Genomic DNA, 55,599 nt, shown 5'->3' with positions numbered 1-55,599 from the left:
CACCTGAACGGCCAGACTCGCCGCCGCGGCCGCTTTCGCGGCTGCCGGAACGGCCCTGGCGTCCCCGCCCGGAGCGGTCACGGCCGTCCCCGCGGCCGCCGCGGCTGTTCTTCTTGCCGGTCTCGCCCAGGTCTTCCAGGACCTCGGCGTCAACACCGGCAAGGGTGCGCTTGTCGCGCGGCAGCCGTCCCTTGGTGCCCTCGGGGATGTCGAGGTCGGTGTAGAGGTGCGGTGACGAGGAGTAGGTTTCAACTGGTTCGGGGACGTTCAGGCCCAGGGCCTTGTTGATCAGCGCCCAGCGCGGCACCTCGTCCCAGTCCACGAACGTGACGGCGGTGCCCTTGTTGCCGGCGCGCCCGGTCCGGCCCACCCTGTGCAGGTAGATCTTCTCGTCCTCAACGCACTGGTAGTTGATGACGTGGGTGACGTCTTCAACGTCGATGCCGCGGGCCGCGACATCGGTGGCCACGAGGACGTCCACCTTGTTGTTGCGGAATGCCCGCAGGGCCTGCTCGCGTGCGCCCTGGCCGAGGTCGCCATGGATGGCCGCGGCCGCGAAGCCGCGGTCCACCAGTTCCTCGGCCACTTTCGCGGCGGTGCGCTTGGTCTTGGTGAAGATGATGGTGCGCCCGCGGCCGCGGGCCTGGAGGATGCGGGCCACTACCTCCGTCTTGTCCATGCTGTGCGCACGGTAGATCAGCTGGCGGATGTCGCGCTTGGTCAGGCCCTCGTCATCCGGATCAGCGGCGCGGATGTGGGTGGGCTGGGTCATGTAGCGCCGGGCCATGGCAATGACCGGGCCGGGCATCGTGGCCGAGAACAGCAGCGTCTGGCGGACTGCCGGGGTGGCGGCGATGATCGTCTCGACGTCCGGGAGGAACCCGAGGTCCAGCATCTCGTCAGCCTCGTCGAGGACAACAATCTTGACGTTCTTGAGGCTGAGGTGACGCTGCTTGTAGAGGTCGATGAGGCGGCCGGGGGTGCCGACAACGACCTCGACGCCCTGCTTCAGCGCTTCCACCTGCGGCTCGTAGGCACGGCCGCCGTAGATCGTGGCGATACGGGCATTGCGCTTGCTCGATGCGGCCTGCAGGTCACTGGCAACCTGTACCGCGAGTTCGCGCGTGGGAACGATGACCAGGGCCTGCGGCGCTCCGGGGACGGCGAGCTTTGCGTAGCCCGGATCGTCCTGGCCGATAACGCGCTGCAGCGCAGGAATGCCGAAACCGAGCGTCTTGCCGGTACCGGTCTTGGCCTGTCCGATGATGTCGTGTCCGGACAGGGCCACCGGCAGCGTCATGGCCTGGATGGGGAAGGGGTGGGTGATTCCGGCGTCAGCCAGGGAATCGACGATGTCCTGGCGGACGTTGTAGTCGGCGAACGACTTCTCCGCGATTTCGTGCGGCTTCTCGTCCGAGATGATGGTCTCTTCCGGCTCGATGGTCTCGGTACCGGACTCATCGGTCAGGAGCTGGTGGGTATGCAATTCACTCACAGGGAGTTTCCTTATTCATTTGGGCAATGTGTCGCTGCGTGCTCAACGGGCCGGCCCTGGGGCCGTTCCGGAGCACGCGCGGGCGCACAAGCAGTTCCAGTGGAAGCCGATCGCGGGCTATCTAAATGCTGGCACTGGCGACCAGCGGGCAAATCTCAAGATCGCGTAGGGGCGGGCTTGTTGGTTTCAAATCGAGGAAATCAACGACCGGGCATCCATTTCTACTCCTTCAGTCTAGCCGCACAGGGCCAAAATCCCGGCTTTTGGGCCATCGGCGCAGGCCAGCAGTCTCCGGCAGGGGTCAGTCCACGAGTTCGAAGTGGACCACACGGGTGGCGATGTCGGATGAAACCAGCCGGACCCGGACCTTTGTGCCGGACTCCAGCTCACCGGCGCACCGGGCAGTGACGGCAGGCTCTGCCACCTGGATGATGCCGGAACCGCCGTTGCCGTTGCCGTTTTTTCCGTTCCCGTTGCTGCTTTTCCCGTTGCCGTTTTTCCCGTTAACGGGAGTGCCGCCGTTGCCGTTGTCCTTCTGCGGCTTCGATCCCGAGATCACGATGGCATCGAATTCCTGGCCAATATGGTTCACCAGCAGGGCCGCCTCGACGGTATCCAGGGCCATCCGCTCCATCCGGGACGCCAGCTGGTCCGATCCGGCCATGATCTCCGGCAGCGACGGCAGGGCCTCCCGGGCCCAGGCCGGGACGTTCCCGCCGTTGCACAACGCCTCGCAGATCACCAGGACAAACCGGTCCACGAGGCGGCGGAGCGGAGCAGTGGTGTGGGCGTAGGCAGCGCCAATCGCCGACTGCACGGCATCGTCCGGCACGCTGCCGTCAAATGCCGTGTAGGCCGCCCCCCGGAACAGCATGCCTGCGGAGTGCATGATGGCAAGCTGCCGGGGTTCGGTGGGATCCAGGGTGCGCAGGTATTCGCCGTACCCCACCTCGCCGTCCCACGGTTTTCCCAGCACCTCGGTCTGCAGCTTGAAGTGGTTGAGGGAGCGCTCGTCCGGTGCCGGCATGGTCCGGAGGATCCCCACCTTTCCATCCAGCATGAGCCGGGCGGCGGCCATGCCCGTCATCAGTGAAATCTGCGCGTTCCAGTCCTCGACGGGAAGCTGCGGGGCTGCGGCGATGCGGTAGCCGCCGTCGGGAAGCTGGACGATCTCCTGCTCGGGCATGTTCAGGCTCGCGCCGTTCCGGGCGCGTTCGAGGTCCACCCGCTTGAGGCCGACCTCCCGCAACAGCTGCAGCACCGGTGACGCGTTGCCCGAATCCAGCTCGGCCTGGGCCCCCTTGTAGCTGAGCTTTGCCCGGCTGCGCATCCGGGCCCGCCGGACGGTGGCGGAGGTGACCTCGGCACCGGCATCCAGGCGGAAGTCCCACACGAAGGCGGAACAGTCCTGCCCGGGCAGCAGGCTCCCTGCGTGCTCGCTGATGACTTCCGGGTGCAGCGGAATCCGGCCGTCCGGCGCGTAGAAGGTCTGGCCCCGGCGCCGGGTTTCCGCATCGAGCGGGCCCCCGGGGGCGACGAAGGAGGGGACATCGGCAATGGCGTACAGCACGTGGTAACCGTCGCCGTCCCGTTCGATGAACAGTGCCTGGTCCAGGTCAGTGGACGACGCCGGATCGATCGTGATGAATTCGATCTGTGTCAGGTCATTCCCGGGAAGCTGCAGGGCTGCCACGGCCGCCTCGGCGTCCCGGACCGCTTCTTCCGGGTACGGGCCCGGGAGTTCCAGTTCGCTTCGCAGCGCGCCCAGGGCTTCCTCCAGGGCGTTGTTGTGCTCATGGACGTTGGGGGCCAGCCGATGGTGTGACACGAAAATCAGCCTAGCCCCAAGACGGGCGAATATGCAGTGCAACCGCCGGGCAGGGCAGGCCGTGCCGCCTGGCGGCAAACCGGCAGGTCAGGAACCGGCGTCCTCGAGGGCCGCAACCAGCGACGCTGCCGCTGCGGCCGGATCCGCAGCCTCGGTGATGGCGCGCACCACCACAATCCTGCGGGCCCCCGCCTCGAGGACCTGCTTCACGTTGGAATGGTCGATGCCGCCGATGGCGAACCACGGCACAGTTTCTCCCGTTCCGGTGCGGCGGCGGCCTGATGCTGCAGCCGCATACTTCACCAGGTCCAGCCCGACGGCGGCCCGGCCCGGCTTGGTGGGTGTCGCCCACACCGGGCCGACGCAGAAGTAGTCAAGGCCTGCGGGCCCGGCAGCAGCCGAAAGGGCAGCATCCACCTGGTCGGGGGCGTGGCTGGAAAGGCCGATTGCCGCGTTGCCGTTCAGGAGCGTGCGTGCGGCGGGCAGGGGGAGGTCCTTCTGGCCCACATGGAACACCGGTGCGCCGGACAGCACGGCTATGTCCGCGCGGTCGTTGACCGCCCACAGCCGTCCGTGCCGCTGTGCCGTTTCCCTCAGGACCGCAAGCAGGTCCAGTTCCTCTGCCGCCTCGATGGTTTTGTCCCGCAGCTGGATGATGTCCACGCCGCCGGCGAAGGCTGCATCCACGAACTCCGCGAAGTCGCCGCGCTCCCGGCGGGCGTCTGTGCAGAGGTAAAGGCGGGACGCCCTCAAGCCGGACGTGCCTTCGGCGGTGGTAAAGGCATCCGTTCGGGGGACGGCGGCGGGGGCAGGGGAGTGGGACACATTCATGGCTGCAAGCCTAGTTCCTCTAGACTTGCCTGGTACTGCGGGAGCCTGCGGCAGCTGTCATAAAGCGCCGGGCTGAGAGGGCGTCAGAGCCGACCGCTTGACCTGATCCGGTTAATACCGGCGTAGGGAAGGAGACACATGGGCACCCTAAACACGGACCCGCCACACGCGGAACAGCGCGGCACCGCCGGAACTGTCCGCGCCGATGTCGCGGTGATCGGCGGGGGAGTGGTGGGCCACGCGATCGCCTGGGAGGCCAGGCGCTCAGGCCGGTCGGTAGTCCTCATTGATGATGCGCCCGGTTCGGGGGCGAGCTGGGCCGCCGCCGGGATGCTGGCGCCCGTCAGCGAGCTGCACTACCAGGAGGAAGACCTCCTGGACCTGATGCTCGCTTCGTCGGCCCGCTGGCCCCGGTTTGCAGCCGACCTTGCCGCTGCCTCGGGCGAAAGTTCCGGATACCTGACGACGCCGACCATCGCCGTGGGTGCCGACGCCGCCGACCGCCGGGCGTTGATGGACCTGCGCGCTGTGCAGCAGGCGAGCGGGCTGTCAGTGGAGCCGCTGACCGTCCGCGAAGCCCGGAGGCGTGAACCACTGCTCAGCCCCGCCGTCGCGTGCGCGCTGGACACCCCCGCCGACCACCAGGTGGACCCGCGGCTCCTCGTCTCCAGCCTGCGGCGCGCCTTGTCCCGGCACGGTTCCGGCGGGAATGGCCGGCAGACCGCCATCGAGGGGGCTGTTGACGGTTATGCCCTCCCCGCCAAGGCCCTGGGGCTTGTCTGGGCGGACGGGGCGGTAGCCGGAGTGCAGCTCGCGGGCGGCGGAACCGTCCTGGCCGGTGAAACCGTGGTGGCCAACGGCCTCGATGCTCGCGCGCTCGCCGGCCTGCCGGAGGGGCTGCGACTGCCCCTTCGCCCGGTCTATGGCGACATCCTGCGGCTGGCCGTACCGCGGCATCTCCAGCCTTTGGTGACCTCCACGGTCCGCGGGCTGGTCCGGGGGGTTCCCGTGTACATCGTCCCGCGGGAAGACGGGACGGTGGTCATTGGAGCGACCCAGCGCGAGGACCAGCCCGCGGCAGCGGAAGTCCAGCCCACCAGCGGCACCCGGTCCGGGGCCGGCGCCGTGTCCGCCGGAGGCGTCTACCAGCTCCTGCGCGATGCGCAGGTACTCGTGCCCGCAGTGGCCGAACTCCAGCTGCTCGAATGCACGGCCCGGGCCCGCCCGGGAACGCCGGACAATGCACCGCTGCTGGGCCGGGTCCCGGCCATCGCAGGAGGTAAGGCGGGGCAGTCCGGACACGTGGCCGGGCTGATCATCGCCACCGGATTCTTCCGGCACGGGGTCCTCCTCTCACCCGTGGCTGCCGCGATCTGCAGCGGCCTGATGGACGGCACAGCAGACAGCCGCTGGGAGCCGTTCAACCCCGGCCGGTTTTCGGGGAACCGGCAGCCAGCAGCACGCTTCAACGTCAAGGAGACAGCATGAACATCACCCTCAACGGGGCACAACACACCGTGGCTGACGGGGCTTCCATCACCACGCTCGTCAGCCAGGTGACCGGCCGCCCCCTCGCTGCTGACGGGCAGGCGACGGACGGCGGGAAACTCGGCGTCGCCGTCGCGCGCAACGCGCAGGTGGTACCCCGCAGCCAGTGGTTCGCCACCGCGCTCGCCGATGGGGACGACGTCGAACTTGTCACTGCAGTGCAGGGAGGCTGACACCATGACCGAAACGACAACCGCCACCGCCCTTGACGACGCCCTGGTGATCGACGGCGTGCCCCTGGCCTCGCGGCTCATCATGGGAACCGGCGGCGCCCCCAGCCTCGATGGGCTCGGCGCGGCGCTGCTTGCCTCGGGCACGTCGCTGACCACGGTCGCCATGCGGCGCTACTCGACGGCGGAGACCGGTTCGCTGTTCCAGCTGCTGGTGGACCACGGGATCAGGGTCCTGCCCAACACCGCCGGCTGCTTCACTGCCCGCGACGCTGTCCTCACCGCCGAGCTGGCGCGAGAGGCACTGGAAACCGACTGGGTGAAGCTCGAGGTCATCGCCGACGAGCACACGCTCCTGCCGGACGCCGTCGAACTGGTCGAGGCCACAGAACAACTGGTCAACCGCGGGTTCAAGGTCTTTGCCTACACTAACGACGATCCCGTCCTGGCGCTCCGGCTCGAGAACCTCGGCGCGGCCGCGGTCATGCCCCTGGGATCGCCGATCGGCACCGGCCTGGGCATCCTCAACCCGCACAACATCGAGCTCATCGTTTCCCGCGCGTCGGTTCCCGTGGTCCTCGACGCCGGTATCGGCACCGCGTCGGACGCCGCCCTGGCCATGGAACTGGGATGCGACGCCGTGCTGCTTGCCACCGCTGTGACACGGGCGCAAAACCCCACACTGATGGGGGAGGCGTTCAAACACGCCATCATCGCCGGTAGGCTGGCCAGAGCGGCCGGGAGGATACCGCGCCGCGAACACGCGCTGGCATCGTCGGCGATGGAAGGCCGGGCCGAGTTCCTGTAGGCCGCGCTTCCCGTCCGCCGGTGCCCCTGGCCCTAGGAGCAGCAGTGGCAGGAAAAGAGCCCCTTCCCCGGGAGCAGGTTGAGCAGGCCCTCACCGGGCTCCCAGACTGGCGGTACGACGGCGGCGGCCTCGCCACCGTCTTCAAAGCGCCGACGGCGGCTGCCGCGCTCGAACTGATCGCCGCCGTCGGACGCCTCGCCGAGGACCAAAACCACCACCCGGACCTTGACTGGCGCTACAACCGCGTCTTCATCCGGTATTCATCCCACGACGCCGGGGGACAGGTCACCGGGCGGGACCTTGCGGCCGCTGCCGGGGCAAGTGAAGCCGCGGCAGCGAAAGGCGCTGTGGCGGAGCCGGCCCGGTACGTTCGGGGCCGCTGAACCCGCCTTAACAGCGAGTGGCCGCCACCCCCTGTGGGGCGGCGGCCACTCGCGTTCCTGCGATGTCTGGTGGTCCTAGCGGCGGAGGATCGCCGTGAGTCGCTGGGTGTCCTGCCTGGCACGGCTGCGGCCAAGGTACAGGACAGCGGCGATGGCGGCAGCGGTGCCCAGCACGATCGGCAGCACCCACGGCAGCCAGGTCATCCCCGGCCGGTACCCAAAGCCTGCCGCGAGCAGGATGATCCAGGCCAAGGCTCCCACGCCAACAGCCACGCCCGCGGGCAGGCCGGCACCGTACTTTGTGTGCCGTTTGTCGTTCGCCCAGACAATGAAGCCGGCCGCGGCCGTGGCCAGCACAACAATGGTCAGGGAAAGCATGGGTCTCCTAGGACTTCCGGGCAGCGCGGGGGTTGCTAGAACTGGCCGAACCCTACGCGGCGGACCTCTTCGGCGCCAATCTCCACGTAGCCGAGCGCATTGCCGGGAACAATGATCAGGCGTCCCTTGTCGTCCGTCAGGCGCAGTTCGCTGCCGGCGGTGATGGCTTCGCCCACAACCTTGGCCACGGTTTCCGCATCCTGCGTCGATTCCAGGACAATTTCGCGGCCAACATTCTGAACGCCGATCTTAATTTCCACAGAGGCCTCCCAGCCAGTCAAAAGTTCCCGTGTTTGTCTACGGTTTTTCTCCACCGTATATCTCTACGAGGTGTTGTCTTATTTGTAGTCTAGGACTCTTTGGGGAAGCGAGAGATTCCGCGCCAAGCTAAACGGTAGATCAGGTCACTGGCCACATCGAGGTCCAGGTTGCCGTCGGTTTCCAGCCAGTAGCGGGCGCTGACCTGGGCCATGCCCGCCAGCCCGCGGCCCAGGAGTTCGGCCTCCAGGTGGGGAAGCTTGGTGTCCTCGGCGATCACCCGCGCGATCGCGTCCGCGAAGGTCCGGTTGAACGTTTCCAGCCGGGAGCTGACATCGGGGTCGTTGATGAGGTCCGATTCGAAAACCAGCCGGTGTGCCTGGTCGTCGCTGGCGATGAAGCGGAAGTAGGCGCGCATCACGGCCTGGACGCGTTCCTTGTTGTCCGTGGTGGAGTTCAGCGCGCCCAGCATCAGCTCCGTGAGGGACGCGAGATGGCTTTCCAGCAGGGCGAGATACAGCTCCCGCTTGGACGGGAAGTGCTGGTACAGGACAGGCTTGCTGACATGGGCGGTTTCGGCGATTTCGTCCATGGCGGCGCCGTGGTAGCCGTTGGCGACGAACACTTCCTGGGCTGCGGAAAGAAGCTGGGCACGCCGCTCGTCACGGGGAAGCCGGGCGGATCGCTGGCCTGCCGGGCGCGGGGGATTCTGCGGCTCGGCGGCGGGCGGGCGGTCAGCCCGTGCTTCATGGACCACGGTTATCCTCTTTCCAGTTGCGGTTACCTCCACTTTACTGCGGGGTAATATGACCCGGCGGTATCCCGGGGCATACATTGAAGTATGGCTTCGACTTTCACCGCAAATGTTTCATCTGTTTCGCTGGACCCGTTGGTGGAACCGGCAGGCGACCTGACCCCTGCCGAGGTGGAACGTTATTCGCGGCACCTCATCATTCCGGAGATCGGCACTGTGGGGCAGCGCCGCCTCAAGAACGCCAAGGTCCTGGTGATCGGCGCCGGCGGGCTGGGCTCTCCGGCACTGCTGTATCTGGCCGCCGCCGGGGTGGGCACCATCGGCATCATCGACGACGACGCGGTGGACCTCAGCAACCTGCAGCGCCAGGTCATCCACGGTGTGGCCGATGTCGGCAGGCCCAAGATAGAGTCTGCCCGGGACGCCATCATGGAACTGAACCCGCTGGTTGACGTCAGGCTCCACAATGTGCGCCTTGACGCCTCGAACGCGCTGGAGCTTTTCGCGGGGTACGACCTGATCCTCGACGGGGCGGACAACTTTGCCACGCGCTACCTCGTCAACGACGCCGCCGCCATCCTGGGCAAGCCCTACGTCTGGGGTTCCATCTTCCGGTTCGACGGCCAGGTCAGCGTGTTCTGGGAAAAGCACGGCCCCACGTACCGCGACCTCTACCCGGAGGCGCCGCCGGCGGGTTCCGTCCCGTCCTGCGGCGAGGGCGGCGTGTTCGGCATGTTGTGCGCCGCTGTGGGCTCGCTGATGGTGACCGAGGCAGTCAAGCTGATCACCGGCGTCGGACGTTCCCTGCTGGGACGCGTGGCACTGTACGACGCCCTGGGCGGCAGCTGGCGCGAGATCCGGGTGGCCAAGGACCCGGCCGCCGGTCCCATCACCGAGTTGACGGACTACGAGGCGTTTTGCGGGATCACCCCGGCAACGGAAGCCGACGCCGGGCACACCGTCACCCCGACGCAGCTGGCAACCATGCTGGCTTCCCGGAAGGCCGGGCTCAAGGACTTCGAACTGGTGGACGTCCGTGAGCCGGGCGAATTCGACATTGTGCGGATCGACGGCGCCACCCTCATCCCGCAGGGCCGCATCCTGGCCGGGGACGCCTGGGCAGAGATCCCGCAGGACCGGGACATCGTGTTCCTTTGCAAGGCGGGGACCAGGTCCGCCAACGTGCTCGCGGCCGCGCAGAAGGCCGGCTACCAGCGGGTGAGCCACCTCGACGGCGGCATCCTCGCCTGGGTGCGCGACGTGGAACCCCACAAGCCCGTCTACTAAGAGTTGCTCTATCAGATATGGCTCCTAAACGGACTGTTTAGGAGCCATATCTGATAGGGCAAGTGGGGTGAGGGTCAGGCGCTTTCAAGGCCGCGGTGGTCCACCGGGCATTCAGCCTGGGCCGCCGCGGCTGGGGGAGCGGGCTGCTCCACGGTGATGCCGTAGAGGGCTTCGAGGGCCGCGACGTAATCGTCCTGCTGGCCATTGGCTGCCAGCTCCCGGGCCCGGACGGTGGGCACGTGCAGGAGCTGCTTGACCATGCGGCGGAGCGCAAACTCCACTTCCTCCGCGGCGGCGGTGCAGCCGTGCCGGGCACGGACCTTTTCCATTTCCGCGTCCAGGACGTTCATGGTGTGCCGGCGGAGGGCCACGATGGCCGAGTCCACGGACCGGGCTTCGCGCTCCTGTTCGAAGGCCTTTGCGGCGCCGTTGACAATGGTGCTGGCCTGCGCGAGGGACTCCGCCTGCTCCTGCGGAGCGGCCAGCCGGACGGACTCCAGGGTGAGGAGTTCGACGCCGTCCAGCTCGCCTACAGCGGGATCGAAGTCGTGCGTGAGGGCCAGGTCGATGGCAATCAGCGGCTGCGGGGAGTTGGCGCGGACCTGGGCCAGCTCGTCGGCCTCCACGCGCGTGTCGGAGCCGCTGCAGCCGATCATGACGTCGGCTGCGGCCACGGCGGGCCGGAGGGAGTCGGCGTCGAGGGCGGTGCCGCCGCGGGTGGCGACGAAGCCTTCGGCACGGCCGGAGGAGGAGAAGACGGAGATGTCGGTGCAGCCGCGTTCGCGCAGCAGCGCCATGGTGGCACCCGCGTAGGCGCCGGTCCCGAAGACCACAACCTTCTTGGTGGACCAGTCAGGGCTTTCCGACAGGTCGGTGGCAAGATCCAGGGCGACCGAAACGATGGAGAGGCCCCGCGAGCCGAGTGCGGTCTGGGCGCCAACGTCCTTGGCTGTCTTGGAGGCAGCCTGGAACAGCCGGACCAGGCCTGCGCTGGCGGTGCCCTCGTGCTGGGCGGTGATGAGCGCGCGCCGCACCTGCCCGGCAATTTCACGCTCCCCGACGACGGCGGAATCGAGTCCCGCGCTCACGGCAAACAGGTGCTGGGTCACCTCTGGTCCCGTCCGGGTGCTGAAGGACCGGGAAACGAGGGGTTCGCTGAGTCCGCTGGCCTCGCTGATCTGGGCGACAAGCGCCGCGCGGGCCGCCTCGACGTCGTCCGGATGGGAAGCTTCGCCGTAAATCTCGTAGCGGTTGCAGGTTGCCAGGACAACCGCGCCTGTGACCGCCGGCGATCCGGAGAGGGCGGATGTGGCAATCCCGGAGGAACCGTTGCTCAACTGAGCAACGGTCTCAAGATCGATGTCGGCGTGTGTAGCCACCAATGAAAAAAGAACCACAGCAGACCAATCATAGCTTTTTCGCTCCTCGGTAGAACAACTCCCCGGCCGATTTGGGGGCCGGCGGTCCTGTGATTCGCGCCACCGCGGCAAAAAGCGCGTTCCTGGATGACAGGCTGTCGTTATCTTTTGGCGTTGATTTTCGGCACAATCAAAGGCATGACTCCTAGCCCTGCCGTCTCTGCCGCCGGCGCCCTTGCCGCTGACCATCCCCTGCTGGACGGCCGCACCGCGGACTCCCCGCTGATCACCGCCTACCGCGGGGGCAAGCCCTCCCGCCGTCCGGTGTGGTTCATGCGGCAGGCCGGGCGCTCCCTGCCCGAGTACCTCAAGGTCCGTGAGGGCATCGCCATGCTGGATTCCTGCCTCCGGCCGGAACTTGCCTCCGAGATCACCCTGCAGCCGGTCCGCCGTCACGACGTTGACGCCGGCATCTTCTTCTCCGACATTGTCATTCCGCTTAAGCTCGCCGGCGTGGGCGTGGATATCGTCCCCGGCGTGGGCCCCGTCCTCGACAAGCCGGTCCGCACCGCTGCTGACGTGGCAGCGCTGCCCAGGCTGACCTGGGAAGCACTTGAACCCATCCGCGAAGCGGTGCGACTGACGGTCGCCGAACTCGGCAAGACCCCCTTGATCGGCTTTGCCGGCGCCCCGTTCACCCTGGCCGCCTACATGGTTGAGGGCCGCCCCTCCCGCGACCACCTGGGCCCGCGCACCATGATGCACGCCGAACCCGAAACCTGGAGTGCCCTGGCCAACTGGGCGGCCGACGCCTCGGGTATGTTCCTGCAGGCCCAGCTTGAAGCGGGCGCCTCGGCCGGGCAGCTGTTCGACTCCTGGGCGGGGTCCCTCGGACTGGCGGACTACACGCGCTATGTCGCTCCGGCGTCCTCGCGCGCCCTGGACCATGTCCGGCATCTGGGTGCCCCGCTGATCCACTTCGGTACCGGCACTTCGGAACTCCTGGTCGCCATGCGGGACGTGGGCGTCGATGTCGTGGGCGTGGACTACCGGCTGCCCCTTGACGAAGCCAACCGCCGGCTGGGCGGCACCGTGCCGCTGCAGGGCAACATCGATCCCGCCCTGCTGTCTGCACCGTGGGAAGTCCTCGAAGCGCACGTCCGTGAGGTCATCGCCGCCGGTTCCGCCGCTCCCGGGCACGTCCTCAACCTTGGCCATGGCGTGCCGCCGGAGACGGACCCCGACGTCCTTACCCGCCTGGTCAGCCTTATCCACTCCATCTCCCCGGAGTAGCCCGTGGGCAGTTCGCCGGACACAGCACGGACCGCCCTGGTGCTTGGCGGCGGAATCTCCGGCCTGCTCTCCGCCCGACGCCTGGCCGCTGCAGGCTACCGGGTCACCCTCCTTGAAGCGGGCACCGCCTGGGGTGGCTGCGTGGGCAGCCACGTTGTGGCGGGCCTGGTGCTGGACAGCGGAGCTGAATCCTTCGCCACAAGGTCCGACGCCGTCCCGGGGCTTGTCGAGGAGCTCGGCCTTGGTGCCAGGATCGTTCCTCCGCGGCCGGGGGGTGCCTGGGTGCAACTGCCCGAGGGTCCGCGCGAGCTGCCAAAGACGGGGATCCTGGGAATCCCCGCCAACCCCTGGGACCCCGAAGTGCGCCGGTCGCTTGGGCTTCTCGGCTCCCTCCGCGCGTCCCTGGATCGCGTCCTGCCGGCATCGGTGGGAACGGACAAAGACGTTGTCAGTGTTTCCGCCCTCGTCCGGGCGCGCATGGGCTCACGGGTGCTGGAACGCCTCGTCTCGCCGGTAGTGGGAGGAGTCCACTCCGCGGATCCCGGACTTCTCGACGTAGACATGGTTGCGCCGGGCCTCCGGGACAGGCTCAGGCAACATGGTTCCCTCGCCGCCGCCGTCGCCTCGCAGCGCCGGGGCACCGGAGGGCCCGCCCGGGGGCAGGCCGGACCCGCTCCGGCCGCCGGCAAACCCGCAAAGGCGGGATCCGCCGTCGCGGGCCTGGAGGGCGGCATGTATACCCTCGTGGATGCGCTGGTGGGCGACGTCCGCGGCCGCGGAGTCACACTGCTCCCGGGAACCCCTGCTTTGGCTGTCAGCAAGGACCAGGAGGGGTGGTACGTCACTTCCCCGGACCGGACATTTAATGCGGCGGTGCTGGTCGTGGCCGTGGACGGCCCTGCCGCCGTCGACCTGCTTCAAGAGGCTGTACCCGCCATCGCCGGCAAGAAGCCTGCCTCGGGACCGGACGTTAAGCTCGTGACCCTGGTGCTGGACCAGCCGGAGCTGGACAGCAGGCCGCGTGGAACGGGCGTGCTGGTCGCACCCCAGACGCCGGGTATCGAAGCAAAAGCACTCACCCATGCCACCGGCAAATGGGATTGGCTGTCAGCCGCTGCCGGGCCCGGCAAGCACGTGGTCCGGCTTTCCTACGGCCGGGTGGACGGGGCCGGCGGGCAGGCGGAGGGACCCGAAACCGACGACGAACTCCTGGCAGCCTCCCTGCGCGACGCGGGAGCACTGCTGGGCGTTCGGATCACCCGCAGCAACGTGCTGGACTGGGACGTTGTCCGCTGGCGCGGCGCCCTGCCGTTTGCCGCCGTCGGACACAAAGCACGGGTACAGGAGATCCGGGAAGCCTGCGCCGCTGCGGGTGGACTGGCAGTGGTGGGCGGCTGGGTCGCTGGCAACGGGCTCGCCGCCGTGGTCTCGGACACGGAACAGCAAATCCAAAAGCTGGCGGGCTGAACGTCTCTGCTGGTCAGCGGCTTAGGGCCGGCCGGTTCTTGCCCCTGCCGGCGGACGGGCCGGCCCTTCCCGGTTTCCAAATGCCTCTGCCCCATGGTTAGGGTCGATAACTATGGTTCACAACAGGTCCGAGCTTCCAATGTCCCGGACCGGTATCCATGGGGGAATCCGACGCGGCACCTATGCTGCGGCCATCGGAGCGGTACTGGTTCTATCCACAGGCGTCCCGGCGTCCCAGGCCGACGAGGGGGTGGCCGATCCCGCCTACCCCCAGGTTCCGGCAGCGCCGGACTCAAGCCTTCTGGCGCACCAGCTTGCCCAGCTGGCAGCCGCGGGTGAACTTCAGCGGTACGCGCCGACTGCCGGCCAGGAGGATCCCACTGCGCAGCCCACTTCCTCTGCGCCTGCTCCCGTTGCCTCCGTCCCCCCGGCACTGCTGCCGGCGGTGACGGCCACTCTGTCCGCATCAGCCACTGCCGTACCCACGCCGGCACCGTCCGCGACTGCTGCCCCCTCCGCGGCTCCGACTGCCAGTGCGGCGGCGACAGGGACATCCACCGGCAGCGCGTCCGGGGCCGAACCCACCCGCTCCGCACCGGCGCCGGCCGGTACGGCATCCCCGGCGGCGACGGTGCCGTCCGCGCCCGTCAACCCATCGCCGTCGCCCGCGGCGGATACGCGCGCCGGGGGCGGCGTGTCATCCCCCGAAGCAGTCACAGGCACGGCCACGGAACCCGGCCGGTTGTCCGCACAGGAAGAAGCCGGGGCAGGGGGAGTTGCCGGTTCGGCAACCGGGGCGGCCGTCAACCAAGGCCAGGCCGGCCATGCGGCACTCTACTCTGCGCCGCAGGCCCGGGCAGGGTGGTCGCCCTACAGTGCTGCAACCAGCCAGCGCACCAGCGCCACCTTGAGCTCCCGGCCGGAACCGCGCAAGGCGATGGTGTGGCTTGGCTCCGGCCTTGTAGGCGTCGCCGGCGCCGCCGGACTGGTGCTGTTCCGCCTGCGCAATCCTTAGGCCGGAACCGGCGGACAGCAGCACCGGAACGGGGAAATTGTGACGTTGACCACTTCTACGCGTTGTAGAAGTTTCCGGTTTCGACTTGACGGGTAGTAAAGGGCAAACTTGTAACCATGAGCCACACTTCTGCCGAATCTGTCACTAAAACCGAAGAATCAGCCGAGCAGTTCTTTACCCTCTGGACGGTTTTCAAGCGGTCCGAGCCCGTGGTCCGCAGCGCCGGTGCTGCAGCCGACTTCGAGGCACTGCTGGAACGGCTTGCGGCGGCAGGCGTGACCCACCGCGGCAGCTACGACGTCTCGGCCATGCGCGCCGACGCCGACGTGATGGTGTGGCTCCACGGACCCAAGCCCGAGGCGCTCCAGCAGGCCATCCGCGACATCCGCCGCAGCAGCCTCTTTGCCGGCACCGAAATTGTCTGGTCGGCCATGGGCGTGCACCGCGAGGCGGAGTTCGCCAAGAACCACACTCCCGCCTACTCCCGGGGCGTCGCCCCCGCAGAATGGCTGTGCGTCTACCCCTTCGTCCGTTCCTACGAGTGGTACATCCTGCCCGAGGAAGAACGAGGTGCAATGCTCCGCGAGCACGGCCTCCTGGGCCGGGAGTTCCCGCAGGTCATCTCCAACACGGTGTCCTCCTTCGCCCTCGGCGACTGGGAGTGGATCCTCGGCCTGGAGGCCCCGGAACTGGTCGACCTCGTGGACCTCATGCGGCACCTGCGCGCCACTGAAGCCCGCAACCACGTACGGGAGGAAATCCCCTTCTACACCGGCCGCCGGATTACCGCCGACGAAGTAGCAGAGGTGCTGGCATGAGCCCCCTCGACCCCCAGGGCAGCACCGCCGTCAACCCCGTCACCGAGGCCGGCCGGATGGCGCCCAAGAACTACGACGCCGTCCTGCTCGCCTCCTTCGGTGGCCCCGAGGGCCAGGAAGACGTGATCCCTTTCCTGCGGAACGTCACGCGCGGGCGCGGGATCCCGGATGAGCGGCTTGAGGAAGTCTCCCACCACTACCGGGCCAACGGCGGCATCAGCCCCATTAACCAGCAGAACCGCGAACTCAAGGCGGCCCTCGAGGCCGAACTGGCCGCGCGCGGCATCGACCTGCCGGTGCTGTGGGGCAACCGCAACTGGGCACCGTACATTCCAGAGACCCTCCAGGAAGCGTACGACGCCGGCCACCGCCGGCTGCTGATGGTCACCACGAGTGCCTACTCCTGCTATTCCAGCTGCCGCCAGTACCGCGAGGACATTGGCATGGCGCTGACGGAAACCGGCCTGGACGGCCGCCTCGAAGTGGACAAGGTCCGGCAGTATTTCGACCACCCCGGCTTCGTTGAGCCGTTTGTCGAAGGCACCGCCGCCGGCCTCGCCGAGGTCCGGGCCAAGCTCGCGGAAGCGGGCACCCCGGACGCGCCCGTGCAGATCGTGTTCGCCACGCACTCCATCCCCACCCGGGATGCCGAGGCCGCCGGCCGTTCGGAAGGCGAGCCGCGGGAGTTCGAGGAAGGCTCGGCGTACGTGGCCCAGCACCTTGCCACCGCCGCGGCCGTCATGGAGCGGGTGAAGGAGGACTCCGGGCTCACCGCCGAGTGGTCGCTCGTGTACCAGTCCCGCTCCGGCGCGCCGCACGTGCCGTGGCTGGAGCCGGACATCAACGACGCCATCGAGGAACTTGCCGGGCAGGGCGTCAAGGGAATCGTCATCGTGCCGCTGGGCTTTGTCAGCGACCACATGGAGGTTGTCTGGGACCTGGACACCGAAGCGCTGGAGACCTGCGCCAACCTGGGCCTGGCCGCCACCCGCGTTCCCACCCCCGGCACGCACCGCAAGTTCGTGAACGGCATGGTGGACCTCATCTGCGAACGCACCGTTGCCAACAACATCAGCGACCGCCCGGCCATGACGGACCTCGGTCCCTGGTACGACATCTGCCGGCCCGGCTGCTGCGCGAACTTCCGCGGCGAGAAGCCCACCATCGCAGGCGCAGACACCACCGTCGGCACAGGCCACGACCCGTACCCGGCCGGGGCAGCTGCGGCGTCATCGGACGGAGCGGCACAGCAGTGACCGTCCGGATCGGCACCCGCGCCAGCAAGCTCGCCCTGACCCAGACGCAGCAGACCGCCGACCAGCTGGCCGCCGTCGGGGGCTTTCCCGTCGAGCTCGTCCACATCCGGACCGACGGTGACGTCCTCACCGGTTCGCTGTCGCAAATGGGGGGCACCGGGGTGTTCGTGGCTGCCCTGCGCGACGCCCTGCTCCGGAACGAATGCGACGTTGCGGTGCACTCGCTCAAGGACCTGCCCACCGGCGCCGCCGTCGGGCTCAGCCTGGCTGCGACCCCGCGGCGCGTGGACGTCCGCGACGTCCTCTGCGCGCGGGACGGGCTGAAGCTGGCAGACCTGCCGGCCGGCGCGACCGTCGGCACGGGATCGCCCCGGCGCGCAGCGCAGTTGCGTGCTGCCCGGCCGGACCTGGACATCCGGGATATCCGCGGCAACGTCGACACCCGCCTTGGCCGGGTGCCCGGCCTTCCGGGCAACACCACCGAGGCAGTGGTTCCCGGCAAGTCCTGCGACCTTGACGCCGTGGTCCTCGCCGCGGCAGGCCTGGAACGCATCAGCAGGCTGGACGCGGTCAGCGAGTACCTCGAAACCGACGTAATGCTCCCCGCCGCGGGGCAAGGCTCGCTGGCCATCGAATGCCGTACCGCCGACGCGCCCCGGAAGCCCGGATCCACCGAAGGCTCACAGGCCGTGCTGGCGCAGGCGCTGGCCGCGCTCGATGACACTGATACACGGCTCGCCGTTACGGCGGAACGGGCACTGCTGGCCCGGCTCGAAGCAGGCTGTGCGGCTCCGGTGGGTGCCTACGCCTACCGGAAGGGCAGCATGCTCCACCTCGAGGCCGTGGTGTGCGCCGTGGACGGCACCGCCTCCATCCGGGACAAGCGGGCCACCGACGGACTCACCGAGGTAGGTGCCACCCTCCTCGGAATCGAACTTGCCGAGGTCCTCCTTGCCGGTGGCGCCGCGGGCATCGCCGACCTTCAAGCATCCTGACCTGCCCATGTCACTTCCTTCCCGCGCACCTGGGACCGGCAATCCGCTGCACGGGGTCCGCGTCCTGGTGACGCGCAGCCCGGAACGCTCGCTGGAACTCGTGGCTGCGCTGGAGAAGGCCGGGGCAACGGCCCTGCTCCTGCCGCTCATCGATTTCGAACGGGCCGCGGACCAGCATTCCCTGGATGTGGCCTGCGACGCCCTCGGGGCGGGCGCTTTCGACTGGCTTGTGCTGACCAGCGCCACAACGGTCCATGTGTTGGTATCCAAAGCACGCGACCGCGGAACCACGCTGCGTGGACTGATCCCGGCAGACACACGGGTCGCCGCAGTGGGCCCGGCCACGCGCAGGCTCCTCGAAGCCCACGGCCTTGCCGTTAACCTGGTTCCGGCGCGGGAACAGTCCGCTGCCGGCCTGCTCGAGGTCTGGCCCGGCACGGGCAGGGTCCTGCTTCCGCAGGCTGACATCGCTGCTCCCCGCCTCGCGGAGGGCTTGTCCGCCACGGGCAGCGACGTCACGGTGGTAACTGCCTACCGCACCGTTGAATACCCGGCAGCACCGGAGCGAAGGCTCGCCGTGCCTGCGGATGATGAGGCAGCCGGCCAGCCGCCGCCGTCGTACGCCATCCTGGCGCCTGCTGCAGCCAGGGCGGGCTTCGCTGACGGAAGCATCGACGCCGTCCTCGCCGCCTCACCCAGCGCCGTACGGCGCATCGCCGGGTTGTCGCCGCTGCACCGCTGCCGGCTGGTGGCGATCGGGAGTTCGACGGCGGAGCAGGCTTCCGCACTGGGCCTGCCGGTGGCGGCGGTGGCAGCCGAGCCCACGCCGGAGGGCCTCGTTGCCGCAGTGGTTGACGCCCTTCGAACTTCCAGTGCCGCTCCGGAACGGCCCACGCACCCAACGACGTGAAGGACAACACGATGACTTTTCCCAGCCAGCGCCCCCGCCGCCTCCGCACCACCCCTGCCATGCGGCGGCTGACTGCCGAGACGCGCCTGGCCCCCGCCGAGCTCATCCTCCCCGCCTTCATCCGTGAGGGACTCAGCGAGCCGAACCCGATCACGTCGATGCCGGGCGTCGTGCAGCACACCACGGACACGCTGAAACGCGCCGCGGCCGAAGCCGTGGAGTTGGGCCTGGGCGGCATCATGCTGTTCGGGATCCCCGAAACCCGGGACGCCGAGGGGTCCGCATCGCTCGACCCCGACGGGGTGCTCAACAAGGCCATCCGGGACGTCCGCGCCGAGGTGGGCGACGACCTGGTTGTGATGAGCGACGTCTGCCTGGACGAGTTCACCGACCACGGCCACTGCGGGGTGCTCGACGCCGCCGGGTACGTGGACAACGACCGCACCGTGGAGATCTACGCCCGGATGGCCGTCGCACAGGCGGAAGCGGGAGCCCACATGCTGGGCCCGTCCGGCATGATGGACGGACAGATCGCCGCGATCCGTTCCGCCCTGGACGACGCCGGGCACACCAACACCTCCGTTATCGCCTACTCCGCGAAGTACGCCTCAGCCTTCTACGGGCCCTTCCGCGAGGCCGTCGATTCCCAGCTGAAGGGCGACCGCCGGACCTACCAGATGGACGCCGGTAACCGCACTGAGGCCCTCCGCGAAGTGGAGCTGGATCTGGCCGAGGGGGCGGACATCGTGATGGTGAAGCCGGCCATGAGCTACCTGGACATCGTTGCCGACGTTGCCGCCATGAGCCCGGTTCCCGTGGCGGCCTACCAGATCTCCGGTGAGTACGCCATGATCGAGGCCGCGGCGGGCAACGGCTGGATCGACCGCCGCGCCGCCATTACCGAATCCGTCCTCGGCATCCGCCGGGCCGGGGCCTCCATGGTCCTGACCTACTGGGCAGCGGAGCTTGCCGGCTGGCTGAAGGAGTCATGAGGCAGAACACGTGGCGGGGCCCACCGACCCGATGGGGGAGAACCGCATCCTGATCGGCCTCAACACCTTCGGGGATGTGGGTGAGAAGCCGAACGGAAGCCCCCAGGAGCCTGCGCAGGTCCTCCGGGAACTGCTGGAACAGGCCGAACTGGCGGACGCCGTCGGTCTTCACGCCTTTGGGGTGGGGGAGCACCACCGCAAGGACTACGCGGTGTCCGCCCCGGAGGTCTTCCTCGGAGCCGCCGCGGCCCGGACCACCCGCATCCGGCTCGGCTCCGCCGTCACCGTCCTCAGCTCGGACGACCCCATCCGCGTGTTCCAGCGGTTCTCCACCGTTGATGCCCTGTCCAACGGCCGCGCCGAAGTCATGCTGGGCCGCGGATCCTTCATTGAATCCTTTCCGCTCTTCGGCCTCGACCTCGCCGACTACGAGGTCCTGTTCGAGGAGAAGCTCGAACTGTTCCACCGCGTGCGGGCGCAGAAGCCGGTGCATTGGGAAGGCAGGACCCGGCCCGCGATCGCCGGACTGGGCGTGTACCCGCCCCTGGAACACCACCTGCTGCCTACCTGGATCGGCGTGGGTGGAACGCCTGAATCCGTCCTCCGGTGCGCACACTACGGCTACCCGATCATCTTCGCCATCATCGGCGGCCAGCCGCGCGCCTTCCGTCCGCTCGTGGATCTCTACCGTGAGGCCATGGCCAAGTACGGGCACCCGATGCAGCAGATAGCCACCCATTCACCCGGCCACGTGGCGGAAACCGACGAACAGGCCCGGGAAGAGCTCTTCCCGCACTGGCTGAAGCTGCGCAACAAACTGGGGGCTGAACGCGGCTGGGGGCCGGCCGGACGCGGCGAGTTTGACGCCCTGTGCGCACCCGAGGGAGCGCTCTACGTAGGTTCGCCGGAAACCGTGGCCCGCAAAATCGTCCACCTCAAGCAGAACCTGGGCGTGGACCGCTTCGACTTCAAATACAGCAACGGCCCCCTGCCGCATTCGGCCATGATGCGGTCCATCGAACTGCTGGGCACGGCGGTGGCGCCCCGGGTGGCTGAACTGCTCGGCAACTGACGCGCCGGCTAACTGAGAGAATAGGAACCATGACTTCCAGCACTCCTCGCAACGAGGCACTCTTCGACCGCGCCCGGCAGCTGATGCCGGGCGGAGTCAACTCCCCGGTGCGGGCCTTCGGGTCCGTGGGCGGTACTCCGCGCTTCATGGTTTCCGCCAAGGGCCCGTACCTGACGGATGCCGACGGCAAGGAATACGTGGACCTGGTCTGCTCCTGGGGCCCGGCACTGCTCGGCCACGCCCACCCCGCCGTGCTCGATGCCGTCCACGCCGCCGTGGACCGTGGCCTGTCCTTCGGCGCCTCCACCCCGGACGAAGCGAACCTGGCCGAAATCGTCAAGGAACGCGTACCTGCCGTCGAACGGCTCCGCATGGTGTCCACCGGCACCGAAGCCACCATGACCGCTGTCCGCCTGGCGCGCGGGTTCACCGGCCGCAACCTCATCATCAAGTTCGCCGGCTGCTACCACGGCCACCTGGACGGGCTGCTCGCCTCCGCCGGGTCGGGCGTGGCCACGCTGGCGCTGCCCGGATCGGCCGGCGTCACGGAGGCCACCGCCGCCGAGACCCTGGTGCTGCCCTACAACGACCTCACGGCCGTCAAGGAAGCCTTCGCCGCGCACGGACCCAACATCGCCGCCGTGATCACCGAGGCCGCGCCCGCCAATATGGGTGTGGTCACTCCGGCCGAAGGCTTCAACCTGGGCCTGTCCAGGATTACCCGTGAACACGGCGCCCTGCTGATCGTGGACGAGGTGCTCACCGGGTTCCGCACGGGCTACTCCGGCTACTGGGGCCTCACCGGCGGCGCGCCGGACGCTGCCGAGCCGTGGACGCCGGACCTGCTGACCTTCGGCAAGGTCATCGGCGGCGGCATGCCGACGGCGGCACTCGGCGGCCGTGCCGACGTTATGGACCACCTCGCCCCCACCGGCCCGGTGTACCAGGCGGGCACCCTGTCCGGGAACCCGGTGGCGATGGCCGCCGGTGTTGCCACGCTGACCCATGCCACCCGTGATGTCTACTCGTACATCGACGTCCGCTCGCTGGAACTGTCCTCCGCGCTGTCCACGGCCCTCGATGCTGCCGGAGTTGACCACTCGATCCAGTTCGCCGGAAACCTGTTCTCGGTGGCCTTCGGTACTTCCGCACGCGGCGTCCACAACTACGCCGACGCGCTGGCGCAGGAAAGCTTCCGGTACGCGCCGTTCTTCCACTCCATGCTGGAGTCCGGTGTGTACCTGCCGCCGTCCGTGTTCGAGGCCTGGTTCCTGTCAGCAGCCCACGACGACGACGCCATGAACCGGATCTTCGACGCCCTGCCGGCCGCGGCGAAAGCCGCCGCCGCCGCGCAGGGCTAGCATCGCCGTCGTCCGGTAAACAACAAGAAGTCCCCGGTTGCTGCTGCAACCGGGGACTTCATATCTGCAGTGCCGGGCCTAGAGGACGTCCGAGAGGAAGCCCTTGAGCCGGTCCGTTTGGGGTGCGGTGAAGATCTGCTCGGGCGGACCCGACTCCACCACAACGCCGGCGTCCATGAAGGTGACGTTGTCCGAGACGTTCCTGGAGAAGCCCATCTCGTGGGTGACCACCACCATGGTCATGCCGCCCTTGGCGAGGTCCGTCATCAACGCCAGGACACCCTTGACCAGCTCGGGGTCCAACGCGGACGTGGCCTCGTCGAAGAACATGACTTCGGGCTTCATGGCCAGGGCACGGGCGATCGCGACGCGCTGCTGCTGGCCCCCGGACAGGTTGGCCGGGCGGGAGTCGGCCTTGTGCTTCAAGCCCACCAGGTCCAGCTGCTCCAGGGCCTCGGCGCGGGCCTGGTCCTTGGGCAGCTTGCGCAGTTTCCGCAGCGCCAGCGACACGTTCTCCGCCACAGTCTTGTGCGGGAACAGGTTGAACTGCTGGAACACCATGCCGATCCGCTGCCGGAGCTCGTCCGGGTTGTCCTTCAAGACGGAGCGGCCGTCCAGCAGGATGTCGCCCTGGTCGGGCTCGATCAGCCTGTTCATGACCCTCAGGAGCGTCGATTTGCCGGACCCCGAGGGGCCGATCACCGATGCTGTGGTGCCCTTCTCCACATGCAGGTCAATACCGCGCAGGACGTGGTTGTGGCCAAACGATAGGTGCAGATTCCTGCCGGTCAGGGTTCCGGATGCGAATTCCGTCATGCCTGTGCCCCCTTGCCGATAGGTGCCGCCAGCTCGTCCGGTTCCTTCTTCTCCGGCTTGCCGGTCCGCAGCCGGTGGTCGATGAAGTTCACGAAGTGCGTGAGCGGGACAGTCAGGATCAGGTACAGGACGCCCGCAGCCACCAGCGGTGAAAGGTTTCCGGTGTTGGCCATGGCGTCGTTTCCGATCCTGAAGATTTCCCTGTCCGAAGCGGCGAGGCCCAGCATGAACACCAGCGAAGAGTCCTTCAGCAGTGAGATGAACTGGTTCACCAGGGCCGGGAGGACCCGCCGGATGCCCTGCGGCACCACCACCAGGCGCATGGAACTGCCGTAACTGAAGCCAAGCGCACGGGAGGCTTCCAGCTGGCCCTTTTCAACGCTCTGGATGCCTGACCGGAAGATCTCGCCGATGTAGGCGGCAGCGATCAGGGTCAGGGCCAGGATGCCCAGCGGGTACGGGTTCCTGTTCCCGGTGATTTCCCTGGCGATCGGGCTCAAGCCGATGCCGATGACCAGGATCACAAGGATGGCCGGAAGGCCACGGAAGATGTCCGTGTAAACGCGCGCCGCCCAGCGGGCACCGGCGTTGCGGGAGATGCCCATCATGGCCAGCAGCAGCCCCAGCACGGAGCCAAGGATGCCGGAGGCCACAGCCAGGATCAGCGTGTTGGGCAGGCCCACCATGAGCAGGGCGGGAATGACCTTGGCCATTTCCTTCCAGTTGAAAAAGGTGTCAGCGAGTTGGTCCAGGAGATCCATAAACGTCCCGGCTCAATCAGCTCTGGGGAACCGTGGCGGCCTTGCTGCCCGGCTTCCAGTCACTCGGCATCTCGCGGTCCGGGTACCACTCCTTGGTCAGCTTGGACCAGGTCCCGTCCTCGATTACGGCGTCGAGGCCGGCGTTGAGGGCGTCGATGAGCGGCTGGTTGTCCTTGGCCACGGCGTAGGCGGTGAAGTTCTCCGTGTTGACCTTGGACTCGACGATGGCGGTGCCGTCGCCTTCCTTGACCTGGCCCTCGGCCTGCTGGGACGGGGCAACCCAGGCGTCGACCTGGCCGTTGCGCACGTTGGCGTAAACGGTTGCGTAGTCCGGGAAGCGGATCGGTTCCATCTTCAGGGTGTTGGTGACGTAGTCGTCCTGGACGGTGCCCTGGACAACGCCGATGCGCAGATCGTCGGTCAGGTCCTCAAAGCTCTTGACGTCGCTGTCCGTCTTGGCGACAACGGCCATAAAGCCGAAGTCGTAACCGTTGGTGAAGCCGACGTTCTGGCGGCGGGCTTCCGTGGTGGAAATCGACGAGGAGCCAACGTCGAACTGCTTGGTGGATACCTGCGAGAGGAGGGCGGAAAAGTCGGTGGCCACGAATTCGACCTCAAGGCCAAGCTTGCCGGCAATGGCGCGCAGGAGCTCGTTGTCGTAGCCGGTGAACTTGCCGGACGGGTCAATGAAGATGTTCGGCGGGGCATCCGAGAGCGTGCCGACCTCAAGCTTGCCTTCGGTGTTGAGGCCAAGCTTGGTCTTGTCGATCTGGTCGATCGGGGTGACGTCGTCAGTGGTGTACTTGTCCAAGGTCTGCTGGTCGCTGCCGGCCAGCGCATCCGTGGGAGTGCCGCTCGCCTCCGGGGATCCCGAGCCGCCGCAGGCTGCCAGGGAAACAGCGAGGGCAAGGGCAACGGGAGCGGTAGTGAGCCACTTCATCGCTTTAAGTTTCATGGGGTTGTTGTCTCTTTCGTTGAGTCATAAGTCAACCGGGCCGCAAGGCAGCGCTGGTGGCGCCTGGCTCCTGCCCCGTGCTGATCCAGCACATACGGGCAGGGTGACCGCAAAACTTTATTGTCCCACTTCACGCAAAGCAGGGCCGCGGCGGAATATTGCGCTGGTCAAGCGGAGAAACATCGAATTTCCTCCGGCAGAACAGCAAGGCTGCAACTTGAAAGGGTGAGACCGCAGCTCCTGTGGCGAATACTGCAGCCTTCGGCGGGCCCGAAATATGAAGGGGAAAGACTGTGATCTGCCTCGCATTCGGAAACCCCGTTTCCGGGGTTTGCCTAGAATCCGCCGGCCGTTGCGTCCTGGGGAGGAAGAACGGGCCAGTCACCCTCGATGACGGCCGTGGGCTTGGTCTTGCGCAGGTACCCCTGGAAATCTGCAGCCTGGCTGACCGCCCAGTCCACCTGCAGTAGGTGCAGCTGGCTGGCCGGCATCATCAGCTTGGGGAACTTGCCCGCCATGGCATCCAGGACCCGGAGGGTGGCCAGGGCGTCCGCTGCCGAGGTATGGGCATTGTCCAGGACCACGCCGTATTCCTCGCACAGGGCTGTCAGGGTTCGTTTGCCTTTCCGGTATCGGTCCACCTGCTTGTTCATGATGTAGGGGTCGAGCACCGGGAACCGGGTAAGCTGCGGCACGCCGTAGCGGGCGGATTCGGCGGCCAGCACCGTGAAGTCGTAGCTGGCGTTGAACGCGATGACGGGAACGCCGTCGTCGAAAAGCCCCTGCAGGACCCCAGCGACCTCCCGGGTGACCTCATGCGCGGGACGCCCTTCCCGCCGCGCCTGCTCGGTGGTGATCCCGTGCACGTCGCTGGCCTCCGTGGGGATTTCCACTCCCGGATCGGCAAGCCATTCGTGCTCGCTGACGACCTCGCCCCGGTGGTCCACGACCGTCACGGAAGCCGTGACGATGCGAGCGGCGCGCGAATTCCGGCCGGTGGTTTCGAGGTCGAAGGCTGCTCGGGGGAGGGTGTTCCAGGTGCTCATGTTCCAACGCTAAGGGGGACCCCGGACAATTCCCGGGAGCGCCACTGCGGCTACATTGGATCAATGCGGATTGAGTACGTGGAGGCGGTGCTGGACGTCGTCCGGCTGGTGCCGGCCGGATCCGTTGTCTCCTACGGGGACGTCTCCGAACTGCTGGGCATGGGAGGTCCCCGGCAGGTCGGCTCCGTGCTGAGCCATTACGGAAGCGCCGTTTCCTGGTGGCGGGTGCTCAAGGCGGACGGACATGCTCCCGAAGGGCACGAGGCGGAAGCCCTGGAGCACTATCTCGCCGAAGGGACACCGCTCACCGGGGATTACGGACCGTTCCTGCGGACCGGGGAAGGCCGCTGGCGCGTCAATATCTCCAGGGCACGATGGGCGCCGGCCGAGGATGACCTGGATCTTGTGGATGCCGTTGCCCGGCACCTGGAGCGTCGGCTCCAGCGATTGTCGGTGGCTGATGATGGAATGTCGGTGTGACAGTAACTCTTCCCCTGACAGGACCACGCGACGAATACTGGCAGGACTCCGGTCAGGACGGCGGGAGCGGCCCGGGGCCAGGCGCCGGCCCCGCCGGTGGGGCCGGTGGTGGACCGACGCAGCGTGCCTCCGCCCCGTTGCGTCTGCTTCCGCCCCGCCGGATCCACGCGGAGGCGCCGTCGCTGTCTCCGGACCAGCAGGCCGCCGTCGACGTCCCCATGGGTGCCGGGCCGGTCCTTGTGCCCGGAGCGCCGGGAACAGGAAAAACCACCGTTCTCATCGAGGCTGCCGTTGAACGGGTCCGCCGGGACGGGATCAATCCGGAACAGATGCTGATCCTGGCCCCCACCCGCCTGGCTGCGGACTTCCTGCGGGACCGGTTTACTGCCCGGCTGGACCGGAGCCTCAGCACGACGCCCGCGCGTACCTGGGCGTCGTACGCCTTCGACCTCATCCGGCGGGCCAAGGCCGAAGGCATCATTCCGTTGTCCCGGCCGCCGCGCCTGTTGTCCGGCCCGGAGCAGGACCTCATCATCAAGGAACTCCTTGAGGGCCACCGGATTCCAGGCCTCGAACTTCCCTGGCCCGCCGATCTCGAAGGCGCGCTGGAGACCCGTGGCTTCCGCCAGGAGGTGCGGCAGCTGTTTGACCGGATCATCGAATCCGGACGGACGGCCGAAGACCTTGAAATGCTCGGCCGGGAGTGTGGCAGGCCGGACTGGATTGCCACAGCAGCCCTCTACAACGAGTACCGGGACGTCCTGGACCTGCGGATGCCCGAAGCCTTCGACCCCGCCGGCATCATCACGGCGGCACGCCACATCTTCCAGGACGCCCCGGAATTCCTCGCCGCCGAACGCGAACGGCTGAAGCTGGTCCTGGTGGACGACGTCCAGGAGGCAAACCCGGCCGTCTTCGAACTCCTTGCCGACATCGCCGCGGGACAGGACTGCTACGTGGCGTACTCACCGGATACGGTGGTCCAGGGCTTCCGCGGGGCCCGTCCCGACCTCGTGGCCGAGTTGCCGCACCTGCTCTCGCCGGCGGCCCCGATCCTGGAACGGCCCCTGTCACAGTCACACCGCCTGCCTCCGGCCCTGGCGCAGGCCTGGCTCAGTGTCGCGGGACGGATCTCCCAGCGCGCAGGCGGCAGGCTCGCCCGCCGCCTCAGCCACACGGCGGAAGAGTCCCTGCCGGCGGGTTCCTCGCCGGAAGAACGCGGTGGGGCGGTGGAGGCGCACCTGGTCCCTTCCGCCGTGCACGAACTCCGGTACGTCGCCCAGCGGCTCCTGGACCAGCACATCAACCACGGCCGGGACTTGGCGGACATGGCCGTCATCGTCCGCAATGGCGGTCAGGTCAGCGAACTCCAGCGCTACCTTGCCGGGCAGGGGATACCCGTGAAGGTCCCGGTGGCTGAGTCCGCCGTCCGGGACGAGGTGGCGGTACGCCCGCTCCTGGATGCCTTCGCCATTGCCCTGGACCCCGCGCTCCTCACCCCGGAAATTGCCGTTTCGCTCCTGACATCCCGGGTCGGCGGCGCAACCTCGATCGAACTGCGCCGGCTCCGCCAGTCCCTAAGACGCGAGGAACTCCTGGCCGGTGGCGGCCGGACCAGTGACACACTCCTCGTTGAGGCTCTTCTCGATCCCAACGCCCTCGGCTCCCTGGGCATCGAGGGCCGTTCCGCCCGCCGCACCGCCCGGATGATCCAGGCCGGCCGTGACGCCGCTTTCCAGCCGGGTGCCAACGCAGAGTCGGTGCTGTGGGCGCTGTGGAGTTCCACCGGGCTGGCAGCTGCCTGGACGGAAACCGCGCTCGCGGGCGGGCCGCACGGAGCCCGGGCCGACCGTGACCTCGACGCCATGATGGCGCTGTTCCACACGGCGGAACGCTATGTGGACCAGATGCCGGGAGCCGGCCCTGAACAGTTCCTCGAATACCTCCTGAACCAGGAGCTTCCGATGGACACCCTTGCGGCGCGGGCACAGGTGGATGATGCGGTGGAGCTTCTCACCTTCGCCAGTGCCGCCGGCCGCGAGTGGCCGGTGGTCATTGTCGCCGGGCTCCAGGAAGGAGTGTGGCCCAACACCCGGCTCCGCGGCGAACTCCTGGGCAGCACCCTTTACGCAGACGCCGTGGAGCACGGCCCGGCCTACGCCCTCCAGCGCGATCCCCTGAGCCGGCTGCGCGACATCCGCTATGACGAACTGCGCAGCTTTTCCACAGCCGTTTCACGTGCCCGCGAACTGCTGGTCTGCACGGCAGTCGCCTCGGAAGACGACCAGCCGTCGTCGTTCCTCGACTACGTGGCTCCGCTGGAACCCGGCATGGAAAGCCGGGCGTACACGGCCGTGGAACGGCCCATGACCCTGCGGGCGCTCGTGGCCGAACTGCGGCAGCATGCCCAGCTGGACAGAAATGCCGGATTCCAGGCACAGGAGGCTGCCCGCGTCCTGGCCATGCTCGCCGCGGCGGAACCGCCGGTCCCGGGGGCACATCCTTCCACGTGGTGGGGGTTGGCGCCCATGACGACTGACGCCGCCATCGTGCCGCCCGGGGGCACGGTCTCCGTCTCTCCGTCGAAGGTCGAAACGGTCCAGAAGTCACCGCTCGACTGGTTTGTGCAGGCTGCCGGCGGTGAAGCGGCCGCTGACTTTGCCCGCAGCCTTGGGACACTGGTGCACGCCATTGCCCAGGAGATGCCGGACGCCACGGGAGCGGAATACGTGGCAGAGCTCGCACGCCGCTGGCCGGCGCTGGGAATGAAGGACAACTGGGAGGGCAGGCTTGACTTCCAGCGGGCCGAATCCATGGTCCGCAAACTGGCGCAGTACGTCCTGGTGATGCGCAGCGAAGGGCGGAGCCTCTTGGGCGTGGAACGGGACTTCGAAGTTGCCCTCGGCGAAGTGGACGTGGATGGCGGCACGCCCCGCGGGGCGATCCTCCGCGGTCAGGTGGACCGCCTTGAGATTGACGCCGACGGCAGGCTGGTCATCGTGGACCTCAAGACGGGAAAACGGCAACCGGGCAAGGCCGAACTGTCGCGCCACCCCCAGTTGGGCGCTTACCAGGCCGCGGTGATTGCCGGCGGGTTCAACGATGCCGGGGGTGACGCCGGCGGCGTGCTGCCTGGCGGGGCCGTGCTCGCGCAGCTCGGCACGGGGGCCAAGAGTCCCGCAGTCCAGCAGCAGGAACCGCTGGACCCGCAGGAAAACTGGGCGCTGGACATGGTCAAGGACGCAGCGAAAGTCATGGGCGGCAGCCTGTTCGAGGCACGGCATGATCCCGGCAAGGGGAGCTTTGGGGGCCACGGGTGCAAGCTCCCCGAAATCTGCCCGCTTTGTACCCGTGGAAGGCAAGTGACGGAATGAGCACCAACAACGTGGTGGAAAAGGTATCAGGACCCATGGATGACGCGTCCGGGGCCGGGCACTTCCAGTCCGGCACCGGGCATCTCAAGATCGGCACAGGGCAGGTGCTCTTCAGCCCCGAGGAGCTGTCCGTGCTCCTCGGTGAAAAGAACGTCCCCACCGCCGAACAGTCCGCGATCATCTCCTCACCGCTCACACCCCGGCTGGTCATCGCAGGGGCCGGCTCAGGCAAAACAGCCACCATGGCGGACCGTGTGGTGTGGCTGGTCGCCAACGGGTGGGTGCGCCCGGAGGAAGTCCTTGGCGTCACCTTCACGCGCAAGGCAGCCGGTGAGCTGGCCTCGCGCATCCGCTCAAAGCTGGCCGCCCTCCAGCGGCTGGCTGCCGGCGACACCCGGCACAAGGTCTTCCCGGAAGGGCTGCTGGGCAGCGACGCGCTGGAACCAAAAGTGTCCACCTACCACTCTTTTGCCAGCGGCATTGTTTCCGACTACGGGTTGCGCCTGGGCGTTGAACGGGATGTGGTCCTGCTCGGCGGTGCCCAGGCGTGGCAGCTTGCCAGCGAGGTGGTGGAGGCCTACGACGGCGAATACGCCCACTTCCGTGCCGCCAAGTCCACCCTGGTGAAGGCCGTTATCCAGCTCGCCGGCGAATGCGCCGAGCACCTGCAGGAACCGGAGGACGTCGAGGCCTGGCTGATGGCGCGGCTTTCTGATTTCGAGTCGCTGCCCTACCTCGCCGACAAGAAAAAGAACGCCCCACAGGCGGCAGCAGAGCTCGCAGGCATGCTCCGGACCCGGGCAAGCGTGGCGGACATGGTGGGCCGGTATGCAGCGGCCAAACGGGCTCGCGGGGCACTGGATTTTGGCGACCTGGTGGCACTGGCAGCCAAGGTGGCGCAGGACGTTCCCCTGGCGGCCACCATGGAGCGGCAGCGCTACAAGGTGGTCCTGCTCGATGAGTTCCAGGACACGTCCTACGCCCAGCTGGTGCTGTTCTCCCGCCTTTTTGGCGGCGGGCATGCGGTCACGGCCGTCGGCGACCCCAACCAGTCAATCTATGGTTTCCGTGGCGCCTCCGCCGGTCAACTCTTCCACTTCGTCCGCGAATTTCCGGTACGTACCGGACAGGGAGGCCCGGGGAGCTGGACGCCTGCCCCCACTTCATACCTGACAACCGCCTGGCGGAACGGGCGGAACATCCTGGCCGCGGCCAACGTCATGTCCGAGTCGCTGCGCAGGGCGGAGGCACAGCGTGGGCCTGCCGGTGGCGGGGGAGCGGCGCCCGCGGAAGTGCCGCCGCTGCAGCCGAGCCCGTTTGCGGTGGATGGTTCGGTGGTGCTGGGCCGTTTCAGCAGCGACGAGGAGGAAGCCGCCGCGCTCGCCGATGACGTCCTTCGGTACAGGATGACGGACTTCGAACTAAGGCCCGACGGCGCCCCTGTGCCGCCCGCGATTGCGGTCCTGTGCCGCCGCCGCGCCCAGATGGAAACGGTGCGGCGCCAGCTGGAAGCCAGGGGCATCGCCTACGAGATTGTGGGCCTCGGCGGACTCCTGGACACACCTGAGGTCATCGACCTTGTCGCCACGCTGCGGGTGCTGGCGGATCCCGGCCGTTCGGATGCGTTGATGCGGCTGCTGGCTGGGGCACGGTGGCGGATCGGTCCCATGGACCTCATGGCCCTGCGGGACTGGTCCAGCCACCTGGCACGCAGGCGCGGGCAGGCCGCCGACCCGTCCGGCGACGAGTCCCCGGACGGGGAGGAAACAGTCCTCGAAAGCGATCTCACAGATGGCGCGAGCCTGGTGGAGGCATTGGACTGGCTCCCGAGGGAAGGCTGGACGTCCCCTGCGGGCAGGTGCCTGAGTGAAGCCGCGCGCCGCCGTATGGCGATGCTCTCTGCAGAGCTTCGGCAGTTGCGCGGTTACCTGGGCGACGACCTCACGACGCTCCTGGGCGAAGTGGAGCGGGCCATGCTCCTGGATATCGAAGTTGCGGCGCGGCCCGGGATCAGTATCCACCAGGCCCGGCGGAACCTGGACGCCTTCCAGGACGCGGCGTCAGGGTTCCTCCGGACGTCGCAAAGAGTGGACGTCCTCGCGTTCCTGGCCTGGCTCGAAGCGGCTGCCGCCGAAGAAAACGGCCTGGAGGTTCCGCCCAGCGACGTGAACCGCGAAGCCGTCCAGCTCCTTACCGTGCACGCCTCCAAGGGGCTCGAATGGGACGTCGTTTTTGTTCCCGGATTGAACGCCGGCGCGTTCCCCACTGATAAGGATTCGCGCTGGAGCAGTGGGGCCTCGGCCCTGCCCTGGCCGCTGCGCGGAGACCGCGCCGATCTTCCCCAGTGGGACCTGGACCAGCCTGACCAGAAGGGCTGGCTCGACGCGGAGAAAGAGTTTAAGGCTGCGGTCCAGGCGCACGGCGAGTCGGAGGAGCGCCGGCTTGCCTACGTCGCCTATACCCGCGCCAAACACGTCCTGTGGGTATCCAGCGCCGCGTGGGTCGGGTCGCGTGCGGGGAAAGCGGAAATGTCCCCGTTCCTTGCGGAACTGGGGGTCCTGGCCGCCGCACCTGCCGGCGGTGCGGCGCGGGCATCGGTCCATCCCCGGTCGCTGGACGAAGCGGCCCTGCCGGAGAGCAGCCCGCTGTCGGCCGGGATTGAGGTGGCGGGCTGGCCCTACGATCCGCTCGAAGGCCCGCTTGATCCGCGGACGGGGGAGCGGCTGCGGCTCGCAGGCGGGCGCCGGCATGCCATGGAGGGGGCAGCTGCCCGCGTCCTGGCGGAACTGGCATCCGGAAGCAGCCGTGGACCCGGAACACCGCGAGGGACTTCAGGGCAGTTGCCTGTGTCCGACGGCGTTCCCCAGGCAAACGGCAAGGCAGGGCTGGATGGAGTGGCTGCCGGCTGGTCCCGGGAAGCTGCCCTGCTTCTTGAGCGGCGGGCCAAGAGGTCCCACAGCCATGATGTGCACTTGCCCACCCACATCTCGGCGTCCACCCTGGTGGACCTGGGCGACGACGCCGCAGCTGTCACCGCCCGGCTCCGCCGGCCGGTGCCGCGTGAACCCGGCATGTCTGCGCGCAAGGGAACCGCATTCCACGCCTGGGTGGAGGAGTACTTCGGCAGCGCCGGAATGCTCGACCTCGGCGAAGCACCCGGATCGGACGACCATATCGACGCCGCCTACGACCTCGACGCCATGGTTGCGACCTTCAGGGCGTCGCCCTGGGCGGAGCGTGCCCCGGCGTTCGTGGAGGTGCCGGTGGAAACCCGGGTTGGGGAAGTGGTGGTACGCGGCCGGATCGACGCCGTCTTCCGGGACGCTGATGGCGGCTGGGACCTTGTGGACTGGAAGACCGGCCGGCGCCCCTCGGGCACGCAGCTGAAGGCGCGGTCGGTACAGCTCGCCGTCTACCGGCTGGCGTGGGCCCGGTTGAAGGACGTGCCGCTGGAACAGGTCCGGGCGGCCTTCTTCTATGTTGCGGACAATGAGGTGGTGCGGCCGCACGACCTCGGAACAGCCGCCCAGCTGGAAGGGATCGTCGCCGCCGCGCTGGGCGGGGCGTAGGACATCACCAGGCCCGTGCAGCAGGCTCCGCGTTGTCCTGCCGCGAGCTGCGTGGCCCGGTTCCCCGCTTGTTCCCTGCTATGCCTGCTTCGCGTTTACCACCGGGATTGCCGAGGTGGAAGTATCATCCGACGCTTCGGCGGGCTGTCCGGGGGATCCGGCAGCCGGTTCCGGCCCTGCGGGGATAGGGGTGACGTGCACGGCCGGAATAGGGGTGACCGCCACGGCCGGCTGCGCGGGCACGGCAGTGACCTCGACGGCGGGCCGGGCAGGTACCGGGGCGACGTCGACGGCGGGCTGCGACGGAACGGTGTTGGCTTCGAGAACCGGCTGCGGCTCAACACTGATGGGCTGGCCGCCGTGCTCGGCGATATCGCTGGCCAGGGTTTGCAGCATGCTTTCGGCCTCGGCCACCATGCCGGCATCTCCGGCGGCGATGCCTTTCACCAGGTATTGGGCCAGGGCAAATTCGGCGGAGAGGGCTGCCCGGCGCAGCAGGTGATTGTCCGGGGTATCCCGGCGGCTGGCGGTGTAGGCCGCGAGGACGGCATCGACGAAGTCCTGCTCGTTGGATGCCACCAGCCAGGCGAAGTCGTCCGCCGGGTCGCCGATGCGCAGATCGGTCCAGCCGGTGACGGCGGTGACGCGCTGGCCTTCCACCAGGAGGTTGTCCTCGTGGAGGTCGCCGTGCACCACGCTGGGGTTGAACCGCCACAGGGACACGTCCTCCAGGGCGTGCTCCCACCGCAGGAGCAGCGCCGGCGGAATTTTGCCCGTGGTGGCTGCCTGGTCAAGCTCGTTCAGCCGGCGCTGCCGGAATTCGTTGGGCGTGTAGCTGGGAAGGTCGGCGTTGCTTACCAGGGACCGCGGCAGGTCATGGATGGCTGCCAGCGCAGCACCGATTTCGCGGGCCAGGGCTTCCGGTCCGCCTGTGAGTTCCTCCACGCTGCGCGTGGTGCCGGCCAGGTGCGAGTAAACGAACGTGCTCAAGGTGCCGAGCCGGACGCTGCCGGCAACGGTAGGCATCAGGAACGGGAGTTCCGCACGGATGGCCGGCGCAAACGCCCGGAGCACCAGGAATTCGGTTTCCAGCCGTGCGCTGGCCTCGGCGTGCCGCGGTGAGCGTACGCGCCAGCGCTTGCCGTCCGAATCAAGGAGCAGTGCCGAATCGAAGTCCGCGGGATCATCCGGCGCGGAGCTCACAGCAGTTGGGGTCAGTCCGGGGACTGCCGCGGTTGCAACGGCTGCCAGTTCAATCGGTTTTCTTCTCACCGTTCCACGGTAGATTGCCGGCCGTCCATGTCACCGGTCCATCGGCGGCGAGTCTCCAGATAGGCAAAGAAGGGTGCCCCTGCCGGCCTCCCGCGGTAACCCTCGAAAAATGTGAATTGTCGGTCCCAGTCAGTACGGTGGATTCATGAGCCACGCGGAGTCTGCCACATCGGTCCACCAGGGAGTGCCGGCGTTGCTGCCGGCGAACCATCTGCGGGACACACTGCTGCCGGTCCGGCCGGCTCTGATTGACCGCGGCTCCGCCGTGCGGGGCAGGCCCGGGATGGTGGAAGACCTCCTGGCCGCGCCGGGGACGCTGGCCATGGTCCTGTCGGGGCGGGAGGCCCTGGTCCGGGGCGGCAGTCTCTACATGGCCGGGGCAAAGGCCTTGCTGGAAGGACTGTCTGCTGCCTCCGTCACCGCCGAACTGGCTATTTATTTGGGGTCCGCCCTCCCCGGAGCGGAGCTTCCGGCCGGCACCGAGATGCTGCTGCTGGTGTTGTCCGAACCGGTTGAACCCGGGACTGCAGGGATTCCCACGGATGCCTCATGGGCCGGATTCCGTGACGTCGCAGCGGACCTGGATGCCACCGCCACGGCGCTGTTTGTGGAGGCAAGCGCCATTGCCAACTGGCATGCCGGCCACACACACTGTCCCCGCTGCGGGACGCCCACGGTGGTTGAGGCCGGTGGTTGGGTGCGTCGTTGCCCGGCGGACAATTCGGAGCATTTCCCGCGGACGGACCCAGCCATCATCGTCACGGTAGTGGGACCTGACGGCCGCCTGCTGCTGGGCGGCGGAGGGCCGCCCGAAGCCAGGAACTACTCCACCCTGGCCGGCTTTGTTGAACCGGGGGAGTCACTGGAACAGGCAGTGGTCCGGGAAATTTTTGAGGAGGTGGGGGTGCGGGTCACCGCCTGCCAGTACCTCGGCTCGCAGTCCTGGCCGTTCCCGGCCTCCCTTATGCTTGGATTTACAGCCGTCACCGACGACGCCGAGGCAACACCCGACGGCGTGGAGGTCACCAGGGCGCGCTGGTTCAGCCGGGAGGAACTCCAGGAGGCTGTACTGAGGGGCGACATCACCATCTCCAGCAGGCTGTCCATTGCGCGCGCGCTTATCGAGCACTGGTTCGGCGGGCGCATTGAGGACCGGGCCGGCGCGTAAGACACCATCCACCAGACTCCAGGCACGCGGTAGTCGAGACATAAAGCAGCAGAAGTGACTACAGAGAATTTTGACGGCTCGGCCTCCCTCGAGGACCGCATCCTTGGCGGACTGGATGCCGAGCAGCGCGAAGTGGCCAGCACGCTGAACGGACCCCTTTGCGTCCTTGCGGGGGCCGGCACTGGCAAGACCCGTGCCATCACCCACCGCATCGCATATGGCGTCCACTCCGGGGTCTACACCCCGCAGCGGCTCCTGGCCGTGACCTTCACGGCACGGGCCGCCGCGGAGATGCGCAGCCGGCTGCGGGACCTTGGGGCGGGCAACGTCCAGGCCCGCACGTTCCACGCCGCCGCGCTGCGCCAGTTGCAGTTTTTCTGGCCGCAGGCTGTCGGCGGCACACTGCCCAACCTGCTGGACCACAAGGCGCAGATGCTGGCCGAGGCTGCGCGCCGGCTGAGGCTCAGCACGGACCGGGCTTCCATCCGGGACCTCGCCTCCGAAATCGAATGGGCCAAGGTGTCCATGCTGACGCCCGCCAACTACCTGGAAAACGCACAGGGCAGAGGTACCCCGGGCGGCTTTGACCTAACCACAGTTGCCCGCGTGTTCCAGGCCTACGAGGACGTCAAGACGGACCGGAACGTCATCGACTTCGAGGACGTGCTGCTGATCACGGTCGGAATTCTGCAGGAGGACGAGCGGGTGGCTGCCACCGTCCGCGAGCAGTACCGGCATTTCGTGGTCGACGAATACCAGGACGTCTCGCCGCTGCAGCAGCGGCTCCTGGAGCTGTGGCTGGGCGGCCGTGACGAGCTCTGCGTTGTTGGCGACGCCAGCCAGACCATCTACTCCTTCACCGGCGCTTCACCGCGGCACCTCCTGGATTTCAAGACTCGCTATCCCCAGGCCAACGTGGTCAAACTCATCCGCGACTACCGCTCCACGCCACAGGTGGTCAAGCTGGCCAATGACCTCCTTGCCGGACGGCGAAGCGGGGGACCTGCAGCCGACGCTGCCTGGGCTGCGCCGCTGCAGCTTGTCGCCCAGCGGCCCGCCGGGCCTGCGCCCACCTTCACGGAGTGCGCCGACGACGAAGCTGAAGCGGCCACGGTGGCGCAAAAGATCAAAGAACTCCTCGACGCCGGAACGCCAGCCAGCGAGGTCGCCATCCTGTTCCGCACCAACGGCCAGTCCGAAGCGTACGAGCAGGCGCTTGCCGCGTCCGGGATCGGATACCAGCTGCGCGGCGGGGAGCGGTTTTTCGCCCGCAAGGAAGTCCGCGATGCCATCCTGCAGTTGCGGGCAGCCACCCGGGCGGTCTCGGAAACCGATGCGCCGGAGCCGCTGGGTCAGCTGGTGCGCGACATCGTCTCGTCGCTCGGCTACACGGACTCGGCTCCGCACAGCGGCGGTGCGCTCCGGGAGCGCTGGGAGTCACTGGCGGCGCTCGTGGCCCTCGCCGACGAACTGGTCCGGAACCGGGGGCCGCAGTTCGGCCTGGCCGACTTCGTCAACGAACTGCAGGAACGCTCCCTGGCGCAGCACGCGCCCACCGTCCAGGGCGTGACCCTTGCCTCGCTGCATGCCGCCAAAGGCCTTGAATGGGACGCTGTTTTCCTGGTGGGGCTGAGCGAAGGCCTGATGCCCATCTCCTTCGCGGACTCTCCCGAGTCCGTTGATGAGGAGCGGCGGCTCCTCTATGTCGGGATTACCAGGGCAAGGGAACATCTTGCCCTGTCCTGGAGCACCGCCCGAACGCCCGGAGGCCGCGCAAACCGCAAACCGTCCCGCTTCCTTGACGGGCTGCGGCCGGCAGCGGTGGCCGGCTCCACGGTCCGGGGCAAGGGTGCGGTGCCCCGGCGCAAAGCCGCGGCTCCCGCAACGTGCCGGGTCTGCGGCAGCATGCTCGCCACCGGCGCCGAGCGCAAGGTGGGGCGCTGCAACGCGTGCCCGCCAACCTATGAGGAACAAACGTTCGATGCCCTCCGGAACTGGCGACGGTCAGTGGCGGTGTCTGCCGACGTGCCCGCGTTCGTTGTCTTTACGGACGCAACGCTGACCGCCATCGCCGAGGCGCGGCCGGCATCGCTGGAGGAGCTGGCAGGACTGGCGGGGGTGGGCCCGTCCAAGCTTGAGAAGTACGGGGAAGACGTCCTCCGGGTCCTCACTGAAAGCGCCTCCCTGTGACGGCCGCCCGGCTTACCACAGCGGACGGCGCACCCGTGGAAGTACGGCGCTCCGCGCGACGGACGCGCACAGTGGCAGCATTCTGGGAGAACGGCACCGCTGTTGTTGCCATCCCGGCCCGCTTCACCGCGGCGCAGGAGAACGAATGGGTGCACCGCATGCTGGCCAAGCTTCAGCGCCAGGGGGAGCGGCGGGCGGCGGCCGGAAAGAAACGGCCCGCCTCCGACGCCGCGTTGGCCGCCCACGCGGCCGAACTTTCCAGGCAGTATTTGGGCGGCCGCGCCGTTCCCTCGTCAGTGCGCTGGGTCAGCAACCAGAACTCGCGGTGGGGTTCCGCGACGCCGGCGGACGGCACCATCCGGCTTTCAGACAAGCTCCGGCCGATGCCGCAGTGGGTCATCGACTATGTCCTGCTCCACGAACTGGCCCACCTCCTGGTGGCCGCGCACAACGCCGCCTTCTGGAAGCTGCTCGAGGCGTACCCGGAGACCCTGCGCGCCAAGGCCTTCCTGGAAGGGGTCTCCTTCGCCATGACCCGCGGACTGCCGGACAACAGCGGCCACGACCAACCTGGCTTGCCGGAACAGGACAGCTGGGCCGGCGACGCAGACTAGCCGCGGCTGACCCCAGCCACCCCGGGACGTCAGCCCTTCGGCCGGGCGTCTCCGCCGTCGTCGTCCTTTGCTTCGCCCTCGCCATCCTGGGCCGACGCGTCCTGGGCCGACGCGTCCTGGGCGGGTTCGTCGCCGGAAGGCGCGTCGAACCCGCCGCTCAGCAGCTTCTGCAGGGCGTCGTCAACCTCGCTGTCACTGGCTTCGGCAAGTTTGCGGCGACCGCTGAAGCCCTTGGGATCGTCCAGGTCCTCGGCGGTGGGCAGCAGGTCAGGATGGTGCCAGATCGCGTCGCGGCCCGCGATGCCGCGTTCCTCCTTGAGTGCGGCCCACAGAGTGGCGGCGTCGCGCAGCCGGCGGGGCCGCAGTTCCAGTCCCACCAGCGAAGCGAACGCGTGCTCCGCCGGGCCGCCCGTGGCGCGGCGGCGGCGGACCGTTTCCCGGAGGGCCCCGGCGGACGGCAGCACCTTGTCGGTGGCTGCGGCGGTGAGTTCGTCAACCCAGCCCTCCACAAGGGCGAGAGCCGTTTCGAGCTTCTCGAGGGCCTGTTCCTGGGCCGGGGTCCGCTGGGGCATAAAGACACCCTGGGACAGTGCCTCCTGGATGCCCTCGGGGTTGCTGGGGTCCAGGTCCCGTGCCAGCTCCTCGATGCGGGAGGTGTCGATGTGGATGCCGCGGGCGTATGCCTCGATGGCGCCCAGCAGATGGCCCCGGAGCCACGGAACCTGGACGAACAGCCGGGCGTGCGCCGCTTCACGGACGGCGAGGAAGAGCCGGATGTCGTTTTCGGGCAGGGACAGGCCTTCACCGAAGGCTGCAACGTTGGACGGCAGCAGCGCCATCTCGAGGTCGGCCAGCGGCACACCGATATCGGTGGAACTGACAACGTCCTGGGACAGGGCGCCGATAGCCTGCCCCAGCTGCATGCCGAAGATGGCACCGCCCATGTTCTGGAGCATCGAGGATGCGCCGCCCATCATGGACTTCATCTCTTCCGGCATCTGGCTCGTCATCGCGGAGGACAGGGCGTTGGCGATGCTGTTGGCGACAGGTTCGGTCAGCCGCTTCCAGGTGCCCAGCGTGGCTTCAACCCATTCCGCCCTGGACCAGGCGCGGCCGATGAGGCCCGTGGCGGGCAGGTCCGTCACAGGGTCCAGCCACAGCTCCGCCAGGCGCAGGGCCTCGTCAACGTCCCGCGACTGCTGCGGCGTCACAGACGGGTCGGAGCTGCTGGCGGCCACGCGGCGGGCGTTGTCGTGGGCCAGGGTCCAGTTGACGGGGCCCTCCGACGGCGCGCTCATCATCGCCTGGACCTGGGAGAACATCTGGGCAAGCAGGTTGGGATCGTTGGGCAGCCCCGCAGCCTTGGCGAGTTCGGCGGGGTCGAAATTCTCCATCCCCTTGCCGCCCATCAGGTTCTGCAGCATCTCGGTCAACGGATCCTTGGGGTCGTCGTCGCCGTTGGACGGATTAAGTGGATTGGAGGTCATGATCCCGCCGATCGTCGGTGTGTGACTGTTAATCAACCTTCACGGTACCCCGGCCGTGGTCGGCTGTCTGCCGCCCTCCGGCGTCGTTCGCTGTAGGCAAAGAGCCGCACGGGCCACCCAGCGCGTAGTGTTGATGGAGTGACTACAACCCGTGGCGGCCACCCCGCCGAGGACCACGCTCCAGAGCTTCCACACGGTTCCCTGCCCTGGGCGGCAGGCGCCGGGACGTCCGACGGCGGCCGCGCACCTGCGGAACGCAGCGCAGGTCCGCGGGGCACGGGAATGTCCACCATGATGCTCTCAGGCGTCGCCGCGCTGGGGCTCGGAATTGGCGTCGCAACAATCCCGGTGCCCTACGTTGTCGAGACCCCCGGCCCTACCTACAACACGCTCGGGCAAAACCAGGGGACACCGGTCATCAAGGTCACGGGGACCGACTCCTATCCGGCCGCAGGAAACCTCGATCTGACCACCGTCTACGTAAGCGGCGGCCCTACCGGGCCCGTCAATATCCTCGGCGCTTTCTCCGCGTGGCTGGACCCCACCAAGTCGGTCCAGCCGGAGGAACTGCTTTACCCGACCGGCACCACCAAGCAGGAGGCTGAGGAACAAAGCGCAGTGGCCATGGCCACGTCGCAGGAGAACGCGGTGGCGTCCGCGCTCAACGAACTCGACATCCCCTACGGCCAGCAGCTGCAGGCGGCGGACCTGTCCGAAGGTTCCCCGTCGGCAGGCAAGATCCGCCCCGGAGACATCCTCAAGACGATCAACGGCAAGGACATCACCGCGCTGTCCGTTATCCAGCAGGAGCTGGCAGCCGGCAGCGGCGCCCCGGCCACCGTGGTGGTGGAGCGGGACGGGGAAGCGGTCACCGAGACAATCACGCCCAAGGATAACGGCGAGGGCCGGTACATCCTTGGCGTCATGCTCAAATACCTGTTCACGTTCCCCTTCGATGTGGAGATTTCCCTGGAAAAGGTGGGCGGCCCGTCGGCAGGTCTGATGTTCTCACTGGGCATTATCGATACCGTCACCCCCGGTGACCTGACCGGAGGCAAGCACATCGCGGGGACCGGAACCATTTCCCCCGACGGCGTGGTGGGCCCCATAGGCGGAATCAGGCAAAAGATGCATGGGGCACGCGACGGGGGAGCAACCATGTTCCTCGCGCCCGCCGCCAATTGTCCTGAAGTAGCCGGACATATTCCCAACGGGCTGCAGGTGGTCAAGGTGGAGAACCTGGCCCAGGCGCGGGCCGCCGTCGAACGTGGAGCCAGCGGCCAGGACACATCCGGCCTCCCGACCTGCGCAAACAACTAGACTGGGCGCATCCAGTCTCGAGAGGAACTAAGCCTTACCGCCACTCGTGGCAAATATGGCGGACAAAACCAGCCGAAAGGCCGGTGGAGTCCACCGCCCGCACGCACGCATCGAATATCTGACGACCAGCTATGAGGTACCCAGTTTGTCCCGTCCCGCCAGCACCATGTCCACAGGCAGACCCCCTTCCCGGCGCGGCGCGCTGACGCCCACCCTGATAGTTGTCGCCCTCGTCGTCGTGGGCTTCATCTTCTTCGCGAACGTCTGGACTGACGTCCTCTGGTACCGGCAGCTGGGTTTCATCGAAGTCTTCCTCACCGAAAACCTGGCCCGGATCGGTATCTTCGCCGCGGGCTTCGCCATCATGTTCGCGGCGGTGTTCTTCGCCATCCGGATCGCATACCGCGCCAGGCCGGTCTACGCCCCGGACTCCGAGATCCGGGACAACCTGAACCGCTACCAGGCGCAGCTGGAACCGGTGCGCCGGGTGGTCATGGTTGGCCTGCCGGTCCTCTTCGGGCTGTTTGCCGGCAGCGCGGCCGCGAGCCAGTGGCAGAAGGTCCTGCTGTTCTTCAACCAGGAGGGCTTCGGCCAGCAGGATCCTGAATTCGGGATGGACATCAGCTTCTACCTCATGGTCCTGCCGTTCCTCGGGTTCGTCACCGGATTCCTCATCAGCGTGGTGGTCATTGCGGGCATTGCAGGCATCCTGACCCATTACCTCTACGGCAGCATCCGGCTCATGGAGCGGGGTGTCTTCACCAGCAGGGCAGCCCAGATCCACATCGCCGTCACCGGTGCCGCGTTCCTGGTCCTGCTGGGCGTGAATTTCTGGCTGGACCGCTTCTCCGCAGTGCAGAGCAACAACGGACGCTGGGCCGGCGCGCTGTACACGGACGTTAATGCCGTCATCCCCACCAAGGCCATCCTGGCCGTTGCCGCAGTGCTGGTGGCCATCCTGTTCGTCGTGGCCGCAGTGATCGGCCGCTGGCGCCTTCCCGTCATCGGCACGGCAATGCTGGTCATCACCTCCATCCTGGCCGGCGGCGTCTACCCGTGGGTCATCCAGCAGTTCCAGGTCCGGCCCTCCGAAGAGACGCTGGAAAAGGAATTCATCCAGCGCAACATCGACAACACGCGCCGCGCCTACGGCCTGGACACCATCCAGGTCAGCCGCTACGACGCCACCAACACGGCCACCAGCGGCGCCCTCGCCCCGGATGCGCAGACCACGGCGAACATCCGCCTGCTCGATCCCAACCTGATTTCGGATGCCTTCTCCCAGCTGGAACAGTACCGCCCGTACTACCAGTTCCCCGAGGCCCTGAACGTGGACCGCTACGAGGTGGACGGCAAGATCCAGGACACTGTCATCGCCGTGCGGGAACTGAACCCGCAGAACGTGGCGCAGAACCAGCAGAGCTGGCTGAACCAGCATGTCGTCTACACCCACGGCTACGGCGTCGTTGCGGCCAAGGGCAACAAGTTCACCGTTGACGGCAAGCCGGAATTCCTGCAGTCGGGCATCCCGTCCACAGGCGTCCTGGGCGACGATTCAACCTACGAGCCGCGGATCTACTTCGGCGAAAGTTCGCCCGAATACTCGATCGTCGGCGCCCCGGAGGGCGCGCCCAACCGTGAGCAGGACAGGCCGTCCGGGCGTGAGGGTGACAGCGACACGCAGTACACCTTCCAGGGCGACGGCGGCCCGAACGTGGGCAGCTTCTTCAACAAGGTCCTCTACGCCATCAAGTTCCAGTCCTCTGACATGCTGCTGTCCGACGGCGTGAACCCCGAGTCCCAGATCCTCTATGACCGCAACCCGCGCGAACGCGTGGAGAAGGTTGCGCCGTACCTGACCGTGGACGGCAACGCCTACCCGGCTGTGGTTGACGGCCGCGTCAAGTGGATCGTTGACGGCTACACCACCAGCCAGTACTACCCGTACTCGCAGCAGGAACAGCTCTCCGACGCCACGGCTGATACCCAGACAACGTCCGGCCGGGCGGTTGCGCTGCCGAACAGCACCGTCAACTACATCCGGAACTCCGTGAAGGCAACGGTGGACGCGTATGACGGGTCCGTCACCCTGTACGCCTGGGACGACCAGGACCCGCTGCTGAAGGCCTGGCAGAAGGTGTTCCCGTCCTCGCTGAAGCCATATTCGGAGATGACCGGCGACGTCATGAGCCACGTCCGCTACCCGGAGGACCTGTTCAAGGTCCAGCGCCAACTCCTGGGCGAGTACCACGTTACGGATCCTTCCACGTTCTACCAGACCAAGGACGTCTGGAGCGTGCCGAACGATCCCACTGTGGACACGGACGTCAAGCAGCCGCCGTTCTACATGTCCCTGCAGATGCCGGACCAGGAAGAGCCCGCATTCCAGCTGACGTCCTCGTTTATTCCGCAGATCGTCAACGGCAACGCCCGCAACGTGCTGTACGGCTTCCTGGCCGCCGACTCGGACGCGGGCAACCAGGCTGGCGTCAAGGCTGAGAGCTACGGCAAGCTGCGGCTCCTGCAGATCCCGCCGGAGATCCAGGTCCCGGGCCCGGGGCAGGCCCAGAACAAGTTCAACTCAGACCCCACGGTGTCGCAGGCGCTTAACCTGCTGCGCCAGGGGGCCTCCGATGTCCTGAACGGCAACCTGCTCACCCTGCCCGTGGGCGGTGGCATCCTGTACGTCCAGCCCGTCTACCTCAAGTCCACGGGTGAGACGTCCTACCCGACACTGCAGCGCGTGCTGGTGGCGTTCGGCGACAAGGTCGGCTTCGCACCCACATTGGACGAAGCACTAAAGCAGCTCTTCGGCGGGGACTCCGGGGCAGCCGCCGGTGACTCGGACAACAACGGCCAGACTCCGGCCGGTCCCGGCACGCCCCCTGCTCCCGGGGGAGCGGACGCCAAGGCCGAGCTGAAGGCCGCACTGGATGAGGCCAACGCCGCCATCCAGGCCGGGCAGGCGGCACTGTCGTCAGGAGACTTCGCTGCCTACGGCGAAGCGCAGAAGAGGATCGCGGCGGCGCTGCAGAAGGCCGTAGAGGCCGAGGCCAAGATCCCGGCCGCCGCCCCCGAGGCCAGCCCGGCCCCGGCCTCAACGGCAACGCCTGAAGCAACGCCTTCACCGTCAGCCACTAACTAGTACGACGACGGCGCCCGGCACCTGCTCCTTCCTGGGAGCGGGTGCCGGGCGGGCGTAACGGAGATCACGCCGCCTCGATTTGGCCCGCCGTTCACCTCCCGGTAAAGTAGTTTGTGCGACGCGGGGTGGAGCAGTTCGGTAGCTCGCTGGGCTCATAACCCAGAGGTCACAGGTTCAAATCCTGTCCCCGCAACTGACGGAAAGTCCGGACACGAAAGTGTCCGGACTTTTCTTTTAACCGCGTTCAGGCCTGGCGGCGAGGGGCTTCCCGGCGGCTGGTAATTGCGGCCGCAAAAATAGGGTAGTGTTGATTCAGCGACGCGGGGTGGAGCAGTTCGGTAGCTCGCTGGGCTCATAACCCAGAGGTCACAGGTTCAAATCCTGTCCCCGCAACTATGGAAAGACCCCGACCGGCAGACCAGCCGGACGGGGTTTTCTTTTTTCCTTGAATACGGGCAGTTCCTAGTATTCTCTTTCGCAGAGCCTCACAGCAGTGAGCAGTTGGCCAGTCATTCTCGAGAGGAATGTTGCTCGATGTCCACACCCACGAAGAAGCCCGGCACCGCCGCGCGCAAGCGGTCCCGACTCTACTGGGGCGTGCCCGCAGTCCTCGTGGCGCTGGTACTTGTGGTCCTGGCCGCCAAGGGCTTGATGGCCTTGCCCGCTGTCGCTTCCTTCGTGGCCGACTATCCGGGCCACTCGGACCTGCCTGACAACGCCCCGGTCGGTTTTCCTGCGTGGCTGGCCTGGCAGCACTACCTGAACGCCTTCTTCCTGCTGCTGATCATCCGCACCGGATGGCAGGTGCGGACCACCACCCGCCCCAGCGGACACTGGACGCGCAACAACAAGGGCCTCATCCGGACGAAAAACGCGCCCACGAAGATCACCCTGGAGCTGTGGTTCCACCTGACGCTTGATGCCCTGTGGATCCTGAACGGCGTGATCTTCGCCGTCCTGCTGTTCGCGACAGGGCAGTGGATGCGGATCGTCCCCACCAGCTGGGACGTTTTCCCGAACGCACTATCAGCCGCCCTGCAGTACGCTTCGCTTGACTGGCCGACGGAAAACGGCTGGGTCAACTACAACGCCCTCCAGCTGCTCACCTACTTCGTCACGGTCTTTATCGCCGCCCCGCTGTCCTTCATCACCGGCCTGCGGATGTCCTCGGCCTGGCCGAAGAAGGCGGCCGGGCTCAACAAGGCATTCCCGATCGAGTGGGCGCGCGCCGTCCACTTCCCCGTGATGATCTACTTCGTCGCCTTCATCGTGGTCCACGTCTTCCTGGTCCTGGCCACGGGCGCGCTGCGGAACCTTAACCACATGTACGGTGTCCGCGACGACGACGGCTGGTTCGGTTTCTGGGTCTTCCTGGCCTCGGTCGCGGTGATGGTCGCGGCCTGGTTCCTGGCCCGCCCGATCTTCCTGCGGCCGATCGCCTCGCTGATGGGCAAGGTCAGCCGCTAGCCGTCTGACCCCTCCTTGATCTTCGCGTAAGTCTCCAGGGCGCGCTCCCGGGATTCGGGCAAACCAACAAGCGGCTCCGGGTAGTCCGGCACCTCCGCTTTCCACGGCTCGTGGATGGCTTTGTCGTCGAGGCTTTTCAGTTCGGGAATGAACTTCCGCAGGTAGGCGCCGGAGGGGTCGAACTTCTTGCTCTGCGTCACGGGATTGAAGATCCGGTAGTACGGTGAGGCGTCCGCGCCGGAGCCGGCCACCCACTGCCAGTTGACGGGATTGTTGGCGGCATCAGCGTCCACCAGCGTGTCCCAGAACCATTCTTCGCCAACACGCCAGTCCGCCAGGAGGTTTTTGACCAGGAAGGACGCGGCTGCCATCCGCACCCGGTTGTGCATCCAGCCGGTCTGCCAGAGCTGCCGCATGCCGGCGTCCACCAGCGGGTAGCCGGTGTTCCCCTGCTGCCAGGCGGCGAGTTCCGTCCTGCCAAGCGATTCCCACTGGAAGTTGTCGAAGGCCGGCCGGAAGTTCCGGGTGGCCAGATCCGGGTTGTGGTACAGCAGGTGCCAGTTGAACTCGCGCCAGCCCAGCTCGGAACGGAAGATTCCGACGTCGGAGGGTACCTTGCTGGGGTGCCGGCGCCTGATCTCGCGCCACACGCGGAAGGGGCTGACTTCGCCGAACCGCAGGTGCGGTGACAGCCTGCTTGTTCCTTCGCTGCCCGGGACGTTCCTGCCTGTCCCGTACTCCTCGATGGGTCCGTCCAGGAAATCATCGAGGCGGCGGACCGCACCTGTCTCGCCGGGCTCCCAGGTGGCTGCCAGCCCGCCACTCCAGTCGGGAGTTGACGGAAGCAGCTTCCAGCTGGCGAGACTGTCGCTGCCCGGCAAACCGCGGCCTGAAGGGGCAGGTTCAGGCAGCCCGTTCGGCGCGTCCAGTGGGTCGCGGATGTCGTGCGACGCCATGCACGCCCGCCAGAAGGGAGAGTAGACCTTGTAGGGTCCGCCGGCTCCGGTGCGGATGGTCCACGGCTCGAAGAGGAGGTTCGCCTGGAAGCTGGAAGCTTTGATGCCATTGGCAGCTGCCCATTCCTCAATGCCGGCGTCGATGCTCCGCTCGGGCTGGCTGTAGCGCCGGTTCCACAGGATGTGGGAGGCCTTGGTCCGGGTTGCGAGCTTTTGGATTGTTCCTGCTGCCGGCCCCCTCCGCAGTACCAGGCGCGAGCCCTTGGCCTCGAGTTCCGCGGACAGTGCCGTGAGGGAATGGTGCAGCCACCACCGGGTGGCACCCCCGAGTGGCCGGACGCCCTGTGACTCCTCGTCGAGGATGTAGACGACCGTCATGGGCAGGCCCAGCCGCGCAGCCCCGGACAGCGCCGGATTGTCGTCCAGGCGAAGATCGTCTCGGAGCCAGACCAGGGACGTCTCAACGGAAGCAGCCATGCCCCCACGCTACACACTGGCGGCAAGGGAAGGGCCAGGACTTGTCCTGGCCCTTCCCGGCAGCCGGGGGAGTGCGTCCCCGTAAGGCCTAGAGCTTGTCGAAGTCCGCCTCGTCCACGGTGGAGGCGGAGGCTGCTGAGCCGGAGTCGGAGCCGGCGCCGATGGCTGGCTTCGCTCCTCCCGACTTCAGGGCGGCCAGGCGGGCTTCGATCTCCACCTGCTCGCCCAGGTCCTCAAGCTGGTTGAACTGCGCGTCCAGGCTTGACGCTGCCAGTTCCTGCTGGCCGCGGACCTTGGCTTCCTCGCGGCGGATCTTCTCTTCGAACCGGCCCACCTCGCTGGTGGGATCCATGATGTCGATGCTCTTGATCGCATCGTGGACCTGGGACTGGGCCGCGGCCGTCTTGGAGCGGGCCACCAGTTCGTTGCGCTTGCTGGTCAGCTGGTTGAGCTTGCCCTTCATCTGGTCCAGGCCGCTCTTCAGTTTCTCCACCACTTCGCGCTGGGACGCGATGCTCGGTTCGGCTCCCTTTGCCTCGTTCTCAGCGGCCATCTGGCGCTGGAGCGCCACCTTGGCGAGGTTGTCGAACTTCTCAGCGTCGACAACGTCGCCGGCAGCGCGGAATTCGTCGGCCTTCCGGGAGGCGGCCAGGGCCTTGTTGCCCCAGTCGCGCGCGTTCTTGACGTCCTCGTTGTAGTCGTCCTCGAGCATGCGGAGGTTGCCGATGGTTTGTGCGACTGCGGACTCTGCCTCGGCGATGTTGTTGGTGTAGTCCCGGACCATCTGGTCCAGCATCTTCTGCGGATCCTCAGCGTTGTCCAGCAAGGAGTTGATGTTCGCCTTTGCCAGCTGTGCGATACGGCCGAAAATGGACTGCTTAACCATGGTGTTACCTTTCGTCCTGCTCTCTGGTGACCACTGAACCGTGAACAGTGGGTACTGCTTCCGGGCGCCCCGCAGCGCGTTCCGCAGGGCGCCAAGTCCTGCTGGTGCTAGAAGTCGCCTCCGCCGCCGGAGTCGCCGCCCCAGCCGCCAAAGTCACCGCCGCCGAAGTCGCCGCCACCCCAACCGCCGCCGTCGCTGTGGCCGCCGCCCCAGCCTGCGTGGCCTCCACCGTTGAGGATGGAGTTGATGAGGATGCCGCCGAGGATGGCGCCGCCGAGTCCGCCGCCCCCGCCGCCGCCGAACATGCCGCCACGGCCATAACCCTGGTTCGCGTAGCCGCCGAAGTGGTCCACGTCTGCCTGGGCCAGCTGCGCTGCCTGCGCGGCCAGCGCGTGGGCCTGCTGGGCGTAGGTCAGGGCGGTAACAGGATCGGTCCGCGAGATGGACAGCGCATAGTCCAGGTTTCGCTGCGATTCCGCCAAGCGGGTGCGCGCTTCGGTTCCCACCCCGCCGCGCCGCGCGGTGATGTAGTCGGAGGTGGCACTGATCTGCGCCTGCGCGGACATGATGGTCTGCTGGAGGGACGCCTGCGCACGGCGGGACTGCTCCTGCTGGTCCCGGATGCCGGTCAGGGCCTGGTCCAGGGACTGGTGTGCGGTCTCAACGCGCTGCAGCGTGGCGATGGGGTCGATCTTCCCGGCCTGGATTTCCGACTTCACCTGGGCCAGGGCGGACTCCACGCCGGCGACGGGCCCGGCAAGTTCGGGGTGCGCCCCTGACTGGATCATCGCCCGTGCCTGGGCGAGGTCCTGTGAGGTGTCCACGACGGCGGCCTCCAGGTTGTTCCGCGCCTCGTCCAGGTTGGATGAAACCTTGGCGATGGCATCCAGGAGGACGTTGGTCTGGTGGAGGCTTTCCTCGGCCGCGCGGACGGCGACGGCGGCCAGGCTGCCTTCGCCCTCGCCGAGTTTCTGCCGGGCGGTAGCGGTGGCATTCTGCACGAAGGCCAGGCGCTCCTTGGCCTGCAGGATGTTGTCCGAAACCTGCGCCAGGGCGCTTTCGGCGTACTTGGAGCGAAGTGTTTCCAGCGACTCTTCGGCGCTGGCGATTTTGGCATCGGCCTTGCGGGCTCCCTCATTGACGGTGGCCAGTGCCTGCGGGGCGTTCTTTTCAAGCTCCCGCAGCGAGTCGAAGTCCGCTTTCTGCTCCTGCAGGGAGGCCAGGGCGGCTTCGGACCGGCGAATGATCTCGCCCAGCCAGGTCCGCTGCTGCTCTTCGGTGTCGGGAATGTGGTCGTCGAGCTGCTGCTGCAGCTTGAACGACTCCGTCATGTGGGCTTTGGCTTCGTCGAGCGCCCTGGTGAAGTTGCCGACCGCGGAGTCGCCGTACTGTGCCTGGGCGAACATCAGTTCCTGTTCGCTGGACTTGATGGCGTCGTCGGCCTCGATGAGCAGGGATCCGCTCTTGCGCCGCAGTTCCTCGATGCTCAGCGACGCCAGCGGATCAACCCCGGCAGCACCCTGCGGACCGTAGCCCGCGGACGATGGCTGGCCGGCCGCCTTCTTGCGCTTGTTGCGGAAGTAGAGGTAGGCGCCTGCGCCGCCGGCGGCCACAACACCGGTGCCGACGAGAACAGCGGTCCCGGCGCCGTCACCGGATGACAGCTTGCCGCTGCCGCCATCCGCGGCGTCACCGACGGCTTCTGCGGCGTTGATGGCTGCCTGTGCATAGTTGCCATCGCTCAACTGCGGCCCAATGGCGGTGCTCTTGATGTTGTCGATCTGCTCCTGGGTGAGCTTGGTGCCACCCTTGTTCAGGGTGTACTGCCTGGTCTCGGTGGCAACTGCGAAAATAACGGCGTTCGGTCCCAATCCGGCCTTTTCGGCTACCGCGTCGGTCCATGCTTCGCGGTCAGCCGGGTCTTCGAACCGCTTTACCGTGACGAAGTGCAGTACGGTCGCGTGATCGGTGCCGAGCTTCTTGATGGCGGCCTCGACTTCGCCCTTGTCACCGCCCAGCACGGCGGCATTGTCGACGATCTTCGTCACGGGATCCAGTGTCACCGGCGGTTCAGCCCAGGCGGCGCCGGCAGGAGCCGCGAGCAGGCCGGTCAGGCCGATCACGGCGAGGATATGTTTGAACTTTGACCGCATGGCAACCCTTCAACACGCCTGACACCGATTCGGGACGAATCAGTCGTCTCAGAATCCAGCAGCGCCCCCACGCTTGGTGTGAAGCCGCAGGTCGCTGTGGCAATTCATCTTGATTCTATGGTGCACCCCACAGGCCGTCCATTGAGGTGAATATGCCACCAGCGAAACGTTCCCGCACCCTCCGGAGGGAGCGGGGAAGGCGATCAGGAAGCTCACAGCAAACATCCCAGGTTGTTCCAGCCGGGAAGGGGATAGTTAATGTCAGACGAGGATGAAAGGAAGTCCCATGACTGAGAACCAAACTCCCGGACCGGCTCCCGAGGGCGAACGCCCCGGCCGCCAGAATCCCTGGCAGCAGCCCTCCGCCCCGCAGGGGGAGGACACCGCGGAGGCTCGGCGTGCGGACAGCGGCGCGAACGGAAACCCCACGCAGGAACTCCCCGGGGCACCCCGCCCGGTCTATCCGCAGCGCCAGCCGTTTTACGGCCAGTCGGGCTACCCCCAGCAGCACACGCAGCAGTATCCGCAGCACAACGCGCACAGCTACCAGCAGCACGGCCAGCAGCAGGAAGGCGCCCACGCGCCTCACGGGGGAGCCGTGGGAATGGCTCCGAATCCCAAGGACGCACCCCGGCGGAAGGCCAGCTTCGGCGTCGGTACCCTCATCGCCAGCATCCTCGCCGCCGGCCTGGTCGGCGGTGGCGTGGCAACAGTCGGTTCGGGTGAGCTGTTCGGCAACAGCGGCCAGGCGGCAGGAACGGTCACCAACAGCCAGCCCGGAACGGTTATCGTCAACAACCAGGACTCCGTCAACGAAATCACCGCAGCTGCGGTCAAGGCCTCCCCGAGTGTGGTGACCATCAGCGCAAGCAGCGGCAGCGCGGGCGGTACCGGCTCCGGCATCGTGCTCGACAAAGAGGGGCACATCCTCACCAACACGCACGTCGTGACGCTGGACGGCCAGACAGCGAATGCCTCCCTCGAGGTCCGCACCAGCGACGGCCGGGTGGTCAGCGCCAAGCTCGTGGGCACCGATCCGCTCTCCGATCTTGCCGTCATCAAGGTCGACGCCGGGTCAGGGCTCACGCCGGCCACCTTCGGCGACTCGGGGAAGCTGAATGTGGGCGACACGGCCATCGCCATCGGCTCCCCGCTGGGCCTCACCGGAACGGTGACCGACGGCATCGTGTCCACGCTTAACAGGACCATCAGCGTGGCGTCGTCGGCAGCCCCGGAAGACGGCGACAACTCCGAGGACAACGGGGAGGGCTTCCAGTTCGCACCCCCGAATGGCGGACAGAGCCAGCAAAGCACCGAAAAGGGCTCCATCTCCATTAACGTCATCCAGACCGATGCAGCCATCAACCCGGGCAACTCCGGCGGCGCCCTGGTCAACAGCGCCGGGGAGGTCATCGGCGTCAACGTAGCCATCGCCTCGGCGGGCTCCAGTGCCTCGACCACCAGCGGGAACATCGGCGTCGGCTTCAGCATCCCGATCAACCACGCCAAGCGCGTCGCCCAGGAGATCATCGACACCGGCAAGGCGTCCCATGGGCAGCTGGGCGTGAGCGTTAAGCGCAAGGGTGCTTCCAGCACGTCGTCGGAGTTCTCCGTGGGCGCCGACGTTGCCAGCGTCGAACCTGATTCAGCCGCCGCGAAGGCTGGTATCAAGGTGGGCGACGTGGTGACCAGGTTCAACGACCTCGCCATCGGCGAACCTGACCAGCTGACGGCCGCTGTACGGGAACAGCCCGCAGGTTCCAAGGTCAAGATAACGGTCCTGCGCAACGGCCAGGAACAGACGTTCGACGTCACCCTCGGAACCGCGGCAAGCTAGGCGCCGCGTCCCCGGGAACAAGGCAGAGCACGACGGCGGTGTCCCCACCTCAGGCGGGGACGCCGCCGTCGTTTGTTCCTGCACGGGGCATGCCGACACGGGCGTTAACGGGACGTCATACGGGGCGTCACATGGCAAGCCCGATGTGGTTAGCTAGGAGCTACCCGTATGCCGGGCATCCCACGGCCACGACCTCACCCGGCTGGCTGTCCCTAAGCATGGAAGGCTGCTGTCAATACAGTGGAAGATACATTGAAGATTGTCGTCCTGGTCAAGCATGTACCGGACGCCCAGTTCGACCGCCACCTCAACGGGGAGGGCAACACCGTCGACCGCGATGAGAGCATCCTGTCCGAGCTCGACGAATACGCCCTCGAGGCCGCGCTGCAGCTGGCCGAGGCCCGCGGCGGCAGCAAGGCCGGGAACCAGGTCATCGCCCTGAGCATGGGTCCTTCCGGCGCGGTCAACGCGATCAAGAAGACCCTTCAGATGGGCGCCACCGAAGGCGTCCACGTCACCGACGACGCCCTGGCCGGCTCCGACGCCGCCGCCACCTCCCTGGCGCTCGCTGCCGCAGTTCGCTACCTCGGCGGGGTCGACCTGGTCATCACCGGCATGGCCTCCACTGACGGCGAAACCTCCCTCGTTCCGGCCCAGCTGGCTGAACGGCTGGGCCTGCCCCAGGTCACCTTCGCGTCCTCCCTCGAGGTCAGCGGCGGCCGCCTCACCGCCCGGCGCGACGCCGACACATCCTCCGAGACTGTCGAAGCCCCGCTGCCGGCCGTCGTGTCCGTGACCGACCAGATCAACGAGCCCCGCTACCCCAACTTCAAGGGCATCATCGCGGCCAAGCGCAAGAGCATCACCACGCTGTCCCTGGCCGACATCGGCGTGGAACCCGCCCAGGTCGGGCACGCGGGATCGTGGACCAGCGTCGTCAGCGCCGAAGAACGGCCCCCGCGCACGGCAGGCACCATCATCACCGACGAAGGCGACGCCGGCATCAAGCTGGTTGACTTCCTGGCCGCCCAGAAGCTGCTCTAAGAGGGATCACAAACATGGCAAAAGTACTCGTATTCCTGGACAACCCCGGCGCTGCACTGAAGAAGAGCAGCCTGGAGCTGCTGACACTGGCCCGTTCCCTGGGCGAGAGCGTGGTAGCCGTCAACGGCGACGTCTCCGACGCCGTCGCAGCCTCCTTCGCCGAATACGGGGTGGGCGCTGTCCTCCGCCCGTCGGCCCAGGACCTCAACGACTTCCTGGTCGCCCCCAAGGCCGCCTTCGTCGCCGCAGCCGCTGAATCGGCGGGCGCCGGCATTGTGCTGCTGGACAACTCGCCCGAGGGCAAGGAAATCGCGGCCCGTGCCGGGATCCGCCTGAACGCCGGCGTCATCACCGACGCCGTGGGCGTGGACGCGGACGGAACGGCGCACAAATCTGTCCTCGCCGGCTCCTACACCACGTCCTGCAAGGCGAAGACGGCGGTATCCGTTGTGACCCTGAAGGCCAACAACGTCAACCCGGAACCCGCGGCAGCGCCGTCTGCTCCTGAAACCGCCACCGTCGAAGTGCCGGCGGACGCCACCGCAGCCGCGGCACGCATCACCGCCCGCGAGCAGAAGGTCGCCAGCGGACGGCCGGACCTGACCGACGCCCGCATCGTAGTGGCCGGCGGACGGGGCATGGACGGTGACTTCGGTCCCGTGGAAGAGCTTGCCGACGCCCTCGGTGCAGCGGTGGGCGCCTCGCGCGCCGCCACCGACGCCGGCTGGATCAGCCACGACGCCCAGGTGGGCCAGACGGGCAAGACGGTGTCCCCGCAGCTGTACATCTCCGCCGGCATCTCCGGGGCCATCCAGCAGAAGGCAGGCATGCAGACCTCCAAGGTCATCGTTGCCGTCAACAAGGACGCTGAGTCGCCGGTCTTTGAAATCGCCGACTTCGGCATCATCGGAGACGTTTTTGACGTCCTGCCGCAGGCCACCGCGGAGATCAAGAAGCGAAAAGGCTGATTCTCTTGACCGCCTACAACGCGCAGGCACAGAGCCCGTTCAACCCGGACAAACACCGGATTGAGCGGGTGCTCTGTTTTGCGGCCCATCCGGACGACATCGACTTTGGCGCCGCCGGCACCATTGCCGCCTGGACGGCAGCGGGGGTCCAGGTCAGCTACTGCATCATGACCGACGGCGACGCCGGGGGCTTCGACCCGGCGCACCGCGCAGACATCATCGCCATGCGTGACGCTGAGCAGCGCCGCGCCGCTGCCCTGGTGGGCGTCGGCGACATCCACTATCTCCACGAACGCGACGGGTACCTCGAACCCTCGCACGAGGTGATGAAAGGCGTGGTGCGGCTGATCCGCCAGGTCCGCCCCGACGTCGTGCTGTCCATGCACCCGGAGCGGAACTGGCTGCGCATCCAAAAAAGCCACCCGGACCACCTTGCCGTGGGAGAAGCCGTGACCCGCGCCGTCTACCCTGCGGTGGAGAACCCGTTCGCCTACCCGGAGCTTGCGGAGGCCGGGCTGGAGGCCTACAAGCTACCTTGGCTCTGGTTTTACGCCGGACCCGAGGAGCGCGAAAACCACTTCGTGGACGTCACGGACCAGGTGGACGCCAAACTCGCGGCGATCCACGTCCACGTCAGCCAGCACCCGGACGTTGAGGCCATGGAAGCCACGGTCCGCCGCGGCATGCACGCCAACGCCGCACGGGCAGGGCTCCCTGACGGCAGAAGCGCCGAGGCATTCCACGTGGTGGCAGTCAACGGCCCCGGAACCATCGCAGGGTTCTAGCGGCTGCGCTGATACCTAAAACGCCCCGGTGCCCTCCGTGGAGGAGGGCACCGGGGCGTTCTTGCTGCGCGTGGTCGACGGCTAGGCGCCGAGCTGCGCGGCGGCGACGGTGGGCAGTGTGGGGGACTGGGATCCGCCCGCCGGCTCAACGGTAATGCCCAAGGCGGCGGCGGACGAGATGCCCTGCACTACTGCCGGCCTGGACAGTGCCTTCTCGTCCATCAATCCCTGGGAGACAGGTGCGGAACCATCCTTGGGGATCAGCCACATCTGGTAGACCTTCCCTTCGGGCGGGGCGGGCACGCCGTTCATCTTCACCACCGCGGCGTCTTCGGACGGCGAGATGAGGAGGGTGGCGGTGCCGCCGCCCGATACATCCACGGATGCTTCACGAAGGTCGCCGGCCCGGACCACCTGGTTCAGTGGATCGTTCTGGTCGGCGATGTAGGCTCCCACTCCGACGCCGCCCAGGGCGACCGCAGCAGCGGCCGCAACACCGGCAAGCCAACGGCGCATGCCCCGCTGCCCGCGCCGTTCCTCCCGCCGCAGCCG

Annotated in this window: 46 protein-coding genes, 2 tRNA genes and 1 riboswitch; of the genes, 30 read left to right on the top strand and 18 right to left on the bottom strand. The window is 67.4% G+C overall.

Annotated features, from left to right (window positions below):
• The 3 genes from ACYQ1Z_RS12265 to thiE form a co-directional block, all read right to left on the bottom strand.
• The coding region (locus tag ACYQ1Z_RS12265; protein WP_459792803.1) for a DEAD/DEAH box helicase at positions 1-1,495 on the bottom strand (1,495 nt) is incomplete at its 3' end.
• A 301-nt stretch (positions 1,496-1,796) separates the two neighbouring features.
• Entirely contained in the window at positions 1,797-3,323 is a 1,527-nt protein-coding gene (locus tag ACYQ1Z_RS12260; RefSeq protein WP_459792802.1) for an RNB domain-containing ribonuclease, read from the bottom strand.
• Positions 3,324-3,410: 87 nt separating this feature from the next.
• Positions 3,411-4,154 (bottom strand): thiamine phosphate synthase, encoded by a 744-nt coding sequence (gene thiE, locus ACYQ1Z_RS12255; protein WP_459792801.1) that lies wholly within the window; start codon positions 4,152-4,154, stop codon positions 3,411-3,413.
• A gap of 27 nt (positions 4,155-4,181) precedes the next feature.
• Positions 4,182-4,300: riboswitch (TPP riboswitch) on the top strand.
• Between thiE and thiO the strand changes: the two genes are divergently transcribed.
• The 4 genes from thiO (at position 4,293) to ACYQ1Z_RS12235 (ending at position 7,063) form a co-directional block, all read left to right on the top strand.
• Positions 4,293-5,642 (top strand): glycine oxidase ThiO, encoded by a 1,350-nt coding sequence (gene thiO, locus ACYQ1Z_RS12250; protein WP_459792800.1) that lies wholly within the window; start codon positions 4,293-4,295, stop codon positions 5,640-5,642. (Overlaps the previous riboswitch by 8 nt.)
• Positions 5,639-5,875, top strand: a complete 237-nt coding sequence (gene thiS / locus ACYQ1Z_RS12245) for a sulfur carrier protein ThiS (protein WP_459792799.1) — start codon at positions 5,639-5,641, stop codon at positions 5,873-5,875. The genes thiO and thiS overlap by 4 nt, the downstream gene beginning before the upstream one ends.
• 4 nt (positions 5,876-5,879) lie before the next feature.
• Positions 5,880-6,680 (top strand): thiazole synthase, encoded by an 801-nt coding sequence (locus tag ACYQ1Z_RS12240; RefSeq protein ID WP_459792798.1) that lies wholly within the window; start codon positions 5,880-5,882, stop codon positions 6,678-6,680.
• A gap of 44 nt (positions 6,681-6,724) precedes the next feature.
• Positions 6,725-7,063 carry a 4a-hydroxytetrahydrobiopterin dehydratase gene (locus ACYQ1Z_RS12235; protein WP_459792797.1) on the top strand — a complete coding sequence of 113 codons (339 nt, stop codon included), beginning with the start codon at positions 6,725-6,727 and terminating at the stop codon, positions 7,061-7,063.
• A 75-nt stretch (positions 7,064-7,138) separates the two neighbouring features.
• On the opposite strand, the gene ACYQ1Z_RS12230 is transcribed toward ACYQ1Z_RS12235, so the two are convergent.
• The 3 genes from ACYQ1Z_RS12230 to ACYQ1Z_RS12220 all read right to left on the bottom strand — a co-directional run bounded on the left by ACYQ1Z_RS12230 (position 7,139) and on the right by ACYQ1Z_RS12220 (position 8,456).
• The gene (locus ACYQ1Z_RS12230) at positions 7,139-7,441 is read right to left on the bottom strand and encodes a hypothetical protein (RefSeq protein WP_459792796.1); all 303 of its coding nucleotides are present in this window, start codon (positions 7,439-7,441) and stop codon (positions 7,139-7,141) included.
• 35 nt (positions 7,442-7,476) lie between these two features.
• The gene (locus tag ACYQ1Z_RS12225; protein WP_459792795.1) at positions 7,477-7,701 is read right to left on the bottom strand and encodes a DUF3107 domain-containing protein; all 225 of its coding nucleotides are present in this window, start codon (positions 7,699-7,701) and stop codon (positions 7,477-7,479) included.
• Positions 7,702-7,790: 89 nt separating this feature from the next.
• Positions 7,791-8,456: a TetR/AcrR family transcriptional regulator gene (locus ACYQ1Z_RS12220; RefSeq protein ID WP_459792794.1), complete on the bottom strand. Its 666-nt coding sequence runs from the start codon at positions 8,454-8,456 to the stop codon at positions 7,791-7,793.
• A gap of 84 nt (positions 8,457-8,540) precedes the next feature.
• Between ACYQ1Z_RS12220 and moeB the strand changes: the two genes are divergently transcribed.
• Entirely contained in the window at positions 8,541-9,740 is a 1,200-nt protein-coding gene (moeB, locus tag ACYQ1Z_RS12215) for a molybdopterin-synthase adenylyltransferase MoeB (RefSeq protein WP_459792793.1), read from the top strand.
• 74 nt (positions 9,741-9,814) lie between these two features.
• Here the strand turns inward: moeB and ACYQ1Z_RS12210 are convergent, their stop codons facing one another.
• Entirely contained in the window at positions 9,815-11,137 is a 1,323-nt protein-coding gene (locus ACYQ1Z_RS12210; RefSeq protein WP_459792792.1) for a glutamyl-tRNA reductase, read from the bottom strand.
• Positions 11,138-11,296: 159 nt separating this feature from the next.
• On the opposite strand from ACYQ1Z_RS12210, the gene hemE reads away from it, so the two are divergent.
• Together hemE and hemG are read left to right on the top strand one after the other, a co-directional pair.
• On the top strand, positions 11,297-12,391 hold the full coding sequence (gene hemE, locus ACYQ1Z_RS12205; RefSeq protein ID WP_459792791.1) for a uroporphyrinogen decarboxylase: 1,095 nt from the start codon (positions 11,297-11,299) through the stop codon (positions 12,389-12,391).
• Positions 12,392-12,394: 3 nt separating this feature from the next.
• Positions 12,395-13,858, top strand: coding sequence for a protoporphyrinogen oxidase (gene hemG / locus ACYQ1Z_RS12200; protein WP_459792790.1), 1,464 nt, complete (start codon positions 12,395-12,397; stop codon positions 13,856-13,858).
• A gap of 342 nt (positions 13,859-14,200) precedes the next feature.
• On the opposite strand, the gene ACYQ1Z_RS12195 is transcribed toward hemG, so the two are convergent.
• The gene (locus ACYQ1Z_RS12195; protein ID WP_459792789.1) at positions 14,201-14,575 is read right to left on the bottom strand and encodes a hypothetical protein; all 375 of its coding nucleotides are present in this window, start codon (positions 14,573-14,575) and stop codon (positions 14,201-14,203) included.
• A 25-nt stretch (positions 14,576-14,600) separates the two neighbouring features.
• On the opposite strand from ACYQ1Z_RS12195, the gene ACYQ1Z_RS12190 reads away from it, so the two are divergent.
• The 8 genes from ACYQ1Z_RS12190 to hemL all read left to right on the top strand — a co-directional run bounded on the left by ACYQ1Z_RS12190 (position 14,601) and on the right by hemL (position 22,277).
• Entirely contained in the window at positions 14,601-14,873 is a 273-nt protein-coding gene (locus ACYQ1Z_RS12190; protein ID WP_459792788.1) for a hypothetical protein, read from the top strand.
• Positions 14,874-14,989: 116 nt separating this feature from the next.
• A complete protein-coding gene (gene hemQ, locus ACYQ1Z_RS12185; protein ID WP_459792787.1) occupies positions 14,990-15,691 on the top strand; it encodes a hydrogen peroxide-dependent heme synthase in 702 nt (233 codons plus the stop codon).
• Positions 15,688-16,947: a ferrochelatase gene (locus ACYQ1Z_RS12180; protein WP_459792786.1), complete on the top strand. Its 1,260-nt coding sequence runs from the start codon at positions 15,688-15,690 to the stop codon at positions 16,945-16,947. The genes hemQ and ACYQ1Z_RS12180 overlap by 4 nt, the downstream gene beginning before the upstream one ends.
• On the top strand, positions 16,944-17,942 hold the full coding sequence (gene hemC, locus ACYQ1Z_RS12175; RefSeq protein ID WP_459792785.1) for a hydroxymethylbilane synthase: 999 nt from the start codon (positions 16,944-16,946) through the stop codon (positions 17,940-17,942). Before ACYQ1Z_RS12180 ends, hemC begins: the two co-directional genes overlap by 4 nt.
• A gap of 7 nt (positions 17,943-17,949) precedes the next feature.
• Positions 17,950-18,852 carry a uroporphyrinogen-III synthase gene (locus ACYQ1Z_RS12170; RefSeq protein ID WP_459792784.1) on the top strand — a complete coding sequence of 301 codons (903 nt, stop codon included), beginning with the start codon at positions 17,950-17,952 and terminating at the stop codon, positions 18,850-18,852.
• Between the two features lie 11 nt (positions 18,853-18,863).
• The gene (gene hemB / locus ACYQ1Z_RS12165) at positions 18,864-19,844 is read left to right on the top strand and encodes a porphobilinogen synthase (protein WP_459792783.1); all 981 of its coding nucleotides are present in this window, start codon (positions 18,864-18,866) and stop codon (positions 19,842-19,844) included.
• A 31-nt stretch (positions 19,845-19,875) separates the two neighbouring features.
• Positions 19,876-20,916: an LLM class flavin-dependent oxidoreductase gene (locus ACYQ1Z_RS12160; protein WP_459792829.1), complete on the top strand. Its 1,041-nt coding sequence runs from the start codon at positions 19,876-19,878 to the stop codon at positions 20,914-20,916.
• A gap of 29 nt (positions 20,917-20,945) precedes the next feature.
• Entirely contained in the window at positions 20,946-22,277 is a 1,332-nt protein-coding gene (gene hemL, locus ACYQ1Z_RS12155; protein ID WP_459792782.1) for a glutamate-1-semialdehyde 2,1-aminomutase, read from the top strand.
• A 78-nt stretch (positions 22,278-22,355) separates the two neighbouring features.
• Here the strand turns inward: hemL and ACYQ1Z_RS12150 are convergent, their stop codons facing one another.
• The 4 genes from ACYQ1Z_RS12150 to ACYQ1Z_RS12135 all read right to left on the bottom strand — a co-directional run bounded on the left by ACYQ1Z_RS12150 (position 22,356) and on the right by ACYQ1Z_RS12135 (position 25,855).
• Complete coding sequence (locus ACYQ1Z_RS12150) at positions 22,356-23,093, bottom strand: amino acid ABC transporter ATP-binding protein (protein ID WP_459792781.1); 738 nt, start codon at positions 23,091-23,093, stop codon at positions 22,356-22,358.
• Positions 23,090-23,854 (bottom strand): amino acid ABC transporter permease, encoded by a 765-nt coding sequence (locus ACYQ1Z_RS12145; protein WP_459792780.1) that lies wholly within the window; start codon positions 23,852-23,854, stop codon positions 23,090-23,092. The genes ACYQ1Z_RS12150 and ACYQ1Z_RS12145 overlap by 4 nt, the downstream gene beginning before the upstream one ends.
• 16 nt (positions 23,855-23,870) lie before the next feature.
• On the bottom strand, positions 23,871-24,809 hold the full coding sequence (locus tag ACYQ1Z_RS12140) for a substrate-binding periplasmic protein (protein ID WP_459792779.1): 939 nt from the start codon (positions 24,807-24,809) through the stop codon (positions 23,871-23,873).
• A gap of 335 nt (positions 24,810-25,144) precedes the next feature.
• Positions 25,145-25,855, bottom strand: coding sequence for an exonuclease domain-containing protein (locus ACYQ1Z_RS12135; RefSeq protein ID WP_459792778.1), 711 nt, complete (start codon positions 25,853-25,855; stop codon positions 25,145-25,147).
• 63 nt (positions 25,856-25,918) lie between these two features.
• On the opposite strand from ACYQ1Z_RS12135, the gene ACYQ1Z_RS12130 reads away from it, so the two are divergent.
• The 3 genes from ACYQ1Z_RS12130 (at position 25,919) to ACYQ1Z_RS12120 (ending at position 33,278) form a co-directional block, all read left to right on the top strand.
• Positions 25,919-26,335, top strand: a complete 417-nt coding sequence (locus ACYQ1Z_RS12130; RefSeq protein ID WP_459792777.1) for an MGMT family protein — start codon at positions 25,919-25,921, stop codon at positions 26,333-26,335.
• Positions 26,336-26,472: 137 nt separating this feature from the next.
• Positions 26,473-29,709, top strand: coding sequence for an ATP-dependent helicase (locus ACYQ1Z_RS12125; protein ID WP_459792828.1), 3,237 nt, complete (start codon positions 26,473-26,475; stop codon positions 29,707-29,709).
• The gene (locus ACYQ1Z_RS12120; protein WP_459792776.1) at positions 29,706-33,278 is read left to right on the top strand and encodes an ATP-dependent helicase; all 3,573 of its coding nucleotides are present in this window, start codon (positions 29,706-29,708) and stop codon (positions 33,276-33,278) included. The genes ACYQ1Z_RS12125 and ACYQ1Z_RS12120 overlap by 4 nt, the downstream gene beginning before the upstream one ends.
• Before the next feature lie 78 nt (positions 33,279-33,356).
• Here ACYQ1Z_RS12120 and ACYQ1Z_RS12115 read toward each other — a convergent pair whose 3' ends face one another.
• The gene (locus ACYQ1Z_RS12115) at positions 33,357-34,550 is read right to left on the bottom strand and encodes a macrolide 2'-phosphotransferase (protein WP_459792775.1); all 1,194 of its coding nucleotides are present in this window, start codon (positions 34,548-34,550) and stop codon (positions 33,357-33,359) included.
• Between the two features lie 145 nt (positions 34,551-34,695).
• Here ACYQ1Z_RS12115 and nudC point away from each other — a divergent pair, with 145 nt between their 5' ends.
• From nudC to ACYQ1Z_RS12100, 3 genes are read left to right on the top strand one after another with little or no spacing between them, the layout of a single operon-like run.
• Positions 34,696-35,718 (top strand): NAD(+) diphosphatase, encoded by a 1,023-nt coding sequence (gene nudC / locus ACYQ1Z_RS12110; RefSeq protein WP_459792774.1) that lies wholly within the window; start codon positions 34,696-34,698, stop codon positions 35,716-35,718.
• Between the two features lie 54 nt (positions 35,719-35,772).
• The gene (locus ACYQ1Z_RS12105) at positions 35,773-37,908 is read left to right on the top strand and encodes an ATP-dependent DNA helicase UvrD2 (RefSeq protein WP_459792773.1); all 2,136 of its coding nucleotides are present in this window, start codon (positions 35,773-35,775) and stop codon (positions 37,906-37,908) included.
• Complete coding sequence (locus tag ACYQ1Z_RS12100; protein WP_459792772.1) at positions 37,905-38,522, top strand: YgjP-like metallopeptidase domain-containing protein; 618 nt, start codon at positions 37,905-37,907, stop codon at positions 38,520-38,522. Before ACYQ1Z_RS12105 ends, ACYQ1Z_RS12100 begins: the two co-directional genes overlap by 4 nt.
• Before the next feature lie 29 nt (positions 38,523-38,551).
• On the opposite strand, the gene ACYQ1Z_RS12095 is transcribed toward ACYQ1Z_RS12100, so the two are convergent.
• Positions 38,552-40,009 carry a zinc-dependent metalloprotease gene (locus ACYQ1Z_RS12095; RefSeq protein ID WP_459792771.1) on the bottom strand — a complete coding sequence of 486 codons (1,458 nt, stop codon included), beginning with the start codon at positions 40,007-40,009 and terminating at the stop codon, positions 38,552-38,554.
• Positions 40,010-40,147: 138 nt separating this feature from the next.
• Here ACYQ1Z_RS12095 and ACYQ1Z_RS12090 point away from each other — a divergent pair, with 138 nt between their 5' ends.
• From ACYQ1Z_RS12090 to ACYQ1Z_RS12070, 5 genes are all read left to right on the top strand, one after another.
• Positions 40,148-41,329: a YlbL family protein gene (locus ACYQ1Z_RS12090; protein WP_459792770.1), complete on the top strand. Its 1,182-nt coding sequence runs from the start codon at positions 40,148-40,150 to the stop codon at positions 41,327-41,329.
• A gap of 166 nt (positions 41,330-41,495) precedes the next feature.
• A complete protein-coding gene (locus ACYQ1Z_RS12085) occupies positions 41,496-44,474 on the top strand; it encodes a UPF0182 family membrane protein (protein ID WP_459792827.1) in 2,979 nt (992 codons plus the stop codon).
• Between the two features lie 119 nt (positions 44,475-44,593).
• Positions 44,594-44,667 (top strand) — tRNA-Met (locus ACYQ1Z_RS12080).
• A gap of 126 nt (positions 44,668-44,793) precedes the next feature.
• Positions 44,794-44,867, top strand: a tRNA-Met gene (locus ACYQ1Z_RS12075).
• A gap of 141 nt (positions 44,868-45,008) precedes the next feature.
• Positions 45,009-45,941, top strand: a complete 933-nt coding sequence (locus tag ACYQ1Z_RS12070; RefSeq protein ID WP_459792769.1) for a cytochrome b/b6 domain-containing protein — start codon at positions 45,009-45,011, stop codon at positions 45,939-45,941.
• Here ACYQ1Z_RS12070 and ACYQ1Z_RS12065 read toward each other — a convergent pair.
• From ACYQ1Z_RS12065 to ACYQ1Z_RS12055, 3 genes are all read right to left on the bottom strand, one after another.
• On the bottom strand, positions 45,938-47,374 hold the full coding sequence (locus ACYQ1Z_RS12065) for a cryptochrome/photolyase family protein (protein WP_459792768.1): 1,437 nt from the start codon (positions 47,372-47,374) through the stop codon (positions 45,938-45,940). The genes ACYQ1Z_RS12070 and ACYQ1Z_RS12065 overlap by 4 nt on opposite strands.
• A gap of 88 nt (positions 47,375-47,462) precedes the next feature.
• The gene (locus ACYQ1Z_RS12060) at positions 47,463-48,260 is read right to left on the bottom strand and encodes a PspA/IM30 family protein (protein ID WP_459792767.1); all 798 of its coding nucleotides are present in this window, start codon (positions 48,258-48,260) and stop codon (positions 47,463-47,465) included.
• 107 nt (positions 48,261-48,367) lie between these two features.
• Positions 48,368-50,413: a TPM domain-containing protein gene (locus tag ACYQ1Z_RS12055; protein ID WP_459792766.1), complete on the bottom strand. Its 2,046-nt coding sequence runs from the start codon at positions 50,411-50,413 to the stop codon at positions 48,368-48,370.
• 286 nt (positions 50,414-50,699) lie between these two features.
• Between ACYQ1Z_RS12055 and ACYQ1Z_RS12050 the strand changes: the two genes are divergently transcribed.
• From ACYQ1Z_RS12050 to ACYQ1Z_RS12035, 4 genes are all read left to right on the top strand, one after another.
• Positions 50,700-52,250, top strand: coding sequence for a S1C family serine protease (locus ACYQ1Z_RS12050; RefSeq protein ID WP_459792765.1), 1,551 nt, complete (start codon positions 50,700-50,702; stop codon positions 52,248-52,250).
• A gap of 252 nt (positions 52,251-52,502) precedes the next feature.
• The gene (locus ACYQ1Z_RS12045; RefSeq protein WP_459792764.1) at positions 52,503-53,294 is read left to right on the top strand and encodes an electron transfer flavoprotein subunit beta/FixA family protein; all 792 of its coding nucleotides are present in this window, start codon (positions 52,503-52,505) and stop codon (positions 53,292-53,294) included.
• Between the two features lie 14 nt (positions 53,295-53,308).
• The gene (locus ACYQ1Z_RS12040; protein ID WP_459792763.1) at positions 53,309-54,262 is read left to right on the top strand and encodes an electron transfer flavoprotein subunit alpha/FixB family protein; all 954 of its coding nucleotides are present in this window, start codon (positions 53,309-53,311) and stop codon (positions 54,260-54,262) included.
• A gap of 5 nt (positions 54,263-54,267) precedes the next feature.
• Entirely contained in the window at positions 54,268-55,047 is a 780-nt protein-coding gene (locus ACYQ1Z_RS12035) for a PIG-L deacetylase family protein (protein WP_459792762.1), read from the top strand.
• An 81-nt stretch (positions 55,048-55,128) separates the two neighbouring features.
• Here the strand turns inward: ACYQ1Z_RS12035 and ACYQ1Z_RS12030 are convergent.
• Positions 55,129-55,599 (bottom strand): anti-sigma factor (locus ACYQ1Z_RS12030; RefSeq protein ID WP_459792761.1); only part of this gene is annotated, 471 nt, incomplete at its 5' end.

The organism is Arthrobacter sp. AD-310 (assembly GCF_054656615.1).
Note: the sequence above shows the minus strand (reverse complement) of the source record. Positions and strands in the feature narration are given on the sequence as shown.

Excerpts from the sequence above, each read along its gene's own strand:
- thiE (WP_459792801.1), bottom strand. The coding sequence starts at position 4,154 with ATGAATGTGTCCCACTCCCCTGCCCCCGCCGCCGTCCCCCGAACGGAT.
- thiO (WP_459792800.1), top strand. The coding sequence starts at position 4,293 with ATGGGCACCCTAAACACGGACCCGCCACACGCGGAACAGCGCGGCACC.
- thiS (WP_459792799.1), top strand. The coding sequence starts at position 5,639 with ATGAACATCACCCTCAACGGGGCACAACACACCGTGGCTGACGGGGCT.
- ACYQ1Z_RS12240 (WP_459792798.1), top strand. The coding sequence starts at position 5,880 with ATGACCGAAACGACAACCGCCACCGCCCTTGACGACGCCCTGGTGATC.
- ACYQ1Z_RS12230 (WP_459792796.1), bottom strand. The coding sequence starts at position 7,441 with ATGCTTTCCCTGACCATTGTTGTGCTGGCCACGGCCGCGGCCGGCTTC.
- moeB (WP_459792793.1), top strand. The coding sequence starts at position 8,541 with ATGGCTTCGACTTTCACCGCAAATGTTTCATCTGTTTCGCTGGACCCG.
- hemE (WP_459792791.1), top strand. The coding sequence starts at position 11,297 with ATGACTCCTAGCCCTGCCGTCTCTGCCGCCGGCGCCCTTGCCGCTGAC.
- hemQ (WP_459792787.1), top strand. The coding sequence starts at position 14,990 with ATGAGCCACACTTCTGCCGAATCTGTCACTAAAACCGAAGAATCAGCC.
- ACYQ1Z_RS12180 (WP_459792786.1), top strand. The coding sequence starts at position 15,688 with ATGAGCCCCCTCGACCCCCAGGGCAGCACCGCCGTCAACCCCGTCACC.
- ACYQ1Z_RS12170 (WP_459792784.1), top strand. The coding sequence starts at position 17,950 with ATGTCACTTCCTTCCCGCGCACCTGGGACCGGCAATCCGCTGCACGGG.
- hemB (WP_459792783.1), top strand. The coding sequence starts at position 18,864 with ATGACTTTTCCCAGCCAGCGCCCCCGCCGCCTCCGCACCACCCCTGCC.
- ACYQ1Z_RS12160 (WP_459792829.1), top strand. The coding sequence starts at position 19,876 with ATGGGGGAGAACCGCATCCTGATCGGCCTCAACACCTTCGGGGATGTG.
- hemL (WP_459792782.1), top strand. The coding sequence starts at position 20,946 with ATGACTTCCAGCACTCCTCGCAACGAGGCACTCTTCGACCGCGCCCGG.
- ACYQ1Z_RS12150 (WP_459792781.1), bottom strand. The coding sequence starts at position 23,093 with ATGACGGAATTCGCATCCGGAACCCTGACCGGCAGGAATCTGCACCTA.
- ACYQ1Z_RS12145 (WP_459792780.1), bottom strand. The coding sequence starts at position 23,854 with ATGGATCTCCTGGACCAACTCGCTGACACCTTTTTCAACTGGAAGGAA.
- ACYQ1Z_RS12140 (WP_459792779.1), bottom strand. The coding sequence starts at position 24,809 with ATGAAACTTAAAGCGATGAAGTGGCTCACTACCGCTCCCGTTGCCCTT.
- ACYQ1Z_RS12135 (WP_459792778.1), bottom strand. The coding sequence starts at position 25,855 with ATGAGCACCTGGAACACCCTCCCCCGAGCAGCCTTCGACCTCGAAACC.
- ACYQ1Z_RS12130 (WP_459792777.1), top strand. The coding sequence starts at position 25,919 with ATGCGGATTGAGTACGTGGAGGCGGTGCTGGACGTCGTCCGGCTGGTG.
- ACYQ1Z_RS12120 (WP_459792776.1), top strand. The coding sequence starts at position 29,706 with ATGAGCACCAACAACGTGGTGGAAAAGGTATCAGGACCCATGGATGAC.
- nudC (WP_459792774.1), top strand. The coding sequence starts at position 34,696 with ATGAGCCACGCGGAGTCTGCCACATCGGTCCACCAGGGAGTGCCGGCG.
- ACYQ1Z_RS12095 (WP_459792771.1), bottom strand. The coding sequence starts at position 40,009 with ATGACCTCCAATCCACTTAATCCGTCCAACGGCGACGACGACCCCAAG.
- ACYQ1Z_RS12085 (WP_459792827.1), top strand. The coding sequence starts at position 41,496 with ATGTCCACAGGCAGACCCCCTTCCCGGCGCGGCGCGCTGACGCCCACC.
- ACYQ1Z_RS12070 (WP_459792769.1), top strand. The coding sequence starts at position 45,009 with ATGTCCACACCCACGAAGAAGCCCGGCACCGCCGCGCGCAAGCGGTCC.
- ACYQ1Z_RS12065 (WP_459792768.1), bottom strand. The coding sequence starts at position 47,374 with ATGGCTGCTTCCGTTGAGACGTCCCTGGTCTGGCTCCGAGACGATCTT.
- ACYQ1Z_RS12060 (WP_459792767.1), bottom strand. The coding sequence starts at position 48,260 with ATGGTTAAGCAGTCCATTTTCGGCCGTATCGCACAGCTGGCAAAGGCG.
- ACYQ1Z_RS12055 (WP_459792766.1), bottom strand. The coding sequence starts at position 50,413 with ATGCGGTCAAAGTTCAAACATATCCTCGCCGTGATCGGCCTGACCGGC.
- ACYQ1Z_RS12050 (WP_459792765.1), top strand. The coding sequence starts at position 50,700 with ATGACTGAGAACCAAACTCCCGGACCGGCTCCCGAGGGCGAACGCCCC.
- ACYQ1Z_RS12040 (WP_459792763.1), top strand. The coding sequence starts at position 53,309 with ATGGCAAAAGTACTCGTATTCCTGGACAACCCCGGCGCTGCACTGAAG.